55 protein-coding genes, 5 tRNA genes and 1 riboswitch (2 of these 61 running past the window's edge) are annotated in these 57,000 nt (G+C 56.0%); of the genes, 43 read left to right on the top strand and 17 right to left on the bottom strand.

From position 1 onward, the window contains the following. Together ACWKXT_RS06070 and ACWKXT_RS06065 are read right to left on the bottom strand one after the other, a co-directional pair. Window positions 1-1,859, bottom strand: the 5' portion of a protein-coding gene (locus ACWKXT_RS06070; protein ID WP_454531958.1) for an alkyl/aryl-sulfatase. The gene continues 97 nt to the left of window position 1, outside the view; 1,859 of the gene's 1,956 nt are visible here — the first part of the coding sequence; its start codon is at window positions 1,857-1,859; its stop codon lies off the left edge, out of view. Between the two features lie 330 nt (window positions 1,860-2,189). Beyond that, on the bottom strand, window positions 2,190-2,906 hold the full coding sequence (locus tag ACWKXT_RS06065) for a GntR family transcriptional regulator (protein WP_454528796.1): 717 nt from the start codon (window positions 2,904-2,906) through the stop codon (window positions 2,190-2,192). Window positions 2,907-3,086: 180 nt separating this feature from the next. Between ACWKXT_RS06065 and mngA the strand changes: the two genes are divergently transcribed. The 20 genes from mngA (at window position 3,087) to pnuC (ending at window position 19,945) form a co-directional block, all read left to right on the top strand. Continuing rightward, window positions 3,087-5,003: a PTS 2-O-a-mannosyl-D-glycerate transporter subunit IIABC gene (mngA, locus tag ACWKXT_RS06060; RefSeq protein ID WP_454532212.1), complete on the top strand. Its 1,917-nt coding sequence runs from the start codon at window positions 3,087-3,089 to the stop codon at window positions 5,001-5,003. A gap of 25 nt (window positions 5,004-5,028) precedes the next feature. Continuing rightward, the gene (mngB, locus tag ACWKXT_RS06055) at window positions 5,029-7,659 is read left to right on the top strand and encodes a mannosylglycerate hydrolase (protein WP_454531957.1); all 2,631 of its coding nucleotides are present in this window, start codon (window positions 5,029-5,031) and stop codon (window positions 7,657-7,659) included. Between the two features lie 681 nt (window positions 7,660-8,340). Continuing rightward, complete coding sequence (cydA, locus tag ACWKXT_RS06050; RefSeq protein ID WP_454528798.1) at window positions 8,341-9,909, top strand: cytochrome ubiquinol oxidase subunit I; 1,569 nt, start codon at window positions 8,341-8,343, stop codon at window positions 9,907-9,909. Between the two features lie 15 nt (window positions 9,910-9,924). After that, window positions 9,925-11,064 carry a cytochrome d ubiquinol oxidase subunit II gene (cydB, locus tag ACWKXT_RS06045; protein WP_119915076.1) on the top strand — a complete coding sequence of 380 codons (1,140 nt, stop codon included), beginning with the start codon at window positions 9,925-9,927 and terminating at the stop codon, window positions 11,062-11,064. 14 nt (window positions 11,065-11,078) lie between these two features. Further along, the gene (cydX, locus tag ACWKXT_RS06040) at window positions 11,079-11,192 is read left to right on the top strand and encodes a cytochrome bd-I oxidase subunit CydX (protein ID WP_003858598.1); all 114 of its coding nucleotides are present in this window, start codon (window positions 11,079-11,081) and stop codon (window positions 11,190-11,192) included. Beyond that, complete coding sequence (gene ybgE, locus ACWKXT_RS06035; protein ID WP_008501100.1) at window positions 11,192-11,482, top strand: cyd operon protein YbgE; 291 nt, start codon at window positions 11,192-11,194, stop codon at window positions 11,480-11,482. The genes cydX and ybgE overlap by 1 nt, the downstream gene beginning before the upstream one ends. A 148-nt stretch (window positions 11,483-11,630) precedes the next feature. After that, window positions 11,631-12,035: a tol-pal system-associated acyl-CoA thioesterase gene (ybgC, locus tag ACWKXT_RS06030; RefSeq protein WP_003858593.1), complete on the top strand. Its 405-nt coding sequence runs from the start codon at window positions 11,631-11,633 to the stop codon at window positions 12,033-12,035. Continuing rightward, window positions 12,032-12,724, top strand: a complete 693-nt coding sequence (gene tolQ, locus ACWKXT_RS06025) for a Tol-Pal system protein TolQ (protein ID WP_008501101.1) — start codon at window positions 12,032-12,034, stop codon at window positions 12,722-12,724. Before ybgC ends, tolQ begins: the two co-directional genes overlap by 4 nt. A 3-nt stretch (window positions 12,725-12,727) precedes the next feature. Then, entirely contained in the window at window positions 12,728-13,156 is a 429-nt protein-coding gene (tolR, locus tag ACWKXT_RS06020) for a colicin uptake protein TolR (protein WP_003858589.1), read from the top strand. Window positions 13,157-13,184: 28 nt separating this feature from the next. After that, on the top strand, window positions 13,185-14,438 hold the full coding sequence (gene tolA, locus ACWKXT_RS06015) for a cell envelope integrity protein TolA (RefSeq protein ID WP_454531956.1): 1,254 nt from the start codon (window positions 13,185-13,187) through the stop codon (window positions 14,436-14,438). Window positions 14,439-14,572: 134 nt separating this feature from the next. Continuing rightward, the gene (tolB, locus tag ACWKXT_RS06010) at window positions 14,573-15,865 is read left to right on the top strand and encodes a Tol-Pal system beta propeller repeat protein TolB (RefSeq protein ID WP_013097529.1); all 1,293 of its coding nucleotides are present in this window, start codon (window positions 14,573-14,575) and stop codon (window positions 15,863-15,865) included. 35 nt (window positions 15,866-15,900) lie between these two features. After that, entirely contained in the window at window positions 15,901-16,422 is a 522-nt protein-coding gene (gene pal, locus ACWKXT_RS06005) for a peptidoglycan-associated lipoprotein Pal (RefSeq protein WP_003858578.1), read from the top strand. Between the two features lie 9 nt (window positions 16,423-16,431). Continuing rightward, a complete protein-coding gene (gene cpoB / locus ACWKXT_RS06000; RefSeq protein ID WP_454531955.1) occupies window positions 16,432-17,226 on the top strand; it encodes a cell division protein CpoB in 795 nt (264 codons plus the stop codon). 161 nt (window positions 17,227-17,387) lie between these two features. Next, window positions 17,388-17,463 (top strand) — tRNA-Lys (locus ACWKXT_RS05995). 127 nt (window positions 17,464-17,590) lie between these two features. Continuing rightward, window positions 17,591-17,666: transfer RNA gene (locus tag ACWKXT_RS05990), tRNA-Val, on the top strand. A gap of 3 nt (window positions 17,667-17,669) precedes the next feature. Further along, window positions 17,670-17,745 (top strand) — tRNA-Lys (locus ACWKXT_RS05985). Between the two features lie 46 nt (window positions 17,746-17,791). After that, window positions 17,792-17,867: transfer RNA gene (locus tag ACWKXT_RS05980), tRNA-Lys, on the top strand. Window positions 17,868-17,891: 24 nt separating this feature from the next. Beyond that, window positions 17,892-17,967: transfer RNA gene (locus ACWKXT_RS05975), tRNA-Lys, on the top strand. 191 nt (window positions 17,968-18,158) lie between these two features. Further along, window positions 18,159-19,202, top strand: coding sequence for a quinolinate synthase NadA (gene nadA, locus ACWKXT_RS05970; protein WP_454528801.1), 1,044 nt, complete (start codon window positions 18,159-18,161; stop codon window positions 19,200-19,202). Between the two features lie 23 nt (window positions 19,203-19,225). Then, window positions 19,226-19,945, top strand: a complete 720-nt coding sequence (gene pnuC, locus ACWKXT_RS05965; RefSeq protein ID WP_454528802.1) for a nicotinamide riboside transporter PnuC — start codon at window positions 19,226-19,228, stop codon at window positions 19,943-19,945. Here pnuC and zitB read toward each other — a convergent pair. Further along, window positions 19,942-20,880: a CDF family zinc transporter ZitB gene (gene zitB / locus ACWKXT_RS05960; RefSeq protein ID WP_454531954.1), complete on the bottom strand. Its 939-nt coding sequence runs from the start codon at window positions 20,878-20,880 to the stop codon at window positions 19,942-19,944. The two genes, pnuC and zitB, sit on opposite strands and share 4 nt — an antisense overlap. Before the next feature lie 105 nt (window positions 20,881-20,985). Then, window positions 20,986-21,366 (bottom strand): protein YbgS, encoded by a 381-nt coding sequence (locus ACWKXT_RS05955; RefSeq protein ID WP_333016535.1) that lies wholly within the window; start codon window positions 21,364-21,366, stop codon window positions 20,986-20,988. A gap of 303 nt (window positions 21,367-21,669) precedes the next feature. Between ACWKXT_RS05955 and aroG the strand changes: the two genes are divergently transcribed. Then, the gene (gene aroG / locus ACWKXT_RS05950) at window positions 21,670-22,722 is read left to right on the top strand and encodes a 3-deoxy-7-phosphoheptulonate synthase AroG (protein ID WP_454531953.1); all 1,053 of its coding nucleotides are present in this window, start codon (window positions 21,670-21,672) and stop codon (window positions 22,720-22,722) included. A gap of 61 nt (window positions 22,723-22,783) precedes the next feature. Here the strand turns inward: aroG and gpmA are convergent, their stop codons facing one another. The 7 genes from gpmA to modE all read right to left on the bottom strand — a co-directional run bounded on the left by gpmA (window position 22,784) and on the right by modE (window position 30,528). Next, window positions 22,784-23,536 (bottom strand): 2,3-diphosphoglycerate-dependent phosphoglycerate mutase, encoded by a 753-nt coding sequence (gene gpmA, locus ACWKXT_RS05945; protein WP_015367652.1) that lies wholly within the window; start codon window positions 23,534-23,536, stop codon window positions 22,784-22,786. Window positions 23,537-23,741: 205 nt separating this feature from the next. Further along, entirely contained in the window at window positions 23,742-24,782 is a 1,041-nt protein-coding gene (gene galM, locus ACWKXT_RS05940; RefSeq protein WP_454531952.1) for a galactose-1-epimerase, read from the bottom strand. Then, window positions 24,776-25,924, bottom strand: a complete 1,149-nt coding sequence (gene galK / locus ACWKXT_RS05935) for a galactokinase (protein ID WP_454528806.1) — start codon at window positions 25,922-25,924, stop codon at window positions 24,776-24,778. The genes galM and galK overlap by 7 nt, the downstream gene beginning before the upstream one ends. 3 nt (window positions 25,925-25,927) lie before the next feature. Continuing rightward, the gene (gene galT / locus ACWKXT_RS05930) at window positions 25,928-26,974 is read right to left on the bottom strand and encodes a galactose-1-phosphate uridylyltransferase (protein WP_454531951.1); all 1,047 of its coding nucleotides are present in this window, start codon (window positions 26,972-26,974) and stop codon (window positions 25,928-25,930) included. Window positions 26,975-26,983: 9 nt separating this feature from the next. Beyond that, window positions 26,984-28,000 carry a UDP-glucose 4-epimerase GalE gene (gene galE, locus ACWKXT_RS05925; protein ID WP_454528808.1) on the bottom strand — a complete coding sequence of 339 codons (1,017 nt, stop codon included), beginning with the start codon at window positions 27,998-28,000 and terminating at the stop codon, window positions 26,984-26,986. A gap of 199 nt (window positions 28,001-28,199) precedes the next feature. Further along, the gene (gene modF / locus ACWKXT_RS05920) at window positions 28,200-29,672 is read right to left on the bottom strand and encodes a molybdate ABC transporter ATP-binding protein ModF (RefSeq protein ID WP_454531950.1); all 1,473 of its coding nucleotides are present in this window, start codon (window positions 29,670-29,672) and stop codon (window positions 28,200-28,202) included. Between the two features lie 67 nt (window positions 29,673-29,739). Then, window positions 29,740-30,528, bottom strand: a complete 789-nt coding sequence (modE, locus tag ACWKXT_RS05915) for a molybdenum-dependent transcriptional regulator (protein WP_454531949.1) — start codon at window positions 30,526-30,528, stop codon at window positions 29,740-29,742. A gap of 127 nt (window positions 30,529-30,655) precedes the next feature. Between modE and ACWKXT_RS05910 the strand changes: the two genes are divergently transcribed. The 4 genes from ACWKXT_RS05910 to modC all read left to right on the top strand — a co-directional run bounded on the left by ACWKXT_RS05910 (window position 30,656) and on the right by modC (window position 33,506). Further along, window positions 30,656-30,805, top strand: a complete 150-nt coding sequence (locus ACWKXT_RS05910; RefSeq protein WP_041910751.1) for an AcrZ family multidrug efflux pump-associated protein — start codon at window positions 30,656-30,658, stop codon at window positions 30,803-30,805. 177 nt (window positions 30,806-30,982) lie between these two features. Then, window positions 30,983-31,756 (top strand): molybdate ABC transporter substrate-binding protein, encoded by a 774-nt coding sequence (modA, locus tag ACWKXT_RS05905; RefSeq protein WP_454531948.1) that lies wholly within the window; start codon window positions 30,983-30,985, stop codon window positions 31,754-31,756. Beyond that, the gene (modB, locus tag ACWKXT_RS05900; RefSeq protein WP_454528812.1) at window positions 31,756-32,445 is read left to right on the top strand and encodes a molybdate ABC transporter permease subunit; all 690 of its coding nucleotides are present in this window, start codon (window positions 31,756-31,758) and stop codon (window positions 32,443-32,445) included. Before modA ends, modB begins: the two co-directional genes overlap by 1 nt. 2 nt (window positions 32,446-32,447) lie before the next feature. Beyond that, on the top strand, window positions 32,448-33,506 hold the full coding sequence (gene modC, locus ACWKXT_RS05895; protein WP_454531947.1) for a molybdenum ABC transporter ATP-binding protein ModC: 1,059 nt from the start codon (window positions 32,448-32,450) through the stop codon (window positions 33,504-33,506). On the opposite strand, the gene ACWKXT_RS05890 is transcribed toward modC, so the two are convergent. Continuing rightward, window positions 33,507-34,325 (bottom strand): pyridoxal phosphatase, encoded by an 819-nt coding sequence (locus ACWKXT_RS05890; RefSeq protein WP_454531946.1) that lies wholly within the window; start codon window positions 34,323-34,325, stop codon window positions 33,507-33,509. A 140-nt stretch (window positions 34,326-34,465) separates the two neighbouring features. On the opposite strand from ACWKXT_RS05890, the gene pgl reads away from it, so the two are divergent. Both pgl and tisB read left to right on the top strand, forming a co-directional pair. Next, complete coding sequence (gene pgl / locus ACWKXT_RS05885) at window positions 34,466-35,461, top strand: 6-phosphogluconolactonase (RefSeq protein WP_454528815.1); 996 nt, start codon at window positions 34,466-34,468, stop codon at window positions 35,459-35,461. Between the two features lie 443 nt (window positions 35,462-35,904). Then, complete coding sequence (gene tisB / locus ACWKXT_RS05880; protein WP_420277935.1) at window positions 35,905-35,994, top strand: type I toxin-antitoxin system toxin TisB; 90 nt, start codon at window positions 35,905-35,907, stop codon at window positions 35,992-35,994. 52 nt (window positions 35,995-36,046) lie between these two features. On the opposite strand, the gene ACWKXT_RS05875 is transcribed toward tisB, so the two are convergent. After that, window positions 36,047-37,330, bottom strand: a complete 1,284-nt coding sequence (locus tag ACWKXT_RS05875) for a putative acyl-CoA thioester hydrolase (protein ID WP_454531945.1) — start codon at window positions 37,328-37,330, stop codon at window positions 36,047-36,049. A 225-nt stretch (window positions 37,331-37,555) separates the two neighbouring features. Between ACWKXT_RS05875 and hutI the strand changes: the two genes are divergently transcribed. From hutI to hutH, 5 genes are all read left to right on the top strand, one after another. Continuing rightward, window positions 37,556-38,776, top strand: coding sequence for an imidazolonepropionase (hutI, locus tag ACWKXT_RS05870; protein WP_454531944.1), 1,221 nt, complete (start codon window positions 37,556-37,558; stop codon window positions 38,774-38,776). Further along, entirely contained in the window at window positions 38,773-39,711 is a 939-nt protein-coding gene (hutG, locus tag ACWKXT_RS05865; protein WP_454531943.1) for a formimidoylglutamase, read from the top strand. The genes hutI and hutG overlap by 4 nt, the downstream gene beginning before the upstream one ends. 19 nt (window positions 39,712-39,730) lie before the next feature. Next, window positions 39,731-40,465, top strand: coding sequence for a histidine utilization repressor (locus ACWKXT_RS05860; RefSeq protein ID WP_454528866.1), 735 nt, complete (start codon window positions 39,731-39,733; stop codon window positions 40,463-40,465). Window positions 40,466-40,591: 126 nt separating this feature from the next. Further along, window positions 40,592-42,280: a urocanate hydratase gene (gene hutU / locus ACWKXT_RS05855; protein WP_454531942.1), complete on the top strand. Its 1,689-nt coding sequence runs from the start codon at window positions 40,592-40,594 to the stop codon at window positions 42,278-42,280. Then, a complete protein-coding gene (gene hutH, locus ACWKXT_RS05850; RefSeq protein WP_454528820.1) occupies window positions 42,277-43,797 on the top strand; it encodes a histidine ammonia-lyase in 1,521 nt (506 codons plus the stop codon). The genes hutU and hutH overlap by 4 nt, the downstream gene beginning before the upstream one ends. Before the next feature lie 58 nt (window positions 43,798-43,855). Here hutH and ACWKXT_RS05845 read toward each other — a convergent pair whose 3' ends face one another. Continuing rightward, a complete protein-coding gene (locus ACWKXT_RS05845) occupies window positions 43,856-44,332 on the bottom strand; it encodes a kinase inhibitor (protein ID WP_454528821.1) in 477 nt (158 codons plus the stop codon). A 48-nt stretch (window positions 44,333-44,380) separates the two neighbouring features. Further along, a complete protein-coding gene (gene bioA, locus ACWKXT_RS05840; protein WP_454531941.1) occupies window positions 44,381-45,670 on the bottom strand; it encodes an adenosylmethionine--8-amino-7-oxononanoate transaminase in 1,290 nt (429 codons plus the stop codon). 86 nt (window positions 45,671-45,756) lie between these two features. Between bioA and bioB the strand changes: the two genes are divergently transcribed. The 4 genes from bioB to bioD are packed head-to-tail and all read left to right on the top strand — an operon-like array spanning window position 45,757 to window position 49,384. Then, entirely contained in the window at window positions 45,757-46,797 is a 1,041-nt protein-coding gene (gene bioB / locus ACWKXT_RS05835) for a biotin synthase BioB (protein ID WP_047347038.1), read from the top strand. Next, window positions 46,794-47,951, top strand: a complete 1,158-nt coding sequence (bioF, locus tag ACWKXT_RS05830; protein ID WP_454531940.1) for an 8-amino-7-oxononanoate synthase — start codon at window positions 46,794-46,796, stop codon at window positions 47,949-47,951. The genes bioB and bioF overlap by 4 nt, the downstream gene beginning before the upstream one ends. Next, window positions 47,935-48,690, top strand: coding sequence for a malonyl-ACP O-methyltransferase BioC (gene bioC, locus ACWKXT_RS05825; protein ID WP_454528825.1), 756 nt, complete (start codon window positions 47,935-47,937; stop codon window positions 48,688-48,690). The genes bioF and bioC overlap by 17 nt, the downstream gene beginning before the upstream one ends. After that, a complete protein-coding gene (bioD, locus tag ACWKXT_RS05820; RefSeq protein ID WP_454528826.1) occupies window positions 48,683-49,384 on the top strand; it encodes a dethiobiotin synthase in 702 nt (233 codons plus the stop codon). The genes bioC and bioD overlap by 8 nt, the downstream gene beginning before the upstream one ends. On the opposite strand, the gene ACWKXT_RS05815 is transcribed toward bioD, so the two are convergent. After that, the gene (locus tag ACWKXT_RS05815) at window positions 49,347-50,069 is read right to left on the bottom strand and encodes an ABC transporter ATP-binding protein (RefSeq protein ID WP_454528827.1); all 723 of its coding nucleotides are present in this window, start codon (window positions 50,067-50,069) and stop codon (window positions 49,347-49,349) included. The genes bioD and ACWKXT_RS05815 overlap by 38 nt on opposite strands. A gap of 752 nt (window positions 50,070-50,821) precedes the next feature. Here ACWKXT_RS05815 and uvrB point away from each other — a divergent pair. Further along, on the top strand, window positions 50,822-52,837 hold the full coding sequence (uvrB, locus tag ACWKXT_RS05810; protein WP_047650628.1) for an excinuclease ABC subunit UvrB: 2,016 nt from the start codon (window positions 50,822-50,824) through the stop codon (window positions 52,835-52,837). 72 nt (window positions 52,838-52,909) lie between these two features. On the opposite strand, the gene yvcK is transcribed toward uvrB, so the two are convergent. Next, entirely contained in the window at window positions 52,910-53,818 is a 909-nt protein-coding gene (gene yvcK / locus ACWKXT_RS05805; protein ID WP_063143116.1) for a uridine diphosphate-N-acetylglucosamine-binding protein YvcK, read from the bottom strand. Between the two features lie 225 nt (window positions 53,819-54,043). Then, window positions 54,044-54,177: riboswitch (molybdenum cofactor riboswitch) on the top strand. On the opposite strand from yvcK, the gene moaA reads away from it, so the two are divergent. The 6 genes from moaA to ACWKXT_RS05775 form a co-directional block, all read left to right on the top strand. Next, a complete protein-coding gene (moaA, locus tag ACWKXT_RS05800) occupies window positions 54,165-55,154 on the top strand; it encodes a GTP 3',8-cyclase MoaA (protein WP_454531939.1) in 990 nt (329 codons plus the stop codon). Its footprint overlaps the riboswitch before it by 13 nt. Before the next feature lie 24 nt (window positions 55,155-55,178). Further along, on the top strand, window positions 55,179-55,691 hold the full coding sequence (moaB, locus tag ACWKXT_RS05795; RefSeq protein ID WP_454531938.1) for a molybdenum cofactor biosynthesis protein B: 513 nt from the start codon (window positions 55,179-55,181) through the stop codon (window positions 55,689-55,691). Window positions 55,692-55,694: 3 nt separating this feature from the next. Further along, window positions 55,695-56,180, top strand: coding sequence for a cyclic pyranopterin monophosphate synthase MoaC (gene moaC, locus ACWKXT_RS05790; RefSeq protein WP_454531937.1), 486 nt, complete (start codon window positions 55,695-55,697; stop codon window positions 56,178-56,180). After that, window positions 56,173-56,418 carry a molybdopterin synthase sulfur carrier subunit gene (gene moaD / locus ACWKXT_RS05785; RefSeq protein WP_454528832.1) on the top strand — a complete coding sequence of 82 codons (246 nt, stop codon included), beginning with the start codon at window positions 56,173-56,175 and terminating at the stop codon, window positions 56,416-56,418. The genes moaC and moaD overlap by 8 nt, the downstream gene beginning before the upstream one ends. Before the next feature lies 1 nt (window position 56,419). Then, the gene (moaE, locus tag ACWKXT_RS05780) at window positions 56,420-56,872 is read left to right on the top strand and encodes a molybdopterin synthase catalytic subunit MoaE (protein WP_454531936.1); all 453 of its coding nucleotides are present in this window, start codon (window positions 56,420-56,422) and stop codon (window positions 56,870-56,872) included. 64 nt (window positions 56,873-56,936) lie between these two features. Continuing rightward, on the top strand, window positions 56,937-57,000 hold the 5' end (the start) of the coding sequence (locus ACWKXT_RS05775; protein WP_454531935.1) for a Bax inhibitor-1/YccA family protein. The gene runs 644 nt beyond the window's last position; 64 of the gene's 708 nt are visible here — the first part of the coding sequence; it begins with the start codon at window positions 56,937-56,939; the stop codon falls past the right edge of the window.

Raw genomic sequence — 57,000 nt, 5'->3', positions numbered from 1 at the left:
TCGCCCAGGATTTTATCCACGGGGGCGCTGTGGCTTATCAGCCGCGCCACGTCGACGACATTGGCTTTGAGGCTGAATGCCGCATCGGTAAACGGTAGCCCTTTGTGATAGATAATCACGCTGTTATTGAGCTCCACGCCATAGGTGTCGCCCTCTGGCAGCGTCCAGTTGAAACGAAGGGTTTTGCCGTCCGCTTTCGGGCCGTTTAACGTCACGCCCATATAATCAAGCAGGGTTTCAGGCTCGATACTGGCGGTTAAATCGCTATCCAGCGTACTGGCGACCGGCAGGACAGGAACGCCATCACGAAGCTCCTTCGCTCCGCTGAGATATTCGTTGCGCCAGATGGCGTTTTCGCTTTGATAGCCCAGCTGCGTAAAGATTTCCGCCTGCAGATCTTTCGCCTGCTTGTTACCAGGATTAGCGAAAATAAGATGATTGAGCAGCTGCGCCGCCCAGCGATAATTCCCGCTGTCCGCCGCCTGTTTTGCCTGCTCATAAACTTTCTTCTCGCCCCCCATCAGGCGAACATATCTCGGGGCGGCCTCTTTCTCCGGAAGTGGGTTCAAATTAGCAGGGTTGCTGTCGTACCAGCCCATGTAAAACATATACATTGCTTTGGCGTTATGGCTGAGCGAGCCGTAGTAGCCCCGGTTGAACCAGCGTTTACCGATGCTGTCTGGCAGGGTAAGTTTTTCAGCCACTTCATCCATGCTGTAGCCTTTGTTGATGAGGTTCAGCGACTGGTCGTTGATATATTTGTACATGTCGCGTTGAGAGGCGATGTAATCTTTCACCCGCGCATTATCCCAGACCGGCCACAGATGCTGGCTGAGCGCGATCTCCGCCTGATCGCCATATTTAATCAGCGCTTTATCCAGCGCTTTCCACCAGTTAACGGCGCTGCGGGCTTTCGCACCGCGCAGGGTATACAGGTTATGCATCGTGGCGTTGAAGAGTTCGGAGCCATCAAACATTTTGAACTGTGGGAACCACATCATCATTTCTGATGGCGCTTCTGCGCCCGGCGCGAGCATAAAATTCACTTCAACGCCGTCAATTTTTTCGCGCTGCTCAGGCTGGCTAATGATATTGGTGGGGGTGATGAGCGTGTGTTTGCTGGTGGCGATAGTTTTACCGATCCCATCGTCCACCTGGCCCACCGCGCTGGGTTTTACCATCATCGCGTACATATAAAGCGCGCGACGACTCATCGCGTTACCGGCCAGGAGGTTTTCGCTGGCGGCTTCTTCCATAAATCCTTCCGGCGCGTATATTTTGACTTTGCCGCTTTTCACATCCGTTTCGGACACTACGCCTTTGACGCCGCCAAAGTGGTCGAGGTGGCTATGGGAATAAATCACCGCGACAACCGGCTTTTTGGGCCGATGCTGATAATAAAGTTCCAGCCCGGCACGCGCTGACTCGGGAATAACCAGTGGGTCGATGATAATTAATCCGCTATCGCCTTCTATGATGGTCATGTTTGAAACGTCGATACCGCGTATTTGATATACGCGATCGGTCACTTTAAAGAGACCGTTAATATTATTCAGCTGAGCATGACGCCAGAGGGAAGGGTTAACGGTATCGGGCGCTTCACCTTTTAAAAATGACCAGTTTTCAAGGTTAACAACAGTTTTGCCATTATCGTTTTTTATGACCGAAGGATCGATGGTGGCGATAAATCCACGTTTTGCATCGTCGATATCGCGCTTGTCATTGAAATTGAGCTTCTGATACATCGCCGCGTTATATTCACGGGTGTAAGCAGAGGCGGAGGGGGCGACGCTGCTTGTGGAGGCCTGCGCAGATGCCGCCAGGGTGAGCACGAGGAAAGCAATTTTCTTGAGTTTCATAACCTGAATCCCTTTGTGTATAAGACCACGCCGAGAATGAGGCATAACGAAACCGGAAAAGAGAAATTATATCCGCGAGTAGTATGAACTGCGCGAAAAGAAAACGAAAGCGTGGCAATTCATCTCTTTAGTGAATGAATGACGAAGATCCAGCGTTGATAAGGGGTTAAAGCGTAGGCTTTGTTAAAATGAAAATAATAAGCGTGAGCGCGCTCACTTTATATTATTTATGTCGTAAATAGTAAATTTGCCAGGCCTTACAAAAAGGTACAGACAGAAATATTTCTCCCCATCAATTATTATGCCCTGTAGTAATACAGGGCGTGAAAATTAGTGATGGCGACGCGCAATTAACGTGAAGCGGTAATCTTCGCTTTTAAAACGATTGCGGCTGTATTCAAACACTCTGCCGTCTTTGAGAAAGCCGCGCGAAATTTTTTCCAGGATCGGTTTGGCGGGATCAATACCGAGCGCGGCGCTCGTTTCCTCATCCGGCATGACCGGGACGATCTCCTGCTCGCTGCGATCGATAACCATTTTTTTGATCTGCTCAATGTAGTGATATTTCGAGTTTTCCATCACTTCCCAGGTCAAGTCGGGAAAGAGCGCGAGCGGCATCCATGTCTCTTCCAGCGTCACCGGTTTTTGCTTAATAAAGCGTACGCGTTTGACATGCCAGACTTTCTCGCCCGTTGTCAGCAGCAGCGTCTGCGCCAGCGATTCGTCCGTTTTGACAACCTCAAAAATCTGCACGTCGCTGTGGGTTTCTACATTCCGGTCCGCGAGTTTTTCGTAAAAGCTGGTGAGCTGATAAATATCGTAATTGACCCGCTCCTCTTTCACATACGATCCGCTGCCCTGAATGCTCTCAATAATGTTCTGTTCGGTGAGCAACTTAAGCGCCTGACGTACCGTGACACGGCTGACTGCGTAGGCTTCCTGCAGGGCGGATTCTGTAGGTAACGCATCACCCGCTTTAAGTTCGCCGCGCTGAACTTGCTCACGCAACGCGTCTGCAATCTGTCGATACATCGGTTTGCTGGTCATGTTATTCCATTTTTGTATTGTTTTCTTAATACTATTCGCACTAATTATGCACCGTCAGGGAAATTTGTAAACAATACAAATTAAATACAAATATTGCACCATAAGTGAAAGTGATCACATAAATGTATGGTTAGTTCTGGCACACTCGGCGCATACATTTTTTAAATGGTGAGAATGATGATTAACCTGACGGCGTTAACGCATCCTGATGCGCTGTGCCTCAACGCACATTTCAGTAGCCGTGATGAAGCTATTCACGCGCTGGCTGAGCGGCTGGTTTCGCTTGGCAAAATTACCGACTCGCAGGCTTTCATTGATGAAGTCTTTGCTCGCGAAAGTCTCGGGCCAACGGCGCTGGGCGAGGGGCTGGCCGTGCCGCACGGTAAAAGCTCAGCGGTGAAAGAAGCGGCCTTTGCGGTGGCAACATTGCGTGAGCCGCTGATGTGGGAAGGTGTGGAGGGGCCGGAGCCGGTGGATCTGATTTTTTTGCTGGCAATCCCTCCTGCGGAAGCAGGCAGTACGCATATGCAGTTGTTGACAGCGTTGACCACCCGGCTGGCGGATGATGACTTACGGGCACGCGTGCAGGCGGCGTCCACTCCTCAGGCTCTGCTTGAGGCACTGGCTACGAAAGAGGATGCGCAGAGAAGCGCGTTTTCGCAGGATGCCCCGACCATCGTCTGCGTCACCGCCTGTCCGGCCGGGATCGCTCATACCTATATGGCTGCGGAGTATCTGGAAAAAGCGGGACGCAAACTGGGCGTCAACGTGGTGGTTGAAAAGCAGGGGGCGAACGGCATTGAGGGGCGCATCACCGCGCAGCAGTTACAAGAGGCTAAAGCGTGCATTTTTGCCGCCGAAGTGGCGATCAAAGAGAGCGAGCGTTTTCAGGGGATCCCTGCCATTTCTGTGCCCGTCGCGGAACCTCTGCGCCATGCTGAAGCGCTCATTGAACGCGCGCTGGCGCTCCAACCCTCAACCGATGCGCGTCCTGCGCATGTCGATACCGAAACGAAAAAGAGCATTAAAACTGAACTCAAGCAGGCGCTACTTAGCGGAATCTCCTTTGCGGTGCCGCTGATCGTCGCCGGTGGGACGGTGCTGGCCGTGTCGGTACTGCTGGCGCAAATCCTGGGCCTGCAGCACCTGTTCGACCAGGAAAACTCGTGGCTGTGGATGTATCGCAAGCTTGGCGGCGGCATGCTCGGCATTCTGATGGTGCCTGTCCTGGCGGCCTATACCGCTTACTCGCTGGCAGATAAACCCGCGCTGACGCCGGGCTTTGCGGCCGGTCTTGCTGCCAATATGATCGGCTCAGGTTTTCTTGGCGCTATCGTCGGCGGGCTAATTGCGGGCTACCTGATGCGCTGGGTGAAAAATCACATCCGCCTGAGTAGCCGCTTCAACGGCTTTTTAACCTTTTATCTCTATCCGGTAATTGGCGTGCTGGGCGCGGGCAGCCTGATGCTGTTTGTGATCGGCGAGCCGGTGGCCTGGCTCAATAACACGCTCACCGCCTGGCTTAACGGTCTGTCAGGCGCGAATGCGCTGCTTCTGGGAGCGATCCTCGGGTTTATGTGCTCATTCGATTTGGGTGGGCCGGTTAACAAAGCCTCTTACGCGTTCTGCCTGGGGGCGATGGCGAACGGCGTTTACGGTCCCTATGCGATCTTTGCCTCCGTCAAAATGGTATCGGCCTTTACCGTGACGGCCTCAACGATGCTGGCGCCGAAGCTGTTTAAACCGTTTGAAATTGAAACCGGTAAATCAACGTGGCTGCTCGGCCTCGCGGGCATTACCGAAGGGGCGATCCCGATGGCGATTGAAGATCCACTTCGCGTCATAGGCTCATTTGTGCTCGGCTCCATGGTCACAGGCGCGATTGTTGGCGCGATGGGGATCGGGTTGTCGACGCCGGGGGCCGGTATTTTCTCTCTCTTTTTACTTCACGATGCCGGGTTGAGCGGTGTGGTTGCGGCGGCGGGCTGGTTTGGCGCGGCGCTGGTGGGGACCGCTATCTCTACCTTTGTTCTGCTGCTCTGGCGACGTCAGGCGGTAAAAAAGGGCAAGTACGTCACTGAAGACGCCATACCGTAAAAAACTCACAAAACAGGAAACGAAGATGAAAGCTGTATCTCGCGTTCATATCACGCCGCATATGCACTGGGACCGTGAGTGGTACTTCACCACCGAAGAGTCGCGTATTCTTCTGGTCAATAATATGGAAGAGATCCTGACCCGTCTGGAACAGGATGACGAGTATAAATATTACGTCCTTGATGGCCAGACGGCGGTGCTGGAGGATTATTTTGCCGTGGTGCCCGAAAACCGCGCGCGGGTAAAGGCGCTTGTGGAGCGCGGAAAGCTAATTATTGGCCCATGGTATACCCAGACCGACACCACCATTGTCAGCGGCGAGTCGATTGTCCGCAACCTGATGTACGGCATCCGGGACTGTATGGCGTTCGGCGAGCCGATGAAGATCGGTTATCTGCCGGATTCGTTTGGTATGTCCGGCCAGCTTCCGCATATTTATAACGGGTTTGGCATTACCCGCACCACGTTCTGGCGCGGCTGTTCTGAACGACACGGGACTGATAAAACCGAATTTCTCTGGCAGAGCCAGGACGGCAGTGAAGTGACGGCACAGGTATTGCCGCTGGGCTACGCGATTGGTAAGTACTTACCGGAGGACGAAGCAGGGCTGCGAAAACGGCTCGACAGCTATTTAGACGTTCTGGAAAACGCCTCCGTCACCAAAGAGATTTTGCTGCCCAACGGCCACGATCAGATGCCGCTGCAGCAGAACATTTTCGCGGTGATGGATAAGCTGCGCGAAATCTATCCCCAACGGCAATTTGTGATGAGTCGGTTCGAAGAGGTGTTTGATTATATCGACGCGCACCGCGATGAGCTGGCGACGCTGAAAGGGGAATTTATCGACGGGAAATACATGCGCGTGCACCGGACCATCGGCTCCACGCGCATGGACATTAAAATCGCCCATGCGCGTATTGAGAACAAAATTGTCAATATCCTCGAGCCGCTGGCGACGCTTGCCTGGACGCAGGGCTTCGATTACCACCACGGCCTGCTGGAGAAAATGTGGAAAGAGATCCTCAAAAACCACGCTCACGACAGCATTGGCTGCTGCTGCAGCGACAAGGTGCATCGCGAAATTGTCTCCCGCTTTGAGCTGGCTGAGGACATGGCGGACAACCTGGTGCGTTTCTATATGCGCAAAATTGTCGACAACATGCCGCAAAGCGACGCCGATAAGCTGGTGATGTTCAACCTGATGCCCTGGCCTCGTGAAGAGGTGATGAACACCACAATTCGGCTGCGCGCCAGCCAGTTCCGACTGCGGGATGATAAAGGCAACGAGATCCCCTATTTCATTCGCAGCGCGCGCGAGCTCGACCCTGGCCTGATTGACCGGCAGATTGTTCATTACGGCAATTACGAACCGTTTATGGAGTTTGATATTCAGCTTAGCCAGATACTCCCGTCGATGGGCTACCGTACGCTGTATATCGAGCCGAACGTGGCCGGGAAGGTGCTCCCTGCGGTGAAAAATCCCGAATCCTTCCTGGAGAATGCCTTCTGGCAAATTGACTTAAACGATGACGGTACGCTGCGCCTGCGCGACAAAGAAACCGGGCTGATTTATGACCGCGTGCTTGAAATCGAAGAGAGTTCCGATGATGGTGATGAGTACGACTACTCGCCTTCCCGGGAAGAGTGGAGACTCACTTCAGCGCAGGGCGAACATCAGGTTGAGGTCACGCACGAAGGCTGGCAGAGCAGGGCGACAATTCGCCATCGAATTGCTGTTCCGGCGAATCTGGCCGAACGTGCTGCGCGTCAGCGAAACGGCTCTCTCAACGTGGAATTTGACGTCACGCTTAGCCAAAACAGCAGGCGCATTGATGTGGCCGTGCGTCTGAATAACCAGGCTGACGACCACCGCGTTCGCGTGCTGATCCCAACGCCGTTTTTGACAGAGGAAGTGTTAGCGGATACGCAGTTTGGCGCGATCGCTCGCCCGGTGCAGGATGCGGCGATGGAAAACTGGCAGGAAGAGGGGTGGAAAGAAGCGCCGATTCCCGTCTGGAATTTGCTCAACTATGCCGTCCTGCAGGAAAAACGAAACGGGCTGGCGCTGTTCACTGAGGGACTGCGCGAGTTTGAAGTGGTAGGTGAGGACAAAAAAGCATTTGCTTTGACCTTGTTGCGTGGCGTGGGGCTACTCGGGAAAGAAGATTTGCTGTTACGCCCTGGCAGACCTTCGGGGATCAAAATGCCTGTTCCTGACTCTCAGGTGCGCGGGTCGTTAACCTGTCGCTTTAGCCTCTTCAGCTTTAGCGGTACGCCGGAAAACGCGGGCGTTGCACAGCAGGCTAAATCGTGGCTAACGCCGGTGCAGTGCTATAACAAAATTCCCTGGGATGCGATGAAGCTGAATCGCGCGTCGTTTACCACGCCAGAAAGTTACAGTCTGCTGGCGCTTTCGCCAACGGGATGCGTGCTCAGTACGCTCAAAAAAGCGGAAGATCGTGATGAGCTCATTCTTCGCCTGTTCAACCCTTCGCCGTCAAACGACTGTGACACGACGCTATCGGTGAATCCGACGGTGAAACGGTGCTGTGAAACGGACATGAATGAACAACCCCTGGCGCAGCGTGAAGAAAAGGGCATTGTCGGGGCATTCAGGCCGGGGCAGTCGCGAACCTTTAGCATTTTACTTGCCTGACAACCGCTGATAGGATCAAAAGGCTGCAAAGTTTGCGGCCTTTTTTCATTAAATAGTCACACTGCGGTGTTAACTTCCGGGATAATAAAAGTAAATTAAATGTAATTTTCAGGGGTTGCAAAAACGCAGTGGAAAAATAAGCTGCCACGGCCGTGAGTTATTGTTAGTCCCCCATTGAAATGACGTTTTTCTTTCGCGTTAATTAAAATCACTTCTGTTTATATTTTTTTCCGTCTTCGATAACCAATCATATCTTTACATACACATATCATTAACATGGTTTTTACCATTCTTACCACGTTTAAACATGGTTAACATCAAGGTTTGTTTTTGATTTAAATCAAAGTTTAATCCTTGGAAAAAGGTGCTGAAAAGCGCTAAATTGTTCCCGATCAAAATGGCCGAAAAGTGGTAATTTTGCTATAAATTGATCACCGTCGAAAAACGTAAATGTGATTCAATAAAAACCTGTTTATTGTAAGGGTTTTGCAGCGTATTATATTTGCGGGATCAATTTGAGTTTTTTATTAACCTATTTGTAACCTGTCGTCATCGTTTTTATCCTTCTCCAGGGTAATAACGACGACAAGGATGCGAATAATTTGTATTGGGGCATGCGTGTGGATCTCTCTCTGACGGGGTTCACTCTCGGAGTCTTCATGCGATGAGCAAGGAGTCATAATGTTAGACGTAGTCGAACTGTCGCGCTTACAGTTTGCCTTGACCGCGATGTACCACTTCCTGTTTGTGCCACTGACGCTCGGTATGGCGTTCCTGCTGGCCATCATGGAGACGGTTTACGTCCTCTCCGGCAAACAGATTTATAAAGATATGACCAAGTTCTGGGGCAAGTTGTTTGGTATCAACTTTGCGCTGGGCGTGGCAACCGGTCTGACCATGGAGTTCCAGTTCGGGACTAACTGGTCTTACTATTCCCACTATGTTGGGGATATCTTCGGTGCGCCGCTGGCCATTGAAGGTCTGATGGCCTTCTTCCTCGAATCCACCTTTGTAGGTCTGTTCTTCTTCGGTTGGGACCGTCTGGGTAAAGTCCAGCATATGGCGGTAACCTGGCTGGTGGCATTAGGTTCGAACCTGTCCGCGCTGTGGATTCTGGTGGCGAACGGCTGGATGCAGAACCCGATCGCGTCTGACTTCAACTTCGAAACCATGCGTATGGAGATGGTCAGCTTTGCCGAGCTGGTCCTGAACCCGGTTGCCCAGGTTAAATTCGTTCACACCGTGGCATCTGGCTACGTGTGCGGCGCGATGTTCGTGCTGGGCATCAGCTCCTACTATATGCTGCGCGGTCGTGATTTCGCGTTTGCCAAGCGCTCCTTTGCCATTGCTGCAAGCTTCGGTATGGCTGCAATCCTCTCCGTTATTGTTCTGGGTGATGAATCCGGTTATGAAATGGGTGACGTGCAGAAAACCAAACTGGCTGCTATCGAAGCCGAATGGGAAACCCAGCCGGCACCTGCTGCCTTTACGCTGTTCGGTGTTCCCGATCAGGACGCGCAGGAAAACCGCTTCGCCATTCAGATACCTTACGCGCTGGGTATCATCGCAACCCGTTCTGTCGATAAGCAGGTAACGGGTCTGAAAGAGCTGATGGTTCAGCACGAAGAGCGTATCCGTAACGGTATGAAGGCTTACTCGCTGCTGGAGCAGCTGCGTGCCGGTTCTACCGACCAGGCCGTTCGCGACCAGTTTAACGACGTGAAGAAAGATCTGGGTTACGGTCTGCTGCTGAAACGTTATACCCCGAACGTTTCTGATGCGACGGAAGCGCAGATCCAGATGGCAACCAAAGACTCGATTCCGCGCGTTGCGCCACTGTACTTCGCATTCCGTATCATGGTGGGCTGCGGCATCATCATGCTGCTGATCATTGCGGCGTCCTTCTGGTCCGTGATTCGCAACCGCATCGGCGAGAAAAAATGGCTGCTGCGCACCGCGCTGTACGGTATTCCACTGCCGTGGATCGCGATTGAGTCCGGCTGGTTTGTTGCAGAGTACGGCCGTCAGCCATGGGCGATTGGTGAGGTACTGCCAACGGCGGTAGCGAACTCCTCCCTGACGGCAGGCGATCTGATCTTCTCCATGCTGCTGATCTGTGGTCTGTACACCCTGTTCCTGGTGGCTGAACTGTTCCTGATGTTCAAGTTCGCGCGCCTTGGCCCAAGCAGCCTGAAAACCGGTCGCTATCACTACGAGCAGTCCACAGCGACTACTCAGCCGGCACGCTAAGACAGGAGTCATCAAATGATCGATTATGAAGTATTGCGTTTTATCTGGTGGCTGCTGGTTGGCGTTCTGCTGATCGGTTTCGCCGTCACGGATGGGTTCGACATGGGGGTGGGGATGCTCACCCGTTTCCTCGGTCGTAATGACACCGAGCGTCGAATCATGATCAACTCCATCGCCCCGCACTGGGACGGTAACCAGGTGTGGCTGATCACCGCAGGCGGCGCGCTGTTCGCTGCCTGGCCGATGGTCTACGCGGCTGCGTTTTCCGGCTTCTACGTGGCGATGATTCTGGTGCTGGCCTCTTTATTCTTCCGTCCGGTCGGTTTCGACTACCGTTCCAAGATTGAAGATACCCGCTGGCGCAACATGTGGGACTGGGGCATCTTCATCGGTAGCTTCGTTCCACCGCTGGTGATCGGCGTGGCGTTCGGTAACCTGCTGCAGGGCGTGCCGTTCCACCTGGACGAATACATGCGTCTTTACTACACCGGTAACTTCTTCCAGCTGCTGAATCCGTTTGGCCTGCTGGCTGGTGTGGTGAGCGTGGCGATGATCATCACTCAGGGCGCAACCTACCTGCAGATGCGTACGGTGGGTGAACTGCACCTGCGTTCCCGTGCTACTGCCCAGGTAGCGGCACTGGTGACCCTGGTTTGCTTCGCTCTGGCTGGCGTGTGGGTGGTGTACGGTATTGATGGCTACGTGGTGACCTCTGCGATCAACCATTCGGCACCGTCTAATCCGCTGACCAAAGAAGTGGCGCGTCAGGCTGGCGCATGGCTGGTGAACTTCAACAATACCCCTGCGCTGTGGGCGATCCCGGCTCTTGGCGTACTGCTGCCGCTGCTGACCGTGCTGACGTCTCGTCTGGAGAAAGGCGCGCTGGCGTTTGTGTCCTCCTCACTGACCCTCGCGTGCATCATCCTGACGGCGGGTATTGCGATGTTCCCATTCGTCATGCCATCCAGCACCATGCTGAATGCTAGCCTGACCATGTGGGACGCAACGTCCAGCCATATGACGCTGAACCTGATGACGTATGTTGCCTGCGTATTCGTTCCGATTGTTCTGGCTTACACCATCTGGTGTTACTGGAAAATGTTCGGTCGTATCACGAAGGAACATATCGAAAGCAACACCCACTCTATGTACTAAGTAAGGAGCTGAATATGTGGTACTTCGCATGGATTTTAGGGACGCTTCTTGCCTGTGCATTTGGTGTCATCACTGCCCTGGCGCTTGAGCACGTCGAAGCGACCAAAGCGGGTGAAGAAAAACACTGATGAATATTATCGCGAAGCTTTACGCGGTAATGGATAAGCGCCCGTTACGGGCGCTTTCTTTAGTGATGGCATTACTGCTGGCAGGCTGCATCTTCTGGGACCCGTCGCGTTTCGCGGCAAAGACCAGCGAACTGGAAATCTGGCACGGCTTCCTCATTATGTGGGCAGTGTGTGCGGGTGTGATTCACGGTGTTGGCTTTCGTCCGAAAGCGGTACACTGGCAGGGAATTTTCTGCCCGCTAATTGCCGATCTGGTCCTTCTTGCAGGTCTGATTTTCTTCTTCTTCTGAATAAGAAATGTCCGTTAACGTTATGGGCTTACCCGAGCCCATAAAAATTTACTCTCCGTTTACTTTCTCCCATTCCAAACCATCTTTCCCGCGCGTATAGTAGCGAAGTTTGAAAGCTCCAACTTTTCTTGTATTACCGGGATGTAAAGTGAATACAACGCTGTTTCGATGGCCGGTTCGTGTCTATTACGAAGATACCGATGCCGGTGGTGTGGTTTACCACGCCAGCTACGTTGCTTTTTATGAACGGGCACGCACAGAGATGCTGCGCCATCATCACTTTAGTCAACAGGTACTGTTGGCTGAGCGAGTTGCCTTCGTGGTACGCAAGATGACGCTTGAGTATTTTGCGCCTGCCAGACTCGACGATATGCTCGAAGTCCAAACTGAAATTACATCAATGCGCGGGACCTCACTGGTATTCACGCAGCGGATAGTCAACGCAGAGAACACCGTACTGAACTCAGCTGAAGTACTGATTGTTTGTGTTGATCCAACCATAATGAAGCCTCGTGCGCTTCCTAAGTCTATTGTCGCGGAGTTTAAGCAGTGACTGACATGAATATCCTTGATTTGTTCCTGAAGGCAAGCCTTCTGGTTAAACTTATCATGTTGATTTTGATTGGTTTTTCAATCGCATCCTGGGCCATCATTATCCAGAGAACGCGTATCCTCAATGCCGCTGGCCGTGAAGCCGAAGCCTTTGAAGATAAGTTCTGGTCGGGTATTGAGCTTTCTCGTCTGTATCAGGAGAGCCAGGGGCGCCGTGAAAACCTGACCGGCTCCGAACAAATTTTCTATAGCGGATTCAAAGAGTTTGCTCGTCTGCATCGTGCAAACAATCACGCGCCGGAAGCCGTCGTGGAAGGGGCATCGCGTGCGATGCGAATCTCTATGAACCGCGAGCTGGAAAATCTCGAAACGCACATTCCATTCCTCGGCACTGTGGGTTCCATCAGCCCGTATATCGGTCTGTTTGGTACCGTGTGGGGGATTATGCACGCCTTTATCGCGCTGGGCGCGGTGAAGCAGGCGACGTTGCAGATGGTTGCACCGGGTATCGCTGAAGCACTGATTGCGACCGCTATCGGTCTGTTTGCGGCAATCCCGGCGGTTATGGCTTACAACCGTCTGAACCAGCGCGTGAACAAACTGGAACTGAACTACGACAACTTTATGGAAGAGTTCACTGCGATTCTGCACCGTCAGGCGTTTACCAGCACCGAGAGCAACAAGGGGTAAACCATGGCCAGATCGCGTGGACGAGGTCGTCGCGAACTCAAGTCCGAAATCAATATCGTGCCACTGCTGGACGTTCTGTTGGTACTGCTGCTGATCTTCATGGCAACAGCGCCCATCATTACCCAGAGTGTGGAAGTCGATCTGCCGGATGCGACAGAATCACAGGCGGTGAGCACCAATGACGATCCTCCGGTCATCATTGAAGTTTCCGGCGTAGGGCAGTACAGCGTCGTGGTAGAAAAAGATCGTATGGATCAGCTGCCGCCTGAGCAGGTTATTGCTGAAGCGCAGCGTCGTCTGGAATCAAATCCGAAAACGGTCTTCTTAATCGGTGGCGCGAAAGACGTACCCTACGATGAAATTATTAAAGCGCTGAACTTGCTACATAGTGCGGGTGTTAAGTCAGTTGGCTTAATGACTCAACCTATTTGATCATCCGCGTAGTTTTTGGGAACCGATAGTGTCAAAGGCAACCGAACAGAACGACAAGCTTAAGCGAGCGATAATCGTCTCCGCAGTGCTGCACGTTATTCTTTTTGCAGCGCTGATCTGGAGTTCGTTCGACGAGCATATTGATGCATCAGCAGGCGGCGGTGGAGGGTCTTCCATTGACGCCGTGATGGTGGATCCCGGTGCGGTAGTGCAAAACTATAATCGCGAACAACAGCAGAAGGCGAGTGCCAAACGGGCTGAAGAGCAGCGTGAAAAACAGGCGCAACAGCAGGCGGAAGAGCTGCGTGAAAAGCAGGCCGCCGAGCAGGAACGTCTGAAGCAGCTTGAGAAAGAGCGTTTGCAGGCGCAGGAAGCGGCGAAAGCGCAGGCAGAGCAGCAGAAGCAAGCCGAAGAGGCCGCGAAGAAAGCGCAGGAGCAGCAAAAGCAGGCGGAAGAGGCGGCAGCAAAAGCCGCAGCGGATGCCAAAGCGCAGGCTGATGCCCAGGCGAAATTAGCGGCAGAAGCGGCGAAGAAAGCCGCTGCCGATGCTCAGAAGAAAGCGGAAGCCGAAGCGGCGAAGAAAGCCGCTGCGGATGCCCAGAAGAAAGCGGAAGCCGAAGCGGCGAAGAAAGCCGCTGCGGATGCTCAGAAGAAAGCTGAAGCCGAAGCCGCGAAGAAAGCCGCTCAGGAAGCAGAGAAGAAAGCGGCTGCCGAGGCTGCGAAGAAAGCCGCTGCGGCTGAGAAGGCTGCAGCAGAAAAAGCTGCCGCCGCGGAAAAAGCCGCTGCTGATAAAAAAGCTGCAGCTGAGAAGGCCGCTGCCGATAAGAAAGCAGCTGCTGAAAAAGCGGCAGCCAAAAAGGCAGCAGCCGCTGAAAAAGCCGCAGCCGCCTCAGGGGTTGACGATCTGCTGGGCGATTTAAGCTCCGGTAAGAATGCACCGAAAACGGGCGGTGGCGCGAAAGGAAACAACGCAGCGCCGACCGGAAGTGGTAACACTAAGAGTAACGGTGCGACAGGGGCTGAAATCAACGGCTATGCCGCGCAGATAAAATCGGCGATTGAAAGCCGGTTCTATGATGCGTCTTCCTATACCGGTAAAACGTGTACGCTGCGTATAAAACTGGCTCCGGACGGCATGCTGCTTGACATTAAGTCTGAAGGTGGCGACCCGGCTTTATGTACTGCGGCTCTGGCTGCAGCGCGTCAGGCGAAGATGCCTAAACCGCCTTCTCAGGCAGTCTACGAAGTCTTCAAAAATGCGCCGCTGGACTTCAAACCTTAAGTTACATTTTCCCCGTGCAAACGGGGAAAAATAGACCAGGTTTAGTCACAGGGTTCTGGTAGTTTTGTCTATTTGAGTTTGTTAACATTCTGCTAAATTATCGTGGGTAAGGTTACCCGGATAAGGGAGATATGATGAAGCAGGCATTACGTGTAGCATTTAGTTTTTTAATGCTGTGGGCAGCAGTCCTGCACGCAGAAGTACGTATCGAGATCACCCAGGGGGTGGACTCGGCACGCCCAATCGGTGTTGTTCCGTTCCAGTGGGCCGGTCCTGGCGCTGCACCTGAAGATGCCGGCGGCATCGTGGCGGCTGACCTGCGTAACAGCGGTAAATTCAACCCGTTAGATCGTTCTCGTCTGCCGCAGCAGCCGGGTAGCGCGCAGGAAGTACAGCCTGCAGCGTGGTCTGCACTGGGGATTGATGCCGTGGTGGTGGGTCAGGTTACGCCTAACCCGGACGGTTCTTACAACGTGGCCTGGCAGCTGGTGGATACCGGCGGTGCACCGGGTACCGTTCTGGCACAGAACTCTTACAAGGTCACTAAACAGTACCTGCGCTATGCGGCACACGCGGCCAGCGACGCGGTATTTGAAAAACTGACCGGCATTAAAGGTGCGTTCCGTACCCGTATTGCTTATGTGGTACAGACCAACGGTGGTCAGTTCCCGTATGAGCTGCGTGTATCTGACTACGACGGTTATAACCAGTTCCTGGTGAAACGCTCTTCACAGCCGCTGATGTCTCCAGCCTGGTCTCCGGACGGGTCTAAACTGGCTTACGTCACCTTCGAAAGCGGTCGTTCTGCGCTGGTTATCCAGACGCTGGCTAACGGTGCGGTTCGTCAGGTTGCGTCGTTCCCACGCCACAACGGTGCACCTTCGTTCTCGCCGGACGGCTCTAAGCTGGCTTTTGCGTTGTCTAAAACCGGTAGCCTGAACCTGTACGTGATGGACATCGGCTCTGGTCAAATCCGTCAGGTGACCGACGGTCGCAGCAACAACACCGAACCGTCATGGTTCCCGGACAGCCAAAACCTGGCGTTTACCTCTGACCAGGCAGGCCGTCCACAAATCTATAAAGTCAACATCAACGGCGGTGCTCCGCAGCGTATCACCTGGGAAGGCTCTCAGAACCAGAACGCAGACGTGAGCAGCGACGGTAAATTTATGGTAATGGTCAGCTCCAACGGTGGGCAGCAGCACATTGCCAAACAAGATCTGGTAGCGGGTGGCGTTCAAGTTCTGTCGTCAACGTTCCTGGATGAAACGCCAAGTCTGGCACCTAACGGCACTATGGTAATCTACAGCTCTTCTCAGGGGATGGGATCTGTGCTGAATCTGGTTTCTACAGATGGGCGTTTCAAAGCGCGTATTCCGGCAACTGATGGACAGGTAAAATCACCTGCCTGGTCGCCGTATCTGTAAATAATAATTAATTGATTACTAAAGGAATCATAGAAATGCAACTGAACAAAGTGCTGAAGGGGCTGATGATCGCTCTGCCTGTAATGGCAATCGCAGCGTGTTCTTCTAACAAGAACGCAAGCAATGACCAGAGCGGCGAAGGCATGATGGGTGCCGGCACCGGTATGGACGCGAACGGCAATGGCAACATGTCTTCTGAAGAGCAAGCGCGTCTTCAGATGCAGCAGCTGCAGCAGAACAACATCGTTTACTTCGATCTGGATAAATACGACATCCGTTCTGACTTCGCTGCGATGCTGGATGCGCACGCAAACTTCCTGCGTAGCAACCCATCTTACAAAGTCACCGTAGAAGGTCACGCGGACGAACGTGGTACTCCAGAGTACAACATCTCCCTGGGTGAACGTCGTGCGAACGCCGTTAAGATGTACCTGCAGGGTAAAGGCGTTTCTGCTGACCAGATCTCCATCGTTTCTTACGGTAAAGAAAAACCTGCAGTACTGGGTCACGACGAAGCGGCTTACTCCAAAAACCGTCGTGCCGTACTGGTTTACTAAGAGAATTGCATGAGCAGTAACTTCAGACATCATCTGTTGAGTCTGTCGTTACTGGTTGGAATAGCGGCCCCCTGGGCCGCTTTTGCTCAGGCACCAATCAGTAGTGTCGGCTCAGGCTCGGTAGAAGACCGGGTCACTCAGATCGAGCGTATTTCTAACGCTCACAGTCAGCTTTTAACCCAACTCCAGCAGCAACTTTCCGATAACCAAAACGATATTGACTCTCTCCGCGGCCAGATTCAGGAAAGTCAGTATCAGCTTAACCAGGTTGTGGAACGTCAGAAGCAAATTTTATTGCAGATAGATAGCCTGAGCAGCGGCGGTGCAGCAGCACAACCCGCAGCGGGCGATCAAAGCGGCGCGGCAACCTCAGCGCCTGCGCCGTCTGCTGATGCTTCAGCCTCAACAGGGGCGCCTGTACAGAGCGGTGACGCGAATACGGATTACAATGCGGCCATTGCCCTGGTGCAGGATAAGTCTCGTCAGGATGACGCGCTGGCTGCGTTTCAGAGCTTTGTTAAGAAATACCCTGACTCAACTTATCAGCCAAATGCGAATTACTGGCTCGGTCAGTTGAATTACAACAAGGGTAAAAAGGACGATGCGGCGTTTTATTTTGCCTCCGTGGTAAAAAATTACCCGAAATCGCCGAAAGCGCCAGATGCGATGTTTAAGGTTGGCGTGATCATGCAGGACAAAGGCGACACGGCGAAAGCCAAAGCGGTCTATCAGCAGGTTGTTGCAAAATTCCCGGGCACCGAAGGTGCTAAGCAGGCGCAAAAACGCCTGAATTCGATGGGATGATTATCGCATGACCAGAAATCGCGTTATTTCTGGTCGTGCAGAATGATTCGTAAGCAGTTAAGTGATCTTCATCGAAATTTTTGTTGCGCTGAATTCTTAAATCAGTAATATATGCCGCCGTTGCCACGGGATATCAAACAACGTGAAAACAGCGTAAAAGTGGGTCGTTAGCTCAGTTGGTAGAGCAGTTGACTTTTAATCAATTGGTCGCAGGTTCGAATCCTGCACGACCCACCACTAAGTCAGGTGGAAGAAGTAGTAAAACGTGAAGGATAACGTTGCGTCAGCAACGGCCCGTAGGGCGAGGCAAAGCCGAGTCATCCTGCACGACCCACCACTTAACGCATTACTGGCAGTACAGAGTGGGTGATTAGCTCAGTTGGTAGAGCATCTCCTTTACACGGAGGGGGTCGGCGGTTCGAGCCCGTCATCACCCACCACTCGGGTCGTTAGCTCAGTTGGTAGAGCAGTTGACTTTTAATCAATTGGTCGCAGGTTCGAATCCTGCACGACCCACCACTTTAAAGTGGTACCGAGTAAAAATCTTCGAAGTCAGCACCCGAATGGGTCGTTAGCTCAGTTGGTAGAGCAGTTGACTTTTAATCAATTGGTCGCAGGTTCGAATCCTGCACGACCCACCACTTCGAAGAAAAAAATCCCGCAAGGGGTCGTTAGCTCAGTTGGTAGAGCAGTTGACTTTTAATCAATTGGTCGCAGGTTCGAATCCTGCACGACCCACCAATGTAAAAAAGCGCCCTAAAGGCGCTTTTTTGCTATCTGCAGTTCTACAAATGCTCTTCATATCTATTCCCGGTGACTTTTTACTCCAGATTCGCTATCTTGTTTAGTATACAAAACACAATTGCCCAGCGTTTTGCTATGTCAGGCAAAAGAAAGGCAATATTGTTAAGCCAGTAAAACGAGAAGCCATAATGAGCGTGATGTTCGATCCTGAAGCCGCAATCTATCCGTTTCCGCCAAAGCCTGTGCCATTAAGCCAGGATGAAAAGCAATTCTACCGCGAGAAGATCAAACGTCTTCTGAAAGAGCGGGATGCGGTGATGGTAGCCCATTACTACACTGACCCGGAAATCCAGCAGCTGGCGGAAGAGACCGGCGGGTGCATTTCTGACTCGCTGGAGATGGCGCGCTTCGGTGCAAAACACCCCGCGTCCACGCTGCTGGTCGCAGGCGTGCGCTTCATGGGCGAAACGGCAAAAATCCTCAGCCCGGAAAAAACCATACTGATGCCGACGCTCAATGCGGAATGTTCGCTCGATCTCGGCTGCCCGATTGACGAATTCACTGCCTTCTGCGATGCCCATCCTGACCGTACCGTGGTGGTTTACGCCAATACCTCTGCGGCGGTAAAAGCGCGCGCAGACTGGGTAGTCACTTCCAGCATTGCCGTTGAGCTGATTGAACATCTGGATAGCCTGGGCGAGAAAATTATCTGGGCGCCTGACCGTCATCTCGGTAATTATGTTCAGAAGCAGACGGGGGCTGACGTACTCTGCTGGCAGGGCGCCTGCATTGTGCACGACGAATTCAAGACCCAGGCGCTGTCCCGTATGAAGGCGCTTTATCCTGACGCCGCCATTCTTGTTCACCCTGAATCACCGCAGTCGATTGTCGATATGGCCGATGCGGTTGGTTCAACCAGCCAGCTTATCAACGCGGCCAGAACGCTGCCGCACAAGCAGCTTATCGTCGCGACCGATCGCGGTATCTTCTATAAGATGCAGCAGGCCGTGCCGGAAAAAGAGCTGCTTGAAGCACCAACCGCAGGTGAGGGTGCAACGTGCCGCAGCTGCGCGCATTGCCCGTGGATGGCAATGAATGGTCTGAAGGCGATTGCCGAAGGGCTCGAAACTGGCGGTGCAGCGCATGAAATTCATGTGGACGCCGCTCTGCGTGAAGGTGCGTTAATTCCGCTTAACCGCATGCTGGATTTTGCGGCTACACTACGTAATTAATTCAAAAACGCCCTGGGGAAAAGATGGATTTTTTTAGCACACAGAACATTCTGGTTCATATACCGATTGGTGCAGGTGGCTATGACCTGTCATGGATTGAAGCCGTAGGCACGCTGGCGGGATTACTCTGTATCTGGCTGGCAAGTCTGGAGAAGATCAGCAACTACGCGTTCGGGCTGATTAACGTTACCCTGTTTGCGATTATCTTCTTTCAGATCCAGCTGTACGCTAGCCTGCTTTTACAGCTGTTCTTCTTCGCCGCTAATATTTACGGCTGGTACGCGTGGTCCCGGCAGAACAGCCAGCAGGAGGCAGAGCTGCAGATCCGCTGGCTGCCCTTGCCTAAAGCCATCGCCTGGCTTGTTGCCTGTGTGGTCGCCATTGGCTTAATGACCGTCTATATCAACCCGGTGTTTGCGTTCCTGACCCGCGTTGCTGTTTCAGTCATGTCCGCTATGGGCCTGAATGTGACAATGCCAGAGCTTCAGCCGGATGCCTTCCCGTTCTGGGATTCCAGCATGATGGTGCTGTCGATCGCGGCGATGGTCCTGATGACCCGGAAATACGTTGAGAACTGGCTGCTGTGGGTGATTATCAACGTGATCAGCGTGGTGATTTTTGCGCTGCAGGGCGTCTATGCGATGTCGCTGGAATACCTGCTGCTGACCTTTATTGCCCTGAACGGCAGCAGGATGTGGATCAAGAGCGCGCATGAGCGTGGCTCACATGCGCTTTCCAGTTAATGGTGATGATGATGTGAATGGTCGGACTGCGCCTCGTTAAGATGGCAGTCCGGCCCGCTACAGGGCTGATATTCCATCTGGATGGTGGCGTGACCAATCTCATAGTGGTGCTCAAGAAAATGCTGGATGCGCTCAAGCAGCGCATCGTGGTCATGAGGTGGGAGCACCTGAACATGCAGCGTCATGACCGGTTTTTCACCCACCAGCCAGACGTGAACATGGTGAACGTTACGCACTTCCGGGACAGTACGACGCAGGTTGCGCTTCAGCTCGTCAATGTCCATCGATGCCGGTGCCCCTTCGAGCAGTTCGTTCACGCTCTCCTTCAGCAGCCGCCAGGCGCTGCGCAAGACCAGACACGACACCAGTACGGAGAGAATCGGGTCGACAGGCGTCCAGCCTGTGTAGAGGATCACCAGCGCAGCGACAATGGCCCCGACTGAACCGAGCAAATCCCCCAGCACGTGCAGAGCCGCAGCGCGCACGTTGAGGTTCTTTTCTCCGCTGCCGCGGTGCAAAATCCAGAACGCCAGAATATTTGCCAGCAGCCCCGCTACGGCAATCACCATCATTGTCGCCCCGGCGATCGGCTGCGGGTGCCTGAAGCGCTGTACGGCCTCCCAGACGATAAGAACAGTAATAACCACCAGCGCGATAGCGTTAACAAACGCAGCAAGGGTTGTCAGCCTCAGCCAGCCGAAGGTGTGGCGCGCATTAGGAGGACGACGGGCAAATTGCACCGCCAGCAGGGCAAAGAGTAGCGCAGCGGCATCGGTCAGCATGTGTCCGGCATCAGCCAGCAGCGCCAGCGAGCCGGAGACCAGGCCGCCAATGACCTCGATAACCATAAATGTGGCCGTAACGCCAAAGGCCAGCATCAGTCGCTTAGCGTTGTCGTTGTCGGGAGAAGATGGGGTGGAGTGGGTGTGCGCCATGTCTGCTTTCCTGATTCGTTATTATTTTAGTGTAGCGTTTTTAACAGGTTACTCCAAAAAGAAAGGAGAGCCTGGGCTCTCCTTTCGCATTTAAAGCATCAAGAATTATTGGGTTGTGCCATCAGTTTTGGTATTGGCGTCGTTACCCACTTTGTCGTTCGGATCCGGGCACTTGCCGTCCTTGCACATCGAGTTCTTGTGAACCTCATCCGAACTCATATTGTCATGATTCATGGTACCGGAATCGCTACCGTTCGGATGCAGCATGGTGCCACCGGTATTGGTGTTGCCGGTATTGATCTGGCTATTATCGACATTATTTGGGGCGATATTCTGTTTCGCATCAGGGGCAGGCTGGCCTGCTGCGGCCGCCGCGTTCGCATCGCCGTTGCTGTCTGATGTGCCCGTTTCAGCGGCCAGGACGCTGCCGCTTGCCAGGGTGAGTGTGGCAGTCAGGAAGAGGGTAGTCAGTTTTGTCATTTTCATCATGGTGCTCCTGTTCTTGTCGTTACGCTGGATAACATTCTCCAACAGTGCATCGTTTCAGAGGCGAAAGATTCCGCCTTACGGACTTACGTCAGTAGGGAATCGCGTTTAAGCGTGTAAAATTGGTTGTTACAGTTAAAAAGCTTAGGTTAGATCTCGTTTTTCGCTATTTTGTGGCGATTTTTAGGCGAATTCCAGGAATTATCTGCGTGAAGTGTAAAACCGTGTTTACACTTCCTGGTCGACAAGATAGATTGAAAGGATTGCTTTCATTACTAAAGATATGGCAGAGCTGGAAAGAAAATGAATTATCAGAACGACGATTTACGTATTAAAGAGATCAATGAGTTATTACCTCCTGTAGCACTCCTTGAGAAATTCCCCGCCACTGAAAATGCCGCAAACACGGTTTCTCATGCTCGTAAAGCGATCCATAAGATCCTGAAAGGTAATGACGATCGTCTTCTGGTGGTGATTGGTCCATGCTCTATTCACGATCCTGCTGCGGCAAAAGAGTACGCGGCAAAACTGCTCCAGCTGCGCGAAGAGCTGAAGGGCGAGCTGGAAATCGTTATGCGCGTCTATTTTGAAAAGCCGCGCACGACCGTGGGCTGGAAAGGGCTGATTAACGATCCGCACATGGATAACAGCTTCCAGATCAACGACGGCCTGCGCATTGCGCGTAAGCTGCTGCTGGAGATCAACGACAGCGGCCTGCCTGCCGCGGGTGAGTTCCTGGACATGATTACGCCACAATACCTGGCAGACCTGATGAGCTGGGGCGCCATTGGTGCGCGCACCACTGAATCTCAGGTTCACCGCGAGCTGGCGTCCGGTCTCTCTTGCCCGGTGGGTTTCAAAAACGGCACTGACGGCACCATTAAGGTGGCTATCGACGCCATCAACGCCGCGGGTGCGCCGCACTGCTTCCTGTCTGTGACCAAATGGGGTCATTCCGCCATCGTTAACACCAGCGGCAACGGTGACTGCCATATCATTCTGCGCGGCGGCAAAGAGCCAAACTACAGTGCAAAACATGTGGCAGAGGTGAAGGCCGGGCTGGAAAAAGCGGGGCTGCCACCGCAGGTCATGATCGACTTCAGCCACGCTAACTCCAGCAAGCAGTTTAAAAAACAGATGGAAGTGGGGGCAGACGTCTGTCAGCAGATTGCCGGCGGTGAGAAGGCGGTGATCGGGGTGATGATCGAAAGCCATCTGGTTGAAGGCAACCAGAATCTGGAAGGCAGCGAGCCGCTGGTGTATGGCAAAAGCGTCACCGATGCCTGCATTGGCTGGGACGATACCGATGCCATCCTGCGTCAGCTGGCGAATGCGGTAAAAGCGCGTCGCGGCTGAGTTCTCTCGCACAAATAAAAAAGCGCGGAAGGCTCCGCGCTTTTTTTATGTCTGGAGAAAATTACTTCGCTTTACCCTGGTTCGCCACAGCCGCTGCTTTCGCTGCGATCTCGTCCGCGTTACCCAGATAGTAGTGTTTGATTGGCTTGAAGTTTTCGTCGAACTCATATACCAGCGGTACGCCAGTTGGGATGTTCAGTTCGAGAATTTCGTCTTCGCCCATGTTGTCCAGGTATTTCACCAGCGCACGCAGAGAGTTACCGTGAGCGGCGATGATCACGCGCTCGCCGCTTTTCAGGCGTGGCAGAATGGTTTCGTTCCAGTAAGGCACAACGCGGTCGATGGTCAGCGCCAGGCTCTCGGTGGTTGGCAGCTCAGCGTCGGTCAGTTTCGCGTAACGCGGGTCGTGGCCCGGATAGCGCTCATCATCTTTGGTCAGCTCTGGCGGGGTTACCGCGAAGCCGCGACGCCACTGTTTAACCTGCTCGTCACCGTATTTCTCAGCGGTTTCCGCTTTGTTCAGACCCTGCAGCGCACCGTAGTGACGCTCGTTCAGTTTCCAGGATTTCTCAACCGGCAGCCAGGCCTGATCCAGTTCGTCCAGCACGTTCCACAGGGTGTGGATGGCACGTTTCAGCACAGAGGTGTAAGCAAAATCAAAGCTGAAGCCTTCTTCCTTCAGCAGTTTACCTGCTGCTTTTGCTTCGCTTACGCCTTTCTCGGACAGATCAACGTCGTACCAACCGGTAAAGCGGTTTTCGTTGTTCCACTGGCTTTCGCCGTGGCGCACCAGGACCAGCTTAGTTACAGCCATATCTTACTCCTCAAGCATTTTAGAATGATAACAATTCTCATTATATTGCCGTGGACGTGCCACCAGCAACGCTTAACCCTAACCATAGCGAAAATAGTCTCTGAGTGTAAGATGCTTGTGAATTCAGGGTTATGATTTTGTCTGCGATCGGCGCTATTTTCAGCAAGACGCGCAGAAAAAAGCCCTCCGGGGGGAGGGCTGGAAGTTAATGTGAAATAAAATGGTATTCCGTTACGCTCACGTACTCTTCACCCGGGCGCAGCACGCAGTCCGGCTGCGGCCATTCCGGATGGTTGGGGCTGTCCGGCAGGAACTCGCTCTCCAGCGCCAGGCCTTGCCAGTCGCTGTACTCATCGTGTTCGCGCGCCGTCGTGCCGTCAAGATAGTTGCCTGAGTAGAACTGCAGGGCTGGGGCGGAGGTATACACCGTCATCTGCAGTTTTTCATCGCTGGACCAGACCTGTGCGGCAGGCTGCTTCACATCACCTTTGGCCTGCAGCAGGAACGCGTGGTCGTAGCCTTTCACCTTACGCTGATCGTCATCGCTCAGGAAATCCTCGGCGATAACTTTCGCGCTGCGGAAATCAAAGCTGGTTCCGCTCACATCCTTCAGTCCCTGATACGGAATGCCCATCTCGTCAACCGGCAGATACGCATCCGCCAGGATCTGCAGCGTGTGATTACGCACGTCGCACTGATTACCGTCCAGGTTGAAATACGCGTGATTGGTCAGGTTAACCGGGCATGCCTTGTCGACCGTCGCACGGTATTCAATGGTGATACGGTTGTCGTCCGTCAGCGTAAAACGCGCGGACGCGGTAAGGTTCCCCGGGAAGCCCTGATCGCCATCAAGCGAATCCAGCGAGAACAACACTTCGCCGTCGTTTTGACGAACAATCTTCCAGCGGCGTTTATCAAACCCGTCCGGTCCGCCGTGCAGCTGGTTCTCGCCCTGGCTTGGCAGCAGGGAGTACTGCACGCCGTCGAGCTCAAAGCGGCTCTTCGCGATGCGATTAGCATAGCGCCCCACGGACGCGCCCAGGTAGGCGGACTGATTAACATACTGCTCAGGCGAGGCGCAGCCCAGCAGGGTTTCGCGTACGCTGCCGTCCGGCATCGGTACGCGGGCAGAAAGCAGGGTTGCACCCCAGTCCATCAGCGTAACCACCATCCCCGCGCTGTTGCGCAGGGTTAACAGGCGATACGGCAGACCATCCGGTGCAAGAGTAGGGGTTTCGTTTAGCACTGTCCGGCTCCTTGTGATGCTTTACATACATAGAAGGTTTCTTTGATACCTGTTTTCGCTTCGTACTGCTTCGCCACGGCGTCCTGGACGGCAGGGACCAGCTCTTCAGGCACCAGCGCGACGATGCAGCCACCAAAACCGCCGCCCGTCATACGTACGCCGCCTTTATCGCCAATGACCGCTTTGACGATGTCCACCAGGGTGTCAATCTGCGGAACGGTGATCTCAAAATCATCGCGCATGGAAGCGTGAGATTCCGCCATCAGCTCGCCCATGCGCTTCAGGTCGCCCTTCGCCAGCGCGGAGGCGGCTTCAACGGTACGGGCATTTTCGGTCAGCACGTGACGCACGCGTCGGGCGACAACCGGATCCAGCTCGTGCGCCACTTTGTTAAATTCATTGAGCGTCACGTCGCGCAGGGCAGGCTGCTGGAAGAAACGCGCGCCGGTTTCGCACTGCTCGCGGCGGGTGTTGTATTCGCTGCCTACCAGCGTGCGTTTGAAGTTGCTGTTGATGATCACCACGGCCGCGCCTTTTGGCAGCGGAACGGCTTTGGTGCCAAGCGAACGGCAATCAATTAACAGGGCATGCTCTTTTTTGCCCAGCGCGGAGATCAGCTGGTCCATAATGCCGCAGTTGCAGCCCACGAACTGGTTTTCTGCTTCCTGACCGTTCAGGGCGATTTGCGCCCCGTCCAGCGGCAGGTGATAAAGCTGCTGGAACACGGTGCCAACGGCGACTTCCAGAGATGCAGAGGAGCTTAAGCCCGCACCCTGCGGCACGTTACCGCTGATCACCAGGTCTGCACCACCAAAGTTCTTGTTGCGCTTCTGCAGATGCTTCACCACGCCGCGCACGTAGTTAGACCACTGCTGGCTGTCGTGCGTCACAATCGGCGCATCGAGCGAAAACTCGTCCGTCTCATTACCGTAATCAGCCGCAATTACGCGGACTTTACGGTCGTCGCGCTTCGCACAGCTGATGACCGTCTGGTAATCGATGGCGCAGGGCAGCACGAAACCGTCGTTATAGTCGGTGTGTTCACCGATCAGATTCACGCGGCCTGGCGCCTGAATAACGTGGGTGGCAGGGTAGCCAAATTTCTCAGCAAACAGGGATTGTGTTTTATCTTTCAGACTCATTTTTTAAACTCCTGATTCGCGATAGTGGACGTCGCTGACGGCACGCAGACGTTCTGCCGCCTGTTCCGCCGTCAGGTCACGCTGGGTTTCCGCCAGCATTTCATAGCCCACCATAAATTTACGCACCGTCGCGGAGCGCAGCAGCGGCGGATAGAAATGGGCGTGCAGCTGCCAGTGCTGATTTTCTTCACCGTTAAACGGGGCGCCGTGCCAGCCCATGGAGTAGGGGAAGGAGCACTGGAACAGGTTGTCGTAACGGCTGGTCAGCTTTTTCAGCGCCAGCGCAAGGTCATCACGCTGCGCGTCGCTGAGATCGGTAATGCGTTGCACGTGCGCTTTTGGCAGCAGCAGCGTTTCAAACGGCCAGGCGGCCCAGTAAGGCACGACCGCCAGCCAGTGCTCGGTTTCGACCACGGTACGGCTGTCGTCGGCCAGCTCACGCTGAGTGTAGTCCACCAGCATAGGTGAGCCGTTTTCTGCGAAATAGTCTTTCTGCAGACGGTCTTCACGCTCGGCTTCGTTAGGCAGGAAGCTGTTTGCCCAGATCTGGCCGTGCGGATGCGGGTTGGAGCAGCCCATCGCCGCGCCTTTATTTTCGAACACCTGCACCCACGGGTAGCTCTGCCCCAGCTCAGCGGTTTGCGCTTGCCACGTGCTGACCACCTCTTTCAGGGCGTCAACGCTCAGCTCCGGCAGCGTTTTGCTGTGATCGGGCGAGAAGCAGATGACGCGGCTGGTTCCGCGCGCGCTTTCGCAGCGCATCAGCGGGTCGTGGCTCGCGGGCGCGTCCGGGGTGTCGGTCATCAGGGCGGCAAAATCGTTGGTAAACACGAAGGTGCCTTTGTAGTCCGGGTTTTTATCCCCGGTCACGCGCGTGTTGCCCGGACAGAGGAAGCAGTCCGGGTCGTGCTGTGGCAGCGTCTGTTTCGCAGGCGTCTCCTGCGCCCCCTGCCAGGGGCGCTTGGCGCGATGCGGAGAGACCAAAATCCATTGCCCGCTTAGCGGGTTAAAACGACGATGCGGATGATCGACGGGATTAAACGAAGTCATGACGGATCCTTAGTCCGGATAACCCTGCGGATGGCGAGACTGCCAGTGCCAGGTATCCTGTGCCATTTCATCAAGCGTGCGTGTGACACGCCAGTTAAGCTCTTTGTCGGCTTTGGAGGCATCGGCCCAGTAAGCCGGAAGATCGCCTTCGCGACGCGGTGCGAAGTGGTAGTTCACCGGCTTGCCGCAGGCTTTGCTGAAGGCGTTGACCACGTCCAGCACGCTGCTGCCGACCCCGGCGCCGAGGTTGTAAATATGCACGCCCGGCTTGTCAGCCAGTTGCTGCATGGCGGCCACGTGGCCATCGGCCAGGTCCATCACGTGGATATAGTCACGCACGCCGGTACCGTCTTCGGTCGGGTAGTCATTACCAAAAATGGCCAGCGACTCACGACGGCCCACCGCCACCTGGGCGATGTACGGCATCAGGTTATTCGGGATGCCCTGCGGATCTTCCCCCATATCTCCTGACGGATGCGCGCCGACCGGGTTGAAGTAGCGCAGCAGCGCGATGCTCCACTCTGGCTGGGCTTTTTGCAGGTCGGTCAGGATCTGTTCCACCATCAGCTTGCTTTTTCCGTACGGGCTTTGCGGGGTGCCGGTCGGGAAGCTTTCCACGTAAGGGATTTTTGGCTGATCGCCATAGACGGTGGCCGAGGAGCTAAAGATAAAGTTTTTGACGTTCGCCGCGCGCATTGCGGAGATGAGACGCAGGGTACCGTTGACATTGTTGTCGTAATACTCAAGCGGTTTTGCCACTGACTCGCCCACAGCCTTAAGACCCGCGAAGTGGATCACAGCCTCGATGGCATGGTCATGAAGGATTTCGGTCATCAACGCTTCATTGCGGATGTCGCCTTCCACGAAAGTCGGCTGTTTTCCACCAAGACGTTCAATCACCGGCAGCACGCTGCGCTTACTATTGCACAGGTTGTCGAGGATGATCACATCGTGACCATTTTGCAGCAGTTGCACACAGGTATGACTTCCGATGTAACCGCTACCACCTGTTACCAGAACTCGCATAATTCGCTCCATTGGGCTTATGGTATGTAATAACCATAGCATAACAGAGACGCGAAAAGTGTGACATGGGATAAAATAGTGGAATCGTTTACACTCAGTTTCACACTCACTTTTTCGTTGACTGAGAGCATTCTAGATCAAAGAGATAGCAATGTATTGATGCAAGTTATCTGAAAAAGGAGGGCTTTGCCCTCCATGGTCAATCGAGGTTGCTGAGAAGGTAGCGATAACCCTCGCCGTGCGTGACAAACTCAAGGCGATGGGTGATACAGGCGGGGGCATCTTCGGCATGGTGTGAAACGAACAGCAGCTGCGTTTCGCCTTCGCCAATCAGCACGTCCACAAAGCGGCGGATCAGCTGGCGGTTAAGCGGATCGAGCCCCTGCAGCGGCTCATCCAGAATTAACAGCGTCGGGTGTTTTACCAGTGCGCGTACGATCAGTGCCAGGCGCTGCTGCCCCCACGACAGGCTATGAAACGGCGCGTCAGCGACCCGGCTGTCCATGCCCAGAATATCCAGCCACTGCTGGGCCAGCTTATGCTGTTTGTCCGACACCGCCTGATAAATGCCGATGGAATCAAAATACCCGGAAAGGATCACGTTCCGTACCGTAGTGCTGACCCGGTAATCCAGGTGCAGGCTGCTGCTGACGTAGCCAATGTGCTTTTTAATATCCCAGATGGTTTCACCGCTGCCGCGACGGCGGCCAAATAGCGTCAGATCGTTGCTGTAGCCCTGCGGGTGATCGCCGGTGATCAGGCTCAGCAGCGTGGATTTCCCCGCACCGTTGGGGCCGACAATCTGCCAGTGTTCGCCAGGATTGACCGTCCAGCTGAGGTGATTCAGGATCGGTCGTTCGTCATAGGAGACGACGCCATCGCGCAGGACGATAAGCGGCTGCCGGGGATCGAGACCGTGGCGTGCTGCCGGAGCGTCAGGATCCGGCAGCGCAATACCCGCCATTTTTTCGCTGTGCGCAAGCTGGGCAATCAGCGCCTGCCTGAGCAGCGTGGATTTGTCCCCGGTTTCGATCAGGCTACAGTCTGCCAGCACGCCCGCGTTCTGCACGAAATCAGGAATTTCATCAAAGCGGTTCAGCACCAGTACGATCGTATAGCCTTCCTGATTCAGAGAGCCCAGCAGGGCAGCCAGCTGGGCGCGGGAGTGGACATCCAGCCCGTCAAAGGGCTCATCCAGAATCAGCAGCTCTGGCTTGCCCATGAGCGCCTGGCACAGCAGCGTTTTCCGCGTCTCACCGGTAGAGAGGTACTTAAAGCGCCGGTTCAGAAGCGCGGAAATGCCAAACTGTTCCGCCAGATGCTGACAGCGAGCGGGATCTTTCACCTCATCCTGAATAATTTCCGCCGTCGTACGGCCGGTATCTTCTTCGCCAGGACTGAGTAAATCGGTGTTGTTGCGCTGCCATTCGTCACTGACCAGCTTTTGCAGTTGTTCAAAGGAAAGGCGCGTCAGTCGTGTGAAATCGCTCCGGCTTTCGCCTTTGAGAAGGGGAAGCTCTCCGGCCAGCGCGCGGGCCAGCGCGGATTTACCGCTGCCGTTAGTGCCGACAAACGCCCAGCTTTCACCCGCGCGTATTGTCAGATCGGCAATCGTCAGCGTTCGGGTATCGCTAAGACGAAACGTACCTTGCGAAATATGCAATGATGACATGATTTATCCCATTTTTTGCAGCAACAGCTGTCAGGGATACGCACTGTCGGCGCGATTGTCAATGCGCTCAGCACAATGTGGCGATAATCACCCGGTCCGCGTTGAAATATGCGGTGACGGCAGCACCTTCTTCTAAACCGTCCGCCTCGCTGAGCGGGACCGTGGCGCAAAGCATTTGCCCGTCAGCCAGGGGCATCAGCACCTCGCACTGCTCCTTGCCGCGTTCGATATGGCTGATGGTGCCCCGCAGTTGATTATCGGCGGCTCTGGCCTTGTCCGGGTCGCGCGTGATATTCACCCACGGCGCTTTCAGCAACACCAGCACCTCTTTACCTTCATCCAGGTCAAGGCGCTCTGCGCTCTGGGCCGTTATCGCCGCTTTCAGACGGGTGGCACCATCGGCAAGCAGGATCTCAATATGCTGCTGTACCTGGAGATTATCGCGCGCTGTCACCGTACCAAACCACTGATTACGGGCGCTGGTTTGTAACGAGAAGCGGGAAATGGCGGCCAGCAAACTGTCCAGCGGAACGTTATCGTCGTCACTCAGGACATCAAACGCTTTTTGCTGGATCTGAGCCAGAAGATCGTACAGCTGAATCAGGCGCTGGCCGTATCGCGTGACGACTGCACCCCCACCGCCTTTTCCGCCAGTGGCTCTGTCCACCAGCGGATGCTCGCTCAGGGTGTTCATGTCATTGATGGCATCCCAGGCACTTTTATAGCTAATGCCGGCGTTTTTTGCCCCCTGGCTTATTGAGCCGGTTTGTTCTATTTGTTTAAGCAGGGCCATGCGTCTTGGGTCGGCGAAAAGCTTTTGCTGAAGTCGGAGAGTAAGAAGGATTTCGGCCTGCATAACAGTGTCCTGGCAAAAAGTCTATTGTGACCCAAATGGTGCAGGGCGCAAAGCGCACCGCACAAAAGGGGATGTTTTTCTTACTTTTCGGGGTAGAATAAGCCATTCACAAAATCTGGAGAAAACCATGTTAGAGTTGTTGAAAAGTCTGGTATTCGCCGTGATCATGGTACCAGTAGTGATGGCCATCATCCTCGGTGCCATCTACGGCCTGGGTGAGGTGTTCAACATCTTTTCGAACATCGGTCACAGAGACCGGGCGAAAAAACAGCATTAATTTCCCACAAAACGCCCGGCTTCCCCGGGCGTTTTGCTCTCAAGTATTTCTCATTTTTACCGATATTCTTTAAGTACCAGACCTTCTTACCCCTTGAGCGGTACGATTTAGCGCTGGGATCTCCCTGAAGATACCGTTATATTAATGTGTATATAACGCTACTTACAGGAGCAACAAATGCCACGTTCATGGGTACGCCTTTTCGCAGGGGCAACGCTGACGCTTTCGCTTACCGGACACGCGCTGGCGGACGAAGGTAAAATTACGGTCTTTGCGGCGGCATCGTTGACCAACGCGCTGCAGGATATCGCGGCGGCGTATAAAAAAGAGAAAAACGTCGAGGTGGTCTCCTCTTTTGCGTCTTCCTCTACGCTGGCACGGCAGATAGAAGCGGGCGCACCGGCGGATCTGTTCATCTCTGCTGACCAGAAGTGGATGGATTACGCGGTGGAGAAGAAAGCCATCGATGCGGCAACCCGCGAAACGCTGCTGGGTAATAGCCTTGTTGTGGTTGCACCGAAGGCCAGTGCGCAGGGTGATATCACCATCAACAAAGAGACAAACTGGACCCGTCTGCTGAACGGTGGGCGTCTGGCGGTGGGGGACCCGGAACACGTCCCTGCCGGGATTTACGCCAAAGAAGCGCTGCAAAAGCTGGGTGCATGGGAGACCCTGTCACCGAAACTGGCCCCGGCGGAAGATGTGCGCGGCGCCCTGGCGCTGGTGGAGCGTAATGAAGCCCCGCTGGGGATTGTGTATGGCTCCGATGCCGTTGCCAGCAAGGGCGTGAAGGTGGTTGGCACCTTCCCGGAAGACTCCCACAAGAAAGTGGAATATCCTGTGGCGATTGTTGATGGACATAAAAATGCGACCGTGACGGCCTTCAGTGATTATCTGAAAGGGCCCGAAGCGTCCGCAATCTTTAAACGTTATGGATTTACGACTCACTGATGATATTGACCGATCCTGAATGGCAGGCTGTTCTGCTGAGCCTTAAAGTCTCTTCCCTGGCGGTTGCGCTGAGTTTGCCCTTTGGGATCTTCTTTGCCTGGCTACTGGTTCGCTGTCAGTTTCCCGGCAAAGCGCTGCTCGACAGCGTGCTTCATCTTCCTCTCGTTTTGCCGCCCGTTGTGGTCGGTTATCTGCTGCTGATTTCGATGGGGCGACGCGGTTTCATTGGCGAGAAGCTCTACGACTGGTTTGGGCTGACGTTTGCCTTTAGCTGGCGCGGTGCAGTACTGGCGGCGGCGGTGATGTCATTCCCGCTGATGGTGAGGGCAATCCGCCTCGCGCTGGAAGGCGTGGACATGAAGCTCGAACAGGCGGCCCGCACGCTGGGCGCCGGGCGCTGGCGCGTCTTTTTCACCATCACGCTCCCGCTTACGCTGCCGGGCATCATTGTCGGTACGGTACTGGCCTTCGCCCGATCGCTGGGTGAGTTTGGTGCGACAATTACTTTCGTGTCGAATATTCCCGGCGAGACGCGGACCATCCCGTCGGCCATGTATACCCTGATTCAGACGCCGGGGGGAGAGGGTGCCGCAGCGCGACTGTGCATCATCTCCATCGTGCTCGCCCTGGTTTCGCTGCTGGTCTCTGAATGGCTGGCGCGGCTAAGTCGCGAGCGGGTGGGGAAATAACGATGCTGGAACTGAATTTTACCCAGACGCTGGGCAATCACACCCTGACGCTTAACGAGACGCTGCCTGCGAGCGGCATCACCGCCATTTTTGGCGTGTCAGGGGCAGGAAAAACATCTCTGATTAACGCCATCAGCGGCCTGACGCGCCCGCAGTCAGGCCGGATTGTCCTCAATGACCGCGTCCTGAATGACGTGGAGAATAAGATTTACCTCGTGCCGGATAAACGCCGCATCGGCTACGTTTTCCAGGATGCGCGGCTATTCCCGCACTACAGCGTTCGCGGCAACCTGCGCTACGGCATGGCGAAAAGCATGGGCGGGCAGTTCGATAAGCTGGTGACGCTTTTAGGCATTGAACCTCTGCTCGACAGGCTCCCGTCCTCGCTCTCTGGCGGTGAGAAACAGCGCGTGGCCATTGGTCGCGCGTTGCTGACCGCCCCCGAGCTGCTGCTGCTCGACGAACCGCTGGCCTCGCTCGATATTCCGCGTAAACGCGAACTTCTGCCTTATCTACAGCGCCTGACGCGCGAAATTAATATTCCGATGCTCTACGTCAGCCATTCGCTGGATGAGATCCTTCATCTGGCCGACAAGGTGCTGGTGCTGGAAGAGGGAAGCGTTAAGGCCTTCGGCAATCTGGAAGAGGTATGGGGCAGCAGCGTGATGCACCCATGGCTGCCGAAAGAGCAGCAGAGCAGCATCCTGAAAGTCAGCGTGCTGGAGCATCATCCACACTACGCGATGACCGCCCTGGCGCTGGGCGACCAGCATCTGTGGGTCAATAAGATCGACAAACCGTTACAGTCCGCGCTGCGTATTCGCATTCAGGCGTCGGACGTTTCACTGGTGCTGCAGCCGCCGCTGCAAACCAGTATTCGAAATATTCTGCGCGCCAAAGTGGCGGAGTGTTTTGATGATAACGGGCAGGTGGAAGTGAAGCTTGAAGTCGGCAGCAGGACGCTCTGGGCGCGCATCAGCCCGTGGGCCAGGGATGAGTTAGGCATCAAGCCCGGCCTGTGGCTTTACGCGCAAATCAAGAGCGTCTCGATCACCGCCTGATTACAGCAGGTGGGTATAAATATACTGCGCGATGCTGTCGGTGGTGTTGTCGCCAATCACCACGTTGGCGCGCGCTTTCACCGCATCATCCGCATTGCCCATCGCCACGCCCGTTCCTGCTGCTTCCAGCATGCTGATGTCGTTGTAGTTATCGCCGAAGGCAATCACGTCCTGCATCGATCCGCCCTGGGATTCGACAAACTGGGTCAGGCGCTTGCCTTTGCTGTTGCCTTTGCGGGCAATATCCACCTGGTCATGCCAGGACCATTCACACTCCAGACCCAGCGTGTCCTCGACGTGTTTCGCGAAGGTATTCAGTTTGGTGGTGTCTTCGTCCGTCAGGGCAAATTTCCAGATGGCTTCAACCTCTTCAGCCGCCTGGCGCAGGGAGGAAACCTGGGTAAAGACCGGGCGCTGCGCTTCCGGCAGCGAAAGTGCCCAGTTGCTGGTGCGCACTACATGGCCGGTTGGGCGCTCATACACCATCGCGTTATCCACATACATCAGGCCGTGAACGTCATTCTCATCCAGCAGATCAATCAGTTGCAGCGCCTGGGGAACCGGCAGCGGGTCGGAGGCTAAAACCTTTTTTGCCTGATAATCATACAAATAAGTACCATTACAACAAATTGCAGGTGTATCTAATGCCAGTGCCTGATAAAAAGGGTGAATGGCAACGTGATGTCGACCCGTTACGATAAGGAGTTGATATCCCACTTCCTGCGCACGTTTAAGCGCTTCAAGGGAGGAGGGGAGCAGGGTTTTCTGAGGGGTAAGTAGTGTTCCGTCTAAATCCAGTGCAATCACACGCGAGGTCATTTGTTCTTCCGGGTTAATGTTGAATTTTAGGTCTCAGGGGATGTTACACCGAGAGTAAATCGCTGCAAAATTCCTGGCTAAAATTCAGCATTCACCGTTAAAAATAATCACTTTCACGTGCAGTGAGGAAAGGAGTATTCATGAAACAAACCGTTTATACCGCCAGTCCTGAAAGTCAGCAGATCCACGTCTGGCGTTTGAATGCAGAAGGTTCGCTCACGCTGGTTCAGGTTGTTGATGTTCCGGGGCAGGTACAGCCAATGGTCGTCAGCCCGGATAAACGTTTTCTCTATGTTGGTGTGCGTCCTGAGTTCCGGGTGCTGGCCTACCGCATCTCGCCGGACGATGGCGCACTGACCTACACCGCCGAAGCTCCGCTGCCGGGCAGCCCGACTCACATCTCTACCGATCGTAAAGGGCGCTTCGTTTTTAGCGGTTCTTACAATGCCGGTTGCGTCAGCGTGACCCGTCTTGACGACGGCATTCCGGTGGAAACTGTCGACGTGGTGGAAGGACTGGAAGGCTGTCACTCGGCGAATATCTCTCCGGACAACCGTACGCTGTGGGTGCCTGCGCTGAAGCAGGATCGTATCTGCCTGTTTACCCTGAGCGATGATGGTCACCTGGTGGCGCAGACGCCTGCCGAAGTGACTACCGTTGAAGGTGCCGGTCCGCGTCATATGGTCTTCCACCCGAACCAGCAATACGCCTACGTGGTGAACGAGCTGAACAGCTCGGTTGACGTGTGGGAGCTAAAAGATCCTAACGGTCAGATTGAGTGCGTCCAGACGCTGGATATGATGCCGTCTGACTTCTCCGACACCCGCTGGGCGGCGGATATCCACATCACGCCGGACGGCCGTCATCTGTACGCCTGTGACCGTACCTCCAGCCTGATTACCGTTTTCAGCGTCTCTGAAGATGGCAGCGTGCTGGCCATTGAAGGCTTCCAGCTAACGGAGATCCAGCCGCGCGGCTTTAATATCGATCACAGCGGTAAATACCTGATTGCGGCGGGGCAGAAGTCTCACCACATCGCGCTGTATGAAATCCAAGGCGAGCAGGGTTTGCTGGAAGAGAAAGGGCGCTATGCCGTAGGCCAGGGACCGATGTGGGTAGTGGTAAACGCTCACTAAGCGGCTTAAAACAAAAAACCTCGCGAATGCGAGGTTTTTTTATGCCCGGTGGTAGCCGGGTGAGCACATCAAAACGTAACCAACCTGAGCATCATAATATTGGCCTAAGGCGATGTAAATTCTTCGTCAACGAACCAAAGAGAATATGGAAGGAATAGAGAGTATTATTTGTATAAAAATCAGTGAATTAGATGTTTTTGCTTTATGAATTCCTAAACTGGCTTTATCTGTTTTTATGTACAGTGGTGATTTGATATCATTCTGTCCGTTGGTTTGATGTGTTGCAGTTCCGCAATTCAGGATCCTTTTTAAGTCCTGGCTGTCGGGTGGTGCCGACGGTGCCTAAACTGCGGAGCACATCAAAACATAACCAACACACCTCTGATGACAGGCAGCGGAAAGGTAAATCAGAGGAGAAGTGCTCTATACCAAAGGAGTGGCGTATGAGCGGTGTGGAATGGGCAATTCTGTTCCTGCAACTCATGGTTGCGATTATGCAACTATTGGATGCGTATCTTAAGCTTGGTGCCTGACGCATTCAGTCGCAGTAAAAAGGGGGATTAAACTCCCCCTTTTACTCTCATCTTACTGCTTCGGCTCAGCAACCACGTTGCTACCCAGACCGCGGTTGTTGTATTCCCACATGCGGTTGAAGTTAGCGTCGTTCAGGTTGCGCTGCACGTTCCCTTTATCGTCCACCGCACCGGTATTGCCGGAGAACGGGCGTTTGGAGATTGCGGCATCAGCCCACGGTTTCGCCATGTTGAAGCCTTCGTTGATCACGCTGTCGCGGATAACGACCTGACCGTTGGTCGCAGAGTCCACGTCCAGCGAGCGGCCCAGCTGTGCTACGCCATCACCGGCAGCGTTGAAGTGGCTGTTGACGGCCAGGAAGCCGTAGAACAGGTTAGACTGGGTTGCCGGAGCAAACACGTAACCTTCCTGCTGAGTGCGTGAATTCACCACGCGGAATTCGGTGTTATCAAATACTACCGCGCCGCGACCGGATACCATATCCACATCACCTTCAACGTAGCTGTTCGTCACCAGCGTACGGGTCAGACGGTTGTTCTGCAGCGTGTTCTGTACGCCGCTGTTGGTTACGAAGAAGGTGTTCTGACGGCCCAGAATGTTGACGTTGTTAATTTGAACCTTGTCACCATCGCTACGCAGCGCCACGGCTTGATGGTTTCCCGCATCCACGCTGTCGCCGAGGGTATTCTGGATGGTCAGGTTCTGCAGCTGCAGGCCATTATTCTGAGACCAGAACACCGCTGAGCACATCACGCCAACGGTGGCGGAACGCTTGCTCTGGCAGTTATCAAACATATACCACGCCGGTTTGCCCGGCATGTATTTACCGGCCGGGTTCACCAGGTGACGCCAGGTCGTGCTGTCGATTTCGGAGTCAATCGCCAGGCCAATTTTTACGTCGAGCGCTTTTTCGCCCAGACCGTAAAGGGTGATGCTGCCGGGTGCCGCCGGTACATACACGGTTCCTTCATATTCGCCTGGCAGGATCGCGATGTACTGGCGAGAGGCGCTGTGCTTGGTAATGGCCGCGTCAACCGCTGCCTGGATAGACGTATGCGTTACGCCCTGCGCGCCAGCCGGGCCAACGACGAAGTCAGGCTGTTTAGGCAGGTTAATAGAAGACGGTGTCCACGGCGCCGCGTTAGGATCCATCGCCGAGAAGTAGTGTGCGCGGTCGAAATTCTTCGCTTCATCCGCGGATAAAATTGGGCGGGAGGCGGTACCGGGCGCAACCTGCTCAGAAGGACGCTGATCCGGTGGTGTGGAACTGCATGCGGATAAGGTCACGCCAAAGGCGAGCGCTAACGCCAGACGGGAAATCCTGGAAATGTTCAAGGTGAAGCTCCTGGGTATGCAAGTCTTTACGGGATAGACGAAATAGCCTGCTTTTTTATACTAAGTTGAGCGAAACGGGAAGATAAAAAGGGTAAAAGTTGCATTTTTAGCCCTGGCGCGGCGGGTAAGTGATCACAAATAAATAACATTTTACCTTAAGGCGGTTGACAGCGGACGATGGATGCAAATAAATGTCTATACAACCCATGACAAGTGGAATGCCTCATGCAGCTTCATCCTGATGATGTTATATGGCGAAATGCGCGCCTGGCAACAATGGCTCCCGATGCGTCCGCACCGTATGGCCTGAAAGAGCAGCACGCGCTGGTCGTGCGCGGCCAAACCCTTCTGGCCGTTATTCCGGAATCTGACCTTCCTTCCGGACACCGTCACAGCGTCGATCTTCAGGGACGTCTGGTCACGCCTGGCCTGATTGACTGCCATACCCATCTGGTGTTTGGCGGCGACCGCGCGGCGGAGTGGGAGCAGCGTCTGAACGGCGTCTCATATCAAACCATCAGCGCCCAGGGGGGCGGGATTAACGCTACCGTGACGGCGACGCGCAGCAGCTCACCCGAAACTCTGCTTCAACTGGCGCAACAGCGGCTTCAGCGACTGATAAATGAAGGTGTGACGACCGTTGAAATCAAATCGGGGTACGGGCTAAACGCCGAAGCCGAAGAGAAGATGCTGCAGGTTGCCCGCCAGCTGAGCCTCAATAATCCGATCGATATCAGCCCAACGTTGCTGGCCGCACACGCGGTTCCGGCGGAATACCGACAGGATCCGGATGCGTACCTCGCGCTGGTCTGTGAGCAGATCCTGCCCACGCTGTGGCAAAAAGAGTTGTTTGAAGCGGTCGACGTGTTTTGTGAAAACGTCGGCTTTACCCCGTCGCAAACCGAGCGCCTCTTCCAGGCCGCCGCCGCGCTCGGTATCCCGGTGAAAGGGCATGTCGAGCAGCTGTCGAATCAGGGCGGCGCGGCGCTGGTCAGCCGGTATAAAGGGCTCTCGGCCGATCATATTGAATATCTCGACGACGCAGGCGTTCAGGCGATGGCGGAAAGCGGTACGGTTGCGGTCTTGCTCCCCGGCGCGTTCTATTTTCTTCAGGAGCGCCAGCGTCCGCCGGTTGAACAGCTCAGAAAACGCGGTGTGCCGATGGCCGTTGCCACCGACTATAACCCCGGCACCAGCCCGTTTGCCAGCCTCCACCTGGCGATGAACATGGCCTGCGTCCAGTTTGGTCTGACCCCTGAAGAGGCCTGGGCTGGCGTCACGCGTCATGCGGCGCAGGCACTGGGACGTGGTGCAACCCACGGACAGCTGCGGGCAGGGTTTGTCGCTGATTTTATCGTCTGGGATGCTCACCATCCGGTTGAGATGGTCTACGAGCCGGGACGCAATCCGCTGTATCAACGTATTTTTCGTGGGGAGGCAGCATGAGGTTATGGCGGCCGGTAGCCGAAACGGTCTGGCAGGGACGCGACGACAGCGCTGAGGCCAGCAATGCAACGCGCATTTTCCAGACGATAAAGCAGCAGGGGCAGTTCACGCCGCTTTCATCCGGCATCGCGCTGATAGGATTTGAGTGCGATGCAGGGGTTAAACGCAATCAGGGCAGGCCTGGCGCCGCGCTGGCTCCTGATGTTCTGCGCAAAGCGCTGGCCAATATGGCAAGCCATCAGGGGCACGAACGGCTGGCGGATATGGGCTCGGTGTACGTTGAAGGCGACGAGCTGGAAGCGGCACAACGGGCGTTAAGCGATGCCGTGACGGCCTGCCTGCAGTCCGGGATGCGCACGCTGGTGTTTGGCGGCGGGCACGAAACCGCCTGGGCGCACGGACGAGGCGTTCTGGATGCGTTTCCTGATGAGCGCGTGGCGGTGATAAACCTTGACGCGCATCTTGACCTGCGCAGGGCCGACCGGGCAACGTCCGGTACCCCGTTTCGTCAGCTGGCGCACTACTGCGAAGAACGCGGGCGGGCGTTTGACTACGCCTGTCTGGGGGTCAGCCGCGCGGCGAACACGCAGGCATTGTGGGATGAGGCCGAACGCCTGAACGTGACGCTTGTGGAAGATCTTCATTTCAGGCGCGAGGCATTATCGGTACTGGAAAAGGTGCTGGCGCAGGCCGATCGTGTCTATCTGACAATCGACCTTGACGTCCTGCCCGCCAGCGAAATGCCTGCTGTTTCCGCTCCGGCCGCGTTAGGGGTTCCGGCGCTGGAGCTGCTGTCGGTTATTGAACAAATCTGTCGCAGCGGTAAGCTACAGGCCGCCGATCTGGTAGAGTTTAATCCGCAGTACGATCGGGACGGACAGGGCGCTAAGCTCGCCGCCCGTCTGGCCTGGCAAATTGCTCACTGGTGGGCATAACAACATTCAAGGAGTCATGATGTTTTCACGCTCGCCCCTGCCGCAGTCGAGCCCTCCCGCGCCTTTTTACGAAAAGGTGAAGCAGGCGATCAGCGAAAAAATTGCCGCCGGCGTCTGGCGCCCGCACGACCGCATTCCGTCTGAGGCCGAGCTGGTGGCGCAGTTTGGCTTTAGCCGAATGACCATCAACCGCGCACTGCGTGAGCTGACCGATGAAGGGCTGCTGGTGCGTTTGCAGGGCGTCGGAACCTTTGTCGCCGAGCCAAAAGGACAGTCGGCGCTGTTTGAAATTCGCAGCATCGCGGACGAAATTGCCGCACGAAATCATCAGCACCGCTGCGAAGTGCTGGTGCTGGAAGAGACGCAGGCCAGCCCCGAGCAGGCCGTAGAGCTGAATGTCAAAGAAGGCAGCCGTATCTTCCACTCCGTGATGGTGCATTTTGAGAACGACATTCCGGTGCAGATTGAAGATCGCTGCGTGAACGCTGAACGGATCCCGGACTATCTGAACCAGGATTACACCCACACCACGCCGCACGCGTATCTCTCGCTCGTCGCCCCGCTGACGGAAGGGGAGCACATTGTGGAAGCGGTGCGCGCCACGCCGCAGGAGTGCGAGCTGTTACGCATCAAAGAGCACGATCCGTGCCTGCTGATCCGCCGTCGAACCTGGTCCTCGTCGCACATTGTGTCGCATGCCCGGCTGCTTTTCCCGGGAAATCGTTACCGGCTGCAGGGCCATTTCATGTCATAAGTTTTATAAGCGTGATCGCTAACGCAATATAGCAAAATTGTATCTTTTTTGTTAAATCTGATCTTGTGTGTGCTTGTCTATACAAGTATATCTAAATGTATCACTGTCCCGTATGAGGAGCACACAATGTCGTCAGGTAAATACCGCCAGCAGGATGTCCGCGCCGCGCGCGGCACCACACTCACCGCCAAAAGCTGGCTCACCGAAGCACCGCTGCGCATGTTGATGAACAACCTTGATCCTGAGGTGGCGGAAAACCCCCACGAGCTGGTGGTCTACGGCGGCATAGGCCGCGCCGCACGCAACTGGGAATGCTATGACGCAATTGTAAAATCCCTGACCCACCTCGAAAATGACGAAACCCTGCTGGTGCAGTCCGGCAAACCGGTTGGCGTATTCAAAACCCACAAGAACGCGCCGCGCGTGCTGATCGCCAACTCTAACCTTGTGCCGCACTGGGCCACCTGGGAACACTTCAACGAGCTGGACGCGAAAGGGCTGGCGATGTATGGCCAGATGACCGCCGGGAGTTGGATCTACATCGGCAGCCAGGGGATTGTGCAGGGCACCTACGAAACCTTCGTGGAAGCCGGTCGCCAGCACTATAACGGCTCGCTGAAAGGCCGCTGGGTGCTCACCGCCGGTCTGGGCGGCATGGGCGGCGCGCAGCCGCTGGCCGCCACGCTTGCCGGTGCCTGCTCGCTAAACATTGAGTGTCAGCAGAGCCGCATTGATTTCCGTCTGCGTACCCGTTACGTCGATGAACAGGCCGATAATCTCGATGACGCGCTGGCGCGTATCAAAAAATACACATCCGAAGGTAAAGCGGTGTCGATTGCCCTGTGCGGCAACGCGGCTGATATCGTTCCTGAACTCGTTGCCCGCGGCGTGCGCCCGGATCTCGTCACCGACCAGACCAGTGCCCACGATCCGCTGCACGGTTACCTGCCAAAAGGCTGGACGTGGGAAGAATATCAGCAAAAAGCGGAAACCGATCCGGAAGGCACGGTGCTTGCCGCAAAACGCGCTATGGCAGAACACGTCTCCGCGATGCTGGCCTTCAGCCAGATGGGCATTCCGACCTTTGACTACGGCAACAACATTCGCCAGATGGCGAAAGAGATGGGCGTGAACAACGCCTTCGACTTCCCGGGATTCGTTCCTGCCTATATTCGCCCACTGTTCTGCCGTGGCATCGGTCCGTTCCGCTGGGTTGCCCTGTCCGGCGATCCTCAGGACATCTACAAAACTGACGCCAAAGTGAAAGAGATTGTCGCCGATGACGAACATCTTCACCACTGGCTGGACATGGCTCGCGAGCGTATTAACTTCCAGGGCCTGCCGGCGCGTATCTGCTGGGTAGGGCTGGAGTGGCGTCAAAAGCTAGGCCTGGCCTTCAACGAAATGGTGCGCAGCGGTGAAGTCTCCGCGCCGATCGTCATTGGCCGCGACCACCTGGACTCCGGCTCCGTCGCCAGCCCGAACCGTGAAACCGAAGCCATGCGCGACGGCTCGGATGCGGTCTCCGACTGGCCGCTGCTGAACGCCCTGTTGAATACTGCCAGCGGCGCGACCTGGGTGTCGCTGCACCACGGCGGCGGCGTGGGGATGGGTTTCTCCCAGCACTCCGGGATGGTCATCGTCTGCGACGGAACCGATGAAGCGGCCGCGCGTATCGCTCGCGTGCTGCACAACGACCCGGCCACCGGCGTGATGCGTCACGCGGATGCGGGTTACGAGATTGCCATTGACTGTGCCAAAGAGCAGGGGTTGAACCTGCCTATGATCCCTGCCACACAAGGAAATCATGAATGAACGCCTTAACTCTCACTCCCGGCTCGCTGACGCTGAAACAGCTGCGTAACGTCTGGCGCCAACCGGTCACGCTTTCGCTTGATGAAGGCGCCCATGCCGCGATAAACGACAGCGTTGCCTGCGTAGAAGCGATTGTTGCCGAAGGGCGCACCGCCTACGGGATCAACACCGGATTTGGCCTGCTGGCGCAGACCCGCATCGCCACGCACGATCTGGAGAACTTACAGCGTTCGCTGGTGCTGTCGCACGCGGCGGGCGTCGGTCAGCCGCTGGATGATGAGATTGTCCGTCTGATGATGGTGCTCAAAATCAACAGCCTGGCGCGCGGTTTTTCGGGCATTCGCCTGAGCGTTATCCAGGCGCTGATGGCGCTGGTGAACGCGGAAGTCTACCCGTGGATCCCGGCAAAAGGTTCCGTAGGTGCATCCGGTGACCTCGCGCCGCTGGCGCATATGTCGCTGCTGCTGCTGGGTGAAGGCAAAGCGCGCTGGCAGGGCGAGTGGCTTCCTGCGAAGGAAGCACTGAAAAAAGCCGGATTAACGCCAATTACGCTGGCGGCGAAAGAGGGGCTGGCGCTGCTGAACGGCACGCAGGCATCGACCGCTTTCGCGCTGCGCGGTCTGTTTGAAGCGGAAGATCTGTTTGCCTCAGCCGTGGTGTGCGGTGCGCTGACCACCGAAGCCGTGCTGGGCTCGCGTCGCCCGTTCGACGCGCGTATTCACGAGGTGCGCGGCCAGCGCGGGCAGATTGATGCCGCCGCCATGTACCGCCACGTGCTTACCGATACGAGTGAGATCGCGGATTCACACCATAACTGCGAGAAGGTGCAGGATCCGTATTCCCTGCGCTGTCAGCCGCAGGTGATGGGCGCCTGTCTGACGCAGCTGCGCCAGGCGGCAGAGGTCCTGCTGGTGGAGGCCAACGCGGTGTCAGATAACCCGCTGGTGTTCGCCCAGGAAAACGAGGTGGTATCCGGCGGCAACTTCCACGCCGAGCCAGTGGCAATGGCGGCGGATAATATCGCCCTGGCGATTGCTGAAATTGGGGCGTTATCCGAGCGTCGCATCGCGCTGATGATGGATAAACATATGTCCCAGCTGCCACCGTTCCTGGTGCGCAACGGCGGCGTGAACTCGGGCTTTATGATCGCCCAGGTCACCGCCGCGGCGCTGGCGAGCGAGAACAAAGCGTTATCGCATCCACACAGCGTGGACAGCCTGCCAACCTCAGCCAACCAGGAAGATCACGTTTCGATGGCGCCGGCTGCCGGGCGTCGACTGTGGGAGATGGCCTCCAACACCCGCGGCGTGCTGGCGGTGGAATGGCTGGCGGCAAGTCAGGGTATCGATCTGCGTGAAGGTCTTAAATCCAGCCCGCTGCTGGAGCAGGCGCGTCATACGCTGCGCGAGCATGTTTCGCACTACGATGATGACCGCTTCTTTGCGCCGGATATTGATAAGGCGATGCAGCTTCTGGAAGAAGGGCGGCTGGTGGGGTTGTTGCCTTCCGTGCTCTGATTTTTACCCTCTCCCCTGTGGGGAGAGGGTTAGGGTGAGGGGCCATCAGCCCGCACGATTACGAATACATCGCCGTAATCGACGCGCTACCCAGCGAATGGAAATGCACGTTAAACCCGACCATCGCGCCGCTCGCCCCTTCATCGACCTCAATCTTGTCCACATCCAGCGCGTGCACCGTAAAGATATAGCGGTGGGTTTCCCCTTTTGGCGGCGCCGCGCCGCCATAGCCCGCTTTACCAAAATCGGTGCGCGTCTGAATAGCACCTTCAGGCAGGGCAACCAGATCGGAACCGGAACCCTGCGGCAGGACGCGCGTGTCGGCAGGCAGGTTCGCCACAATCCAGTGCCACCAGCCGGAGCCGGTAGGCGCATCCGGGTCGTAGCAGGTCACGACAAAGCTTTTGGTTCCGTCCGGAACATCGTCCCACGCCAGGTGCGGGGAGATATTGTCTCCCTGATACCCCATGCCGTTGAAAACGTGGCGTTCAGGGAGTTTTTCACCGTCTCGCAGATCTTTACTGATGATTTTCATACGGTTTACCCTCGTTAATCACTCGTTCAGCAAGTGTAATGCATAGGGTTAAATCGTGAAATGTGCGGGAATGTTAACGGCTGTAACGGCCGCGTCGGTTAATTTACACAGCTGCTCGGGCGTGATGCTGTACGGCGGCATCAGGTAGATAAGTTTGCCGAAAGGCCGCACCCAGACGCCCTGCTCAACGAAGAAGCGCTGCAGCGCCGCCATATTCACCGGGTGGGTGGTTTCAATCACCCCAATGGCGCCCAGCACGCGAACGTCCGCCACGAAATTCGCCCCTGAGGCGGCGCTCAGTGCGTCTTTCAGCTGCGCCTCAATCGCCGCGACCTGCGTCTGCCATTCGCCGCTCTCCAGAATAGCGAGGCTTTCGCTTGCCACGGCGCAGGCCAGCGGGTTGCCCATAAACGTCGGTCCGTGCATAAAGCAGCCCGCCTCGCCGTCGCTGACGGTGTCAGCAACCTGGCGGGTGGTGATCGTGGCGGAGAGCGTCATGGTGCCGCCGGTCAGCGCTTTACCCAGACACAAAATATCCGGCGCAATGCCCGCATGTTCGCAGGCAAATAGCTTGCCGGTGCGGCCAAAACCGGTGGCAATTTCATCAGCAATCAGCAGAATGCCCTCGCGGTCGCACATCTTGCGAATACGCCTCAGCCATTCCGGATGGTACATCCGCATTCCGCCTGCGCCCTGCACAATCGGCTCAAGGATCACGGCGGCGATGTCATGGCGATGCGCCGCCATCAGCCGCGCGAAGCCGACCATGTCCATCTCGTTCCACTCGCCGTCGAAACGGCTCTGGGGTGCCGGGGCAAACAGGTTTTCCGGCAGATAGCCCTTCCACAGGCTGTGCATGGAGTTGTCCGGATCGCACACCGACATCGCCCCGAAGGTATCTCCGTGATAGCCGTTGCGGAAGATGAGGAACTGCTGACGCGTTTCGCCCTTCGCGTGCCAGTACTGCAGCGCCATTTTCATCGCCACTTCCACTGCCACCGAGCCGGAATCCGCCAGGAACACGCACTCCAGCGCTTCAGGCGTCATCGCCACCAGGCGACGGCACAAATCCACCGCGGGCTGATGGGTGATCCCGCCAAACATCACGTGTGACATCTGGTCAATCTGCGCCTTCATCGCCGCATTCAGGCGCGGGTGGTTGTACCCGTGAATCGCCGCCCACCAGGAGGACATCCCGTCAACGAGCCGTTCGCCGCTGGCGAGGTGCAGCTCGCAGCCGTGGGCCGAGGCCACCGGATAGACGGGAAGGGGGCGGGTGGTGGAGGTGTAAGGGTGCCAGATATGCTGCTTGTCGAAGGCGAGATCGTCCTGGGTCATAATCGACTTGTAAACCATTTTGAAAAGTTTTAGGTTTACAAGTATAAACCGAACCGACAATTAACAAAACCCTTTGGAGAAGCCCGATGGCTCACCACGCACGCTGGACGATGTCGCAAGTCACTGAATTATTCAATAAACCTTTCCTGGAGCTGATGTTTGAAGCGCAGCAGGTGCATCGTCAGCACTTCGATCCCCGCCATGTTCAGGTCAGCACGCTGCTGTCGATCAAGACCGGTGCCTGTCCGGAAGACTGCAAATATTGCCCGCAGAGCGCGCGCTATAAAACCGGCCTGGAGTCAGAGCGCCTGATGGAGGTCGAGCAGGTGCTCGACTCCGCGCGCAAGGCGAAAAACGCCGGCTCGACCCGCTTCTGCATGGGCGCGGCGTGGAAGAACCCGCACGATCGCGATATGCCGTATCTGGAGCAGATGGTGAAGGGCGTGAAGGAGATGGGCCTCGAAGCCTGTATGACGCTGGGCACGCTGAACGACGAGCAGGCGCAGCGCCTCTCGGCGGCCGGGCTGGACTATTACAACCACAACCTCGATACCTCGCCAGAGTTTTACGGCAACATCATCACCACGCGCACTTACCAGGAGCGTCTGGACACGCTGGATAAAGTCCGTGATGCGGGGATCAAGGTCTGCTCCGGCGGTATCGTGGGCTTAGGCGAAACGGTGAAAGACCGCGCGGGCCTGCTGCTGCAGCTGGCGAACCTGCCGACCCCGCCGGAGAGCGTGCCGATCAACATGTTGGTGAAGGTCAAAGGCACGCCGCTGGCGGATAACGACGACGTGGATGCGTTTGATTTTATTCGCACCATCGCGGTGGCGCGCATCATGATGCCGACCTCGTACGTCCGCCTTTCTGCGGGCCGCGAGCAGATGAGCGAGCAGACCCAGGCGATGTGCTTCATGGCCGGGGCCAACTCCATTTTCTACGGCTGCAAGCTGCTGACCACGCCGAACCCGGAAGAGGACAAAGACGTTCAGCTGTTCCGCAAGCTGGGGCTGAACCCGCACCAGACCGGGGTGCTGACCGGCGATAACGAGCAACAGCAGCAGCTGGAGCAGCAGATTTTCAACGCCGACACCGACCAGTTCTACAACGCGGCAGCCGTATGACCTGGCAGGCACGTATCCAGTCCGCGCTGGACGAACGCCGGGCGGCAGAGGCGTTTCGCGTACGCAGGGTAGTGGAAAACGGCGCAGGCCGTTTTCTTACCCGTGACAACCGGCAGTTTTGTAACTTCTCAAGCAACGATTATCTCGGCCTGAGCCAGCATCCGGCCATCATCCGCGCCTGGCAGCAGGGTGCGGAGCGGTTTGGCGTGGGCAGCGGCGGCTCGGGGCACGTCAGCGGCTACACCACGGCGCATCAGGCGCTGGAGGAAGCGTTGGCTGACTGGCTGGGCTACCCGCGGGCGCTGCTGTTTATCTCCGGTTTTGCCGCGAATCAGGCGGTTATCGCGGCCCTGATGGGGAAAGAGGATCGTATTGTTGCCGACCGCTTAAGCCACGCCTCGCTGCTGGAGGCAGCAAATTTAAGCCCGGCGCAGCTGCGCCGCTTTGCCCATAACGATGCGTCACAGCTCGCTACGCTGCTGGACAAACCCTGCGACGGTCAACAGCTGGTGGTCACCGAGGGCGTGTTCAGCATGGACGGTGACAGCGCGCCGCTTGCCGCGCTGCACGACGCCGCAAAGCGGCAAAACGCCTGGCTGCTGGTCGACGACGCCCACGGCATTGGCGTAATGGGCGACGAAGGTCGCGGCAGCGCGCATCAGCAAAACGTGAAGCCGGAACTGCTGATTGTCACCTTCGGCAAAGGCTTTGGCGTCAGCGGCGCCGCCGTGCTGTGCAGCGAGTCTGTCGCCGACTATCTGCTGCAGTTTGCCCGGCATCTGATCTACAGCACCAGCATGCCGCCCGCGCAGGCCGTGGCGCTGTCAGCGTCGCTGGCGGTGATCCGCAGCGCAGAAGGGGATGAGCGTCGCCAGCGGCTGGCAGAGCACATCTCCAGCTTCCGTCAGGGACTGGCGGCGCTTCCTTTCCACAGTCCCGATTCGCAGAGCGCTATCCAGCCGGTGATTATCGGCGAAAACGGCCGCGCTCTGGCGCTGGCGCAGGCATTACGCGAGCGCGGCATGTGGGTGACGGCCATTCGCCCGCCAACCGTCCCGCCGGGCACCGCGCGGCTGCGCTTAACCCTGACGGCGGCGCATGAACCGCAGGATATCCAGACGCTGCTGGAGGCGCTTCATGATGCCGGTGAATAAGCAGGCCGTCGCGGCGGCCTTTGGTCGGGCCGCGCAGAGCTATTCGCAGCACGATGAACTGCAGCGTCAGAGCGCTCAGGGGCTACTGGCCGCGCTTGGCGAGAACCGCTTCCCGCAGGTGCTGGACGCCGGCTGTGGTCCGGGCAGCAACAGCCGCTACTGGCGCGAGTCGGGAAGCCACGTCACGGCTCTCGACCTCTCCGCCCGGATGCTGGACGAGGCGCGCCAGCAGCAGGCAGCGCATCACTACCTGGCGGCGGATATCGAGGCGATCCCGCTGGCGGATGCGCAGTTCGATCTGGTCTGGAGCCATCTGGCGGTGCAGTGGTGCAGCAGCCTGCCGCAGGCCTTGCGCGAGCTTTATCGCGTGGCGCGACCGGGCGGAAAGGTCGCCTTTACCACCCTGCTGGAAAGTTCGCTGCCGGAGCTGAATCAGGCGTGGAAAGCGGTGGATGAGCAGCCGCACGCTAACCGCTTTTTATCGCATGAGCAGGTGAAGCAGGCGCTGGCAGGCCGGCGCTATCGCAGCGCGGTGCAGACCATCACCCTCAATTTCAGCGACGCGCTCAGCGCCATGCGCTCGCTGAAGGGCATAGGCGCCACGCACCTGCACGCCGGGCGGGAGAAAAAACCGCTCACCCGGGGTCAACTGCAGCGTCTGGAGCTGGCCTGGCCGCAGGCGCGGGGACATTTTCCGCTCTCTTATCAACTTTTTCATGGGATTATCGAACGTGACTGAACGTTATTTTGTCACCGGCACGGATACGGAAGTGGGCAAAACGGTTGCCAGCGCTGCGCTGCTGCAGGCGGCACGAAAGCTTGGGAAAAACACCGCCGGATATAAGCCCGTCGCCTCCGGCAGCGAGATGACGGCGGAAGGGTTACGCAACACCGACGCGCTGACGCTCCAGCGTAACAGCACGCGTGAACTCGCCTATTCAGCGGTGAATCCGTATACCTTTGCCGAGCCGACCTCGCCGCACATTATCAGCGCTGGCGAAGGCCGCCCGATTGATTTCGCCGTGCTATCTGCCGGGTTACGGACGCTGGAAAGCCAGGCCGACTGGGTGCTGGTGGAAGGCGCGGGCGGCTGGTTTACGCCGCTTTCGGACGCGCAGACGTTTGCTGACTGGGTACAGGCCGAGCGGCTCCCGGTCATTCTGGTCGTCGGCGTGAAGCTGGGCTGCATCAATCACGCCATGCTGACGGCGCAGGCCGTACGGCAGGCAGGGCTGACGCTGGCTGGCTGGATAGCCAACGACGTGGTTGCGCCGGGCAGGCGGCATCAGGAATATCTGGCAACCCTGAAGCGCGTGCTCCCGGCACCGTTCCTCGGGGAAATCCCCTGGATTGCCGGCGATGCTGAGCAGGCTGATACCGGACACTATCTCGACCTCAGCGCCTTGCTTCCCGCGACATCCAGTGGGCAATAAGCTCATCGTTCAGCTCGCTAACGTGGCCCTGTGCCACGTTACGCCCGCGATATAGCATGCAAAACCGATCCGCCACCCGGCGGATAAACGACAGCTGCTGCTCCGCTAGCAGTACCGTCATGCCTAACTCCCGGCTTAAGCGCACCAGCAGCAGCGCCAGCTTCTGGGCAAAGCTGTGTCCCGCGCCGTGCATGGGCTCATCCAGAATCAGCATCCGCGGGCGGTTGACCAGCGCATTCGCCAGGGCGAGCTGATACTGATCGTCTGGCGAAAGGGCGTTTCCTCGCGTCTGACGTCGCGCGTAGAGTTCCGGGAACAGATCGTACACGTCGCTTTTCGCTGCCGGGTCGGGTTTCCCCATCGCCCGCATGGCAATATGCAGATTCTCCTCAATCGTCAGTTGAGAAAAAATACGCCTGTCCTGCGGGACATACCCAATCCCCGGCCCTGAGCGCTGTTCTGGCATCTGGCTGAGCAAATCGCGCGGCGGAGCTCCCGCTTCATGCCAGATAATCGTGCCGCTTTCGACGGGGACGTTTCCGGTAATGCAGTTCATCAGGGTGGTCTTGCCCATCCCCGGCAGGCCAACGACGCCTGTACACATGCCCTGCGGAAAATCCAAATCCACGTTCCATAGCGTATGTTGGCTCCCGTAAAACTGATTCACTGCACGCAGACTCAACATCTTTTTCTCCTTAAAAATGCGTAGGGGTAAGACCTGATTTGACACTGCAAAACGCCTGCCAGAAACCGTAAATCGATTAATAAAACGGCTTTTTTAGGAATAAACCGCAGGAGAGCAGGGTAAAAACGCGTGGCTTGCACATCGGCGGTGCCGGGAATGTTGAGTCGTGGTGCAGGACGGAAAATGGCGGAAATGTGAGCAGGATCGCATCGGTTGGTTATGAATGACGCAACTGTTTATCGTCAAAAAATAGCTATAAAAATTTTTTGTTGCCGCTTCGTGGGAAAATCCGGGAATTTGCTGAGCGGCAGTCCATACGGGCTGGAAGCAGTTATCCACTATTCCTGTGGATAACCATGTGCATGAGAGTTAGAAAACATGCGATAAGCGAGAGAAGACGCGGCTTTCGCCCAAATTGGCGCGAAACGCGGCTTTAGAAAATATCGTTTATAATTTAATTGCTTAGATAAAAGCAATGACCGTCATGAAAGTGTCACCCGTTGCCACAAAACTACCATTACCTGGCTTGACAAATGTTAAAAAAGGAAAAGTTTTGGGGATAACCCAACCTGGCTGGTTTTTTATCTCGTCAGAGCCCAAATTTTGTACGCTAACGCGCTAATCACACCGCCGCTATGCTAAATATCCTGACATGCTACTGGTTTTTCATCCAGTGTTTTTTACTGGCATTCCTGGCAACAAGGAGTAAAATTACTCACCTGCCGCTTAATAACGTCATCAGGTCGTCGCCCATGAGTAAACCGTTCAAACTGAATTCTGCTTTCCGTCCATCTGGCGATCAGCCTGAGGCGATCCGTCGTCTGGAAGAGGGGCTGGAAGACGGGCTGGCGCACCAGACGCTGCTGGGGGTAACCGGCTCGGGTAAAACGTTCACCATCGCTAACGTGATTGCGGATTTGCAGCGCCCCACAATGGTGCTTGCGCCCAATAAAACGCTCGCAGCCCAGCTTTACGGCGAGATGAAAGAGTTCTTCCCGGAAAATGCGGTGGAGTATTTCGTCTCCTACTACGATTACTACCAGCCTGAAGCCTATGTGCCGAGCTCTGACACCTTCATTGAGAAAGATGCCTCGGTAAACGAACATATCGAGCAGATGCGACTGTCCGCGACCAAGGCGCTGCTTGAGCGTCGCGATGTGGTCGTGGTTGCGTCTGTTTCCGCGATTTACGGTCTGGGTGACCCGGATCTCTACCTGAAGATGATGCTGCACCTGACGCAGGGGATGATCATCGACCAGCGCGCCATTTTGCGCCGTCTGGCGGAGCTGCAGTACACCCGTAACGACCAGGCGTTCCAGCGCGGCACTTTCCGCGTGCGCGGTGAGGTGATCGACATCTTCCCGGCGGAATCGGACGACATGGCGCTGCGCGTCGAGCTGTTTGACGAAGAGGTGGAACGTTTGTCGCTGTTCGATCCTCTGACCGGCCACGTTGAGTCCGTGATCCAGCGTTTTACCATCTACCCGAAAACGCACTACGTGACGCCGCGCGAGCGTATCGTGCAGGCGATGGAAGAGATCAAAGTGGAGCTGGCCGAGCGTCGTAAGGTGCTGCTGGCGAACAATAAGCTGCTGGAAGAGCAGCGCCTGAGCCAGCGCACCCAGTTCGATCTTGAGATGATGAACGAGCTGGGCTACTGCTCGGGTATCGAAAACTACTCGCGCTTCCTCTCCGGGCGCGGGCCGGGCGAGCCGCCGCCGACGCTGTTTGATTACCTTCCGGCAGACGGTTTGCTGGTGATCGACGAATCCCACGTTACGATCCCGCAGATCGGCGGGATGTACCGCGGTGACCGGGCGCGTAAAGAGACGCTGGTGGAGTACGGATTCCGCCTGCCGTCGGCGCTGGATAACCGTCCGATGAAGTTTGAAGAGTTTGAGGCGCTCGCGCCGCAAACCATTTATGTTTCGGCCACACCGGGCAACTACGAGCTGGAGAAATCCGGTGAAGACGTTGTCGATCAGGTTGTGCGTCCAACGGGTCTGCTCGACCCGATTATCGAAGTCCGCCCGGTGGCGACTCAGGTAGACGATCTGCTCTCTGAAATTCGCGCCCGTTCCGCCATTAACGAGCGCGTGCTGGTGACCACGCTCACCAAGCGTATGGCGGAAGACCTGACCGAGTATCTGGAAGAGCACGGCGAGAAAGTGCGCTATCTGCACTCGGATATCGACACCGTAGAACGTATGGAGATTATCCGCGATCTGCGTCTGGGCGAGTTCGACGTGCTGGTGGGGATCAACCTGCTGCGAGAAGGTCTTGATATGCCGGAAGTTTCGCTGGTGGCGATTCTGGATGCGGATAAAGAGGGCTTCCTGCGTTCTGAGCGCTCTCTGATCCAGACCATCGGCCGTGCGGCGCGTAACGTCAACGGTAAAGCGATTCTGTATGGCGACAAAATTACGCCGTCGATGGCGAAAGCGATTGGCGAAACGGAACGCCGACGCGAGAAACAGCAGCGCTACAACGAAGAGCACGGCATCACGCCGCAGGGGCTGAACAAGAAGGTGGTGGATATCCTGGCGCTGGGTCAGAACATTGCCAAAACCAAAGCGAAAGGTCGCGGCAAGGCGCGTTCAGTGGTGGAAGAAGATACCGTCGTGCTGACGCCGAAAGCGCTGCAGCAGAAAATCCACGAGCTGGAAGGGCAGATGATGCAGCACGCGCAGAACCTGGAGTTCGAAGAGGCGGCGCAGATCCGCGACCAGCTTCATCAGCTGCGGGATCTTTTCATCGCGGCATCGTGAGTAAAGCGATGTTTTCTCCCTCTCCCCGTGGGAGAGGGCCGGGGTGAGGGCATCAGGCCGCACAAGACGAACCTAACCCAGCGCCTGAATCGCCTTCTCCAGCGCCTCGCGCAGCAGGTGACGGTCGTGACGATACTTGATATCGCTGGCCTCCAGCGGCTCCTGCACCACCAGACGATCGCCAATCCCTGACACATCCACTTTTGGGCCCACGACGACGCCGTCGATGATTTTCTTGCCGACGTAATGCTCCATCAAATTGAGTTTGTCCGCCAGCGACAGGCTCGCCGCCGCCGGGCTCAGCTCACGCCCCAGGTTACCGATGTAGACCATCGGGGCAGGGGTGCGACGCAGCGCCTGCGCCAGTTCCTTCACCAGCAGTATCGGCATCAGGCTGGTATAAAAACTGCCCGGACCGATCAGGATCAGGTCCGCTTCCCCGATGGCTTCCACCGCTTCCCGCGTGGCCGGCACGCTCGGGTAGGTCATCAGCTCTGTCGGCGGCAGGAGGAGCTGGTCGATATTCACTTCACCGTAAACTTCATGCCCCTCGGCGTCGATGGCCATCAGGTCAACCGGCTGTTCAGACATGGGGATCAGGAATGCGTCCACCTTGAGCAGGTTACGGATCAGATTGATAGCTTCCAGGGGCCGCACGCTGAGATGGTCCAGAGCCTTTAACATCAGATTTCCCAGGTTATGCCCCGAAAGCTCGCCATTGCCGCCAAAACGGTACTCAAACATCGCTGACGCGACGCTTGGCTCGGTAATTAACTGGTTCAGACAGTTGCGCATATCTCCCCAGGCAATGCCGCCTTCGGCGCGTCGGATCCTGCCGGTTGAGCCGCCGTTATCGGTGGTGGTCACTATCCCTGTCAGCCTTGAGCCGAGTGAGGACAAAGAGGACATAACCCGGCCTAAGCCGTGCCCGCCGCCAAGAGCGACCACTCGGTCAAGATCCGCAAAAGTGCGATTGCGCATACGTATTCCTTATCACGTTCGATCGCGTAACAGTAACCTAACTACCCCTAAAAGACGATGCCTCACCCGATGCAAAATGACGTATATCAATGTGAAAACGCGGTTTTTAGGTATTCTGTAGCGAAAATGCAGGATTGATACGCTATATAGATAATTATATAGCGTAAAGCGATAATGGCGCCGCCAGAATTTCCGCGCTACTATCGTCCTAACCACGTTTTCAAAATTGAAAACATACACTCTAGCCCTTGTGCCTGTGTCGAACGATATGGCGCTCTGGCCGTGGCGAATTTGCCACCAGGGTACAGAAAGAAATGACTGTGCCTCCCGATCTGGAAAGGTGTACATGGCTTCACAACTTACTGATGCTTTCGCACGTAAGTTTTATTACTTACGTCTGTCGATTACCGATGTGTGCAACTTCCGTTGCACCTACTGCCTGCCCGACGGCTACAAACCGGGCAGCGTTACCAATAACGGCTTTCTCTCCGTGGATGAAGTGCGTCGCGTCACGCGTGCGTTCTCTGAGCTCGGTACCGAAAAAGTCCGTCTGACCGGAGGCGAACCCTCCCTGCGACGTGATTTCCCCGACATTATTGCCGCCGTACGCGAAAACGAACGTATCCGCCAGATTGCGGTGACCACCAACGGTTACCGCATGGCGCGTGACGTGGCAAACTGGCGCGATGCGGGGCTGACGGCGATCAACGTCAGCGTCGATAGCCTGGACGCCCGTCAGTTTCACGCCATTACCGGCCAGGACAAGTTCCGCCAGGTGATGGACGGCATCGATGCGGCGTTTACCGCCGGATTCAAGAAGGTCAAAGTCAACACGGTGCTGATGCGCGACGTCAACCACCATCAGCTGGATACTTTCCTGGCGTGGATCAAACCGCGCCCCATTCAACTGCGTTTTATCGAGCTGATGGAAACGGGTGAGGGCAGCGAGCTGTTCCGCCGTCACCACATCTCCGGCATGGTACTGCGCGACGAGCTGCTGAAACGTGGCTGGATCCACCAGATCCGCCAGCGCAGCGACGGCCCGGCGCAGGTCTTCTGTCACCCGGATTACGAAGGTGAGATAGGGCTTATCATGCCCTATGAGAAAGACTTCTGCGCCAGCTGCAACCGTCTTCGCGTCTCCTCGGTTGGCAAGCTTCATCTCTGCCTGTTCGGCGACGGCGGTGTCGATCTCCGCGATCTGCTGGAAGACGATGCGCAGCAGGACGCGCTAGAAGCACGCATTTCTGAAGCGCTGACGCATAAAAAACAGACCCACTTCCTGCATCAGGGCAACACCGGTATTACTCAGAACCTGTCTTACATCGGCGGGTAATCAGGCTTAAGAAGGAATCAGAAGATGAGTCAGGTAAGCGCAGAATTTATCCCGACACGCATTGCTATTCTTACCGTCTCCGACCGCCGTGGTGAAGAGGACGATACCTCCGGCCACTGGCTGCGCGAGGCGGCACATGAAGCCGGACACCATATTGTTGATAAAGCGATCGTCAAAGAGAACCGTTACGCCATTCGCGCGCAAGTGTCGCAGTGGATTGCGAGTGATGAGGTGCAGGTAGTGCTGATCACCGGCGGTACCGGCTTTACCGCAGGCGATCAGGCGCCAGAAGCGCTGCTCCCGCTGTTCGACCGCGAAGTGGAAGGCTTCGGTGAAGTGTTCCGTATGCTCTCCTTTGAAGAGATTGGTACCTCCACGCTTCAGTCGCGCGCCGTTGCCGGGGTGGCTAACAAAACCCTGATTTTCGCCATGCCGGGCTCGACCAAAGCCTGCCGCACCGCGTGGGAAAACATCATCGCGCCGCAGCTGGATGCCCGTACCCGTCCGTGTAATTTCCATCCCCATTTAAAGAAATAAGCTATGTCACAACTGACCCACATTAACGCCGCTGGCGAAGCGCATATGGTGGACGTCTCCGCCAAAGCGGAAACGGTGCGCGAGGCGCGCGCGGAAGCGTTCATCACCATGCTGCCCGAAACCCTGGCGATGATTATCGACGGCAGCCACCATAAGGGCGACGTCTTTGCCACCGCCCGCATCGCCGGTATTCAGGCCGCTAAACGGACCTGGGAGCTCATCCCGCTTTGCCATCCGTTGATGCTGAGCAAGGTGGAAGTGAACCTGCAGGCGCAGCCGGAGCATAACCGCGTACGCATTGAGTCCCTGTGCCGCTTAACCGGCAAAACCGGCGTGGAGATGGAAGCCCTGACGGCGGCCTCCGTCGCCGCGCTGACCATCTACGACATGTGCAAAGCGGTGCAGAAAGATATGGTGATTGGCCCGGTGCGTTTGCTGGCGAAAAGCGGCGGCAAATCCGGTGATTTTAAGGTGGACAGCCATGATTAAGGTGCTCTTTTTTGCGCAGGTGCGCGAGCTGGTCAATACCGACAGCCTGACGCTGGATGCGTCCTTCGAAAACGTCGCCGCCCTGCGCGCGCATCTGGCGGCACAAAGCGACCGCTGGGCGCTGGCGCTGGATGAAGGCAAGCTGCTGGCCGCCGTTAACCAGACGCTGGTGGAGTTCAATCATCCACTGACCGAAGGGGATGAAGTGGCCTTTTTCCCGCCGGTCACAGGGGGATAAGATGGCTGAAACCCGAATTCTGGTGAGTCCCGAGCGTTTTAACGTGGGGACGGAATACAGCTGGCTGGCGGAACGCGATGAAGACGGCGCGGTCGTCACCTTCACTGGCAAAGTGCGTAACCACAACCTCGGTGACAGCGTGAAGGCACTGACGCTGGAGCACTATCCGGGGATGACCGAGAAGTCGCTGGCGGAGATTGTCGACGAGGCGCGAGGCCGCTGGCCGCTTGGCCGCATCACGGTGATTCACCGTATCGGCGAGATGTGGCCCGGCGAAGAGATTGTGTTTGTCGGCGTCACCAGCGCGCACCGCGGCAGCGCGTTTGCGGCAGGGGAGTTCATTATGGATTACCTCAAAACCAAAGCGCCGTTCTGGAAGCGCGAATCCACGCCGGAAGGTGAGCGCTGGGTGGAATCGCGCGACAGCGATAAACAAGCCGCAAGCCGTTGGTAGTCGGTTTACGTGGATGTGTTAATCTTAACGTGTGTGTCTACTTAATCTTAATCAGGAGTGAATCATGGACCGATTTCCGCGTTCCGATTCAATAGTACAGCAGACCCGTAGCGGCCTGCAGACGTATA

It is taken from the genome of Enterobacter sp. UPMP701, assembly GCF_053709515.1.
This window is presented reverse-complemented; position numbering and strand designations above follow the sequence as displayed.

Coding starts and splice junctions, on each gene's coding strand:
- tisB (WP_420277935.1), top strand. CDS start 35,905: ATGAGCGGTGTGGAATGGGCAATTCTGTTCCTGCAACTCATGGTTGCG.
- gpmA (WP_015367652.1), bottom strand. CDS start 23,536: ATGGCTGTAACTAAGCTGGTCCTGGTGCGCCACGGCGAAAGCCAGTGG.
- nadA (WP_454528801.1), top strand. CDS start 18,159: ATGAGCGTGATGTTCGATCCTGAAGCCGCAATCTATCCGTTTCCGCCA.
- ACWKXT_RS05815 (WP_454528827.1), bottom strand. CDS start 50,069: ATGTTGAGTCTGCGTGCAGTGAATCAGTTTTACGGGAGCCAACATACG.
- pgl (WP_454528815.1), top strand. CDS start 34,466: ATGAAACAAACCGTTTATACCGCCAGTCCTGAAAGTCAGCAGATCCAC.
- ACWKXT_RS05955 (WP_333016535.1), bottom strand. CDS start 21,366: ATGAAAATGACAAAACTGACTACCCTCTTCCTGACTGCCACACTCACC.
- pnuC (WP_454528802.1), top strand. CDS start 19,226: ATGGATTTTTTTAGCACACAGAACATTCTGGTTCATATACCGATTGGT.
- tolB (WP_013097529.1), top strand. CDS start 14,573: ATGAAGCAGGCATTACGTGTAGCATTTAGTTTTTTAATGCTGTGGGCA.
- uvrB (WP_047650628.1), top strand. CDS start 50,822: ATGAGTAAACCGTTCAAACTGAATTCTGCTTTCCGTCCATCTGGCGAT.
- modC (WP_454531947.1), top strand. CDS start 32,448: ATGCTGGAACTGAATTTTACCCAGACGCTGGGCAATCACACCCTGACG.
- ACWKXT_RS05910 (WP_041910751.1), top strand. CDS start 30,656: ATGTTAGAGTTGTTGAAAAGTCTGGTATTCGCCGTGATCATGGTACCA.
- modA (WP_454531948.1), top strand. CDS start 30,983: ATGCCACGTTCATGGGTACGCCTTTTCGCAGGGGCAACGCTGACGCTT.
- ybgE (WP_008501100.1), top strand. CDS start 11,192: ATGAATATTATCGCGAAGCTTTACGCGGTAATGGATAAGCGCCCGTTA.
- galE (WP_454528808.1), bottom strand. CDS start 28,000: ATGCGAGTTCTGGTAACAGGTGGTAGCGGTTACATCGGAAGTCATACC.
- moaD (WP_454528832.1), top strand. CDS start 56,173: ATGATTAAGGTGCTCTTTTTTGCGCAGGTGCGCGAGCTGGTCAATACC.
- ACWKXT_RS05845 (WP_454528821.1), bottom strand. CDS start 44,332: ATGAAAATCATCAGTAAAGATCTGCGAGACGGTGAAAAACTCCCTGAA.
- hutH (WP_454528820.1), top strand. CDS start 42,277: ATGAACGCCTTAACTCTCACTCCCGGCTCGCTGACGCTGAAACAGCTG.
- bioC (WP_454528825.1), top strand. CDS start 47,935: ATGATGCCGGTGAATAAGCAGGCCGTCGCGGCGGCCTTTGGTCGGGCC.
- cydB (WP_119915076.1), top strand. CDS start 9,925: ATGATCGATTATGAAGTATTGCGTTTTATCTGGTGGCTGCTGGTTGGC.
- modB (WP_454528812.1), top strand. CDS start 31,756: ATGATATTGACCGATCCTGAATGGCAGGCTGTTCTGCTGAGCCTTAAA.
- ACWKXT_RS06065 (WP_454528796.1), bottom strand. CDS start 2,906: ATGACCAGCAAACCGATGTATCGACAGATTGCAGACGCGTTGCGTGAG.
- hutU (WP_454531942.1), top strand. CDS start 40,592: ATGTCGTCAGGTAAATACCGCCAGCAGGATGTCCGCGCCGCGCGCGGC.
- pal (WP_003858578.1), top strand. CDS start 15,901: ATGCAACTGAACAAAGTGCTGAAGGGGCTGATGATCGCTCTGCCTGTA.
- galT (WP_454531951.1), bottom strand. CDS start 26,974: ATGACTTCGTTTAATCCCGTCGATCATCCGCATCGTCGTTTTAACCCG.
- moaA (WP_454531939.1), top strand. CDS start 54,165: ATGGCTTCACAACTTACTGATGCTTTCGCACGTAAGTTTTATTACTTA.
- moaE (WP_454531936.1), top strand. CDS start 56,420: ATGGCTGAAACCCGAATTCTGGTGAGTCCCGAGCGTTTTAACGTGGGG.
- modE (WP_454531949.1), bottom strand. CDS start 30,528: ATGCAGGCCGAAATCCTTCTTACTCTCCGACTTCAGCAAAAGCTTTTC.
- moaC (WP_454531937.1), top strand. CDS start 55,695: ATGTCACAACTGACCCACATTAACGCCGCTGGCGAAGCGCATATGGTG.
- cydA (WP_454528798.1), top strand. CDS start 8,341: ATGTTAGACGTAGTCGAACTGTCGCGCTTACAGTTTGCCTTGACCGCG.
- hutI (WP_454531944.1), top strand. CDS start 37,556: ATGCAGCTTCATCCTGATGATGTTATATGGCGAAATGCGCGCCTGGCA.
- cpoB (WP_454531955.1), top strand. CDS start 16,432: ATGAGCAGTAACTTCAGACATCATCTGTTGAGTCTGTCGTTACTGGTT.
- bioB (WP_047347038.1), top strand. CDS start 45,757: ATGGCTCACCACGCACGCTGGACGATGTCGCAAGTCACTGAATTATTC.
- bioA (WP_454531941.1), bottom strand. CDS start 45,670: ATGACCCAGGACGATCTCGCCTTCGACAAGCAGCATATCTGGCACCCT.
- zitB (WP_454531954.1), bottom strand. CDS start 20,880: ATGGCGCACACCCACTCCACCCCATCTTCTCCCGACAACGACAACGCT.
- modF (WP_454531950.1), bottom strand. CDS start 29,672: ATGTCATCATTGCATATTTCGCAAGGTACGTTTCGTCTTAGCGATACC.
- ACWKXT_RS05890 (WP_454531946.1), bottom strand. CDS start 34,325: ATGACCTCGCGTGTGATTGCACTGGATTTAGACGGAACACTACTTACC.
- moaB (WP_454531938.1), top strand. CDS start 55,179: ATGAGTCAGGTAAGCGCAGAATTTATCCCGACACGCATTGCTATTCTT.
- hutG (WP_454531943.1), top strand. CDS start 38,773: ATGAGGTTATGGCGGCCGGTAGCCGAAACGGTCTGGCAGGGACGCGAC.
- galK (WP_454528806.1), bottom strand. CDS start 25,924: ATGAGTCTGAAAGATAAAACACAATCCCTGTTTGCTGAGAAATTTGGC.
- ACWKXT_RS05860 (WP_454528866.1), top strand. CDS start 39,731: ATGTTTTCACGCTCGCCCCTGCCGCAGTCGAGCCCTCCCGCGCCTTTT.
- yvcK (WP_063143116.1), bottom strand. CDS start 53,818: ATGCGCAATCGCACTTTTGCGGATCTTGACCGAGTGGTCGCTCTTGGC.
- bioF (WP_454531940.1), top strand. CDS start 46,794: ATGACCTGGCAGGCACGTATCCAGTCCGCGCTGGACGAACGCCGGGCG.
- cydX (WP_003858598.1), top strand. CDS start 11,079: ATGTGGTACTTCGCATGGATTTTAGGGACGCTTCTTGCCTGTGCATTT.
- tolR (WP_003858589.1), top strand. CDS start 12,728: ATGGCCAGATCGCGTGGACGAGGTCGTCGCGAACTCAAGTCCGAAATC.
- mngB (WP_454531957.1), top strand. CDS start 5,029: ATGAAAGCTGTATCTCGCGTTCATATCACGCCGCATATGCACTGGGAC.
- aroG (WP_454531953.1), top strand. CDS start 21,670: ATGAATTATCAGAACGACGATTTACGTATTAAAGAGATCAATGAGTTA.